Raw genomic sequence first — 52122 nt, forward strand, 5'->3', positions numbered from 1 at the left:
TGGCTGATTTTTTTGCTGCGCGCAGTGGCCATGATGTGGTCGGTCCCGCTTCGGTTCCGCTGTGGTCAGATGGACCCCGATGGTATCATCCCGGCCCTCCGGGACAGACGGGCTGCCCATGCGTCTTCAACACATCAAGCTCTCGGGATTCAAGTCTTTCGCGGACCCGACGACCTTCGCCCTGCCCGGCCAGCTGGTCGGCGTGGTGGGGCCCAATGGCTGCGGCAAATCCAACATCATGGACGCGGTGCGCTGGGTGCTGGGCGAATCCAAGGCCAGCGAACTGCGCGGCGAATCCATGCAGGACGTGATCTTCAACGGATCCGGCCAGCGCAAGCCCGCCGGGCGCGCCAGCGTCGAGCTGGTCTTCAGCAACACCGACGGCCGCGCTGGCGGCCCCTGGGGCCAGTACGCCGAGATTGCCGTGCGCCGCGTGCTGACGCGCGACGGCACGTCCACTTATTCCATCAACAACCAGGTGGTGCGCCGCCGCGATGTGCAGGATGTCTTTCTGGGCACTGGCCTGGGTCCGCGCGCCTACGCCATCATCGGGCAGGGGACGATCAGCCGCATCATCGAATCGCGGCCGCAGGATCTGCGCCTGTTTCTGGAGGAAGCAGCGGGCGTCTCCAAATACAAAGAGCGCCGCCGCGAGACCGAACACCGCCTGGAGAACACGCGCGACAACCTGGCCCGCGTGCAGGACATCGAGCAGGAGCTGACGCACAGCCTGTCGCGGCTGGAGCAGCAGGCGCAGGTCGCGCAGCAGTACCAGTCGCTGCAGGATCTGGGCCTGCGCCGTCTGCACCAGCTCTGGTTTCTGAAGTGGCGCGACGCGGCGGGCGAAGAAGCCCGCGTGCGCGCCGATCTGGCGCAGGCCGAGCTGCGGCTGCAGGAGCAGTCCAGCCAGCATTCCGAAGCGATGGCGCAGGTCGAGGCGCTGCGTCAGCAGCATCTGGACGCGGGCGACGCGCTGCACGCCGCCCAGGGCGAGTTGTCCCAGGCGCAGCTCGCCGTCAGCGTGCTGGAAGAGCGCCTGCGCCACCAGGCCGACAGCCGCCAGCGCCTGCATCGCCAGCGCGAGCAGCTGGCGCAGCAGCAGGCGCAGTGGCAGACGCGCCAGGACGACGCGCTGGCCCAGATCGAGGCCCTGCAGGACGAGATCGCCCGTGGCGAAGACGAGGTGCTGACCTTGCAGGCGCGCTGCGACGAACAGGCCGACAGCGTGCCCGCGCTGCAGGATGCGCAGCGCCAGGCGCAGGACGCCCTGCAGGCGCAGCGCCAGTCGGCCAGCGCCGTGCAGCAGCGCATGCAGTCGCTGTCGCAGGAGACGCGCCACACCCAGGACCAGCTGCGCCAGTGGACCGAACGCGGCCAGCGCCTGCGCCAGGCCCGCGCTGCGCAGGCCCGCCCCGACGACGGCCAGCAGGCGCTGCTCGACGCCGAACTGCAGCGCGCGACCGCCGTGGAGCAGGATGCCCGCGCCGCGCTGCAGGCGCTGCAGCAGCAGATCGACGATCTGGGCCCGCAGCGCAGCCAGGCGCAGGACACGGCGCGGCGCGACGACAGCCAGCTCGCCCGCCTGCAGGCGCGGCTGGAGGCGCTGCAGGCCCAGCAGGATCAGGCGGGCGCCGACGGGCAGCTTCAGCCCTGGCTGCAGGCGCAAGGGCTGGATGGCCTGGCGCCGCTGTGGCCGCTGCTGCGCGTGGCGCCGGGCTGGGAGAACGCGCTGGCCGCCGTGCTGCGCGAGCGCCTGCAGTCGCGCGGCGTGTCGCGGCTGGAGCTGCTGGCGGGGTTTGCGGGCAGCCCGCCGCCGGTGCGCCTGGTGTTCCACGAGCGCGAAAGCGCGGCGGTGAGCGCTGAAACCCCTCCTGCAATGGCCCAGCCGCTGGCGCAGCAGATCGGCCTGGCGCCGGGCGCCGACCCTTCGCAGGCGCGCGCGCTGCAGGCCCTGCTGGCCGACTGGCTGGCCGGCGTGGGCACCGCGCCCGACCTGGCGCAGGCGCTGGCGCAGCGTCATAGCCTGGCGCCGGGCCAGGGGCTGGTCACGCCCCAGGGCCACTGGGTGAGCCGCCACAGCGTGGCGTTTTACGCCGAGGGCGGCGGAGCGGATGGCGTTCTGGCGCGGGCGCAGGCCATCGCCGATCTGGAGCGCGAACTGCGCGCCCAGCACCTGCTGTGCGAAACCGGCCGCGCCACGCTGCAGCGCCTGGAGGCCCAGCACGCGCAGGCCAGTGCCGCCCTGACCGAATCGCGCCGCCAGCAGGGCGAGGCCCAGGCCCTGCTGCACCGCCTGCAGCTGGAGCGCACGCGCTGGCAGGAGCAGACCGAGGCCGCCCGCCAGCGCGAGCAGCAGTGGCTGGAGGACGAGGACGACATCGCCACCCGCCTGGCTGAACTGACCGAGCGCCAGTCCGAGCTGGAAGCCCAGTTCGAAACGCTGGACATCGAGCTGGCGCAGGTCCAGGAGGACGAGATTCGCCTGGACGCCGCCGCCCGCGCCGCCAGCCAGGCGCTGGAGCACGGGCAGGCGCAGTGGCGCAGCCTGGAGCGCCAGTCGCAGGAAGCGCGCTTCGCCTGGCAGGGCCTGCACGCCCGCCAGGCCGAGCTGCAGCGCGGCCTGCAGACGGCGGCCGAGCAGCGCGAAACCCAGGCCCAGGCCTTGCGGGCGCTTGAGGAAGAAATCAGCCAGCTTCAGGCCGACGGCCAGGACGAGGCCCTGCAGGACGCGCTGGCCCAGCGACTGGCCTGCGAGGAGCGCCTGGCCGACGCGCGCCGCCGTCATGACGACATTGGCCACAGCCTGCGCGACGCCGACGGCCAGCGCCTGCAGGCCGAGCAGGCGCTCGAGCCCCTGCGCCAGCGCATCGGCCAGCTCCAGCTGGAGCAGCAGGCGGCCGCGTTGGGCGGCGCGCAGTACCGCGAGCAGCTGGATGCCGCGCAGGTCGACGATGCCGCGCTGACCCAGTCCATCGACGCCGAGCAGGTCCGCCTGCACGGCCTGCAGGCCGAGATCGACCGCATCCACCGCGAGATGGCGGCCCTGGGCGCCGTCAACCTCGCCGCGCTGCAGGAGCTGGCCGCCGCCCGCGAGCGCCGCGACCAGCTGGTGCTGCAACTCGCTGATCTGGGCAGCGCGATCGAGACGCTGGAAGACGCCATCCGCCGCATCGACCAGGAAACGCGCGAGCTGCTGGGCGCCACGTTCGAGCGCGTCAACAGCGAGTTCGGGCGGCTCTTCCCCGGCCTGTTTGGCGGCGGTCAGGCGCGTCTGGTGATGACGGGCGACGAGATTCTGGACGCGGGCGTGCAGGTGATGGCGCAGCCGCCGGGCAAAAAGAACCAGACCATCCACCTGCTGTCGGGCGGCGAGAAGGCGCTGACGGCCATCGCGCTGGTCTTTGCCATGTTCATGCTCAACCCCGCGCCCTTCTGTCTGCTGGACGAGGTGGACGCGCCGCTGGATGACGCGAACACGGCGCGCTACGCCCGCCTGGTGGCGGAGATGTCGCAATCGACCCAGTTTTTGTTCATTTCGCACAATAAAATCGCCATGGAAATGGCTGAGCAGCTGGTCGGCGTCACCATGCAGGAACAGGGCGTGTCACGCGTGGTGGCCGTCGATATGGCGCAGGCGCTGGACATGGCTCCCACGCCCTGACGCCCGCACAGAAACAGGAAGCGACGGATGAAACTGGTCTTTGGCTTGAGCCTGGTGGCGCTGGGGGTGCTGGTGGCGCTGTACGCGCACGGCTGGTGGCAGGCGCGCGCGCTGGCGCCGCGCAAGGCCCAGCGGGCGGCGGGAGCCACTTCTGGCGACGGCAGCGACGAAGAAGCCATCACCCTGGCGCGTCTGCCCAACAAGCTGCGCCTGCGCCCGCGCATTGATGTGCTGATCGATTCGGTGGCGACGCTGGGCTTTGATCAGCCCACGCCGGGCGAGCGCATCCGGCCTTTTCTGCCCAAGACCTGGCGCGTGGGCACCAAGCCCGTGCTGTTTGAAGGCCTGGCCGAGGGCTCGGTGCGCTGGGAGCTGATCCGCCCCGGGCGGCGCTACCGCCAGCTCCAGGCGGCGGTGCAGCTGGCCAACCGCTACGGCCCGCTCAACGAACTGGAGTTCTCCGAGTGGGTGCAGATGCTGACGGCGTTGTCCGACAAGATCGAAGCGCGCCTGGACGTCCCTGACATGATCGACGAGGTCGGCCGGGGCCGCGAGCTGGACGCCTTCGCGCAGGAAGTGGACGCGACGCTGACGCTCTACCTGCACGCCCGCCGTGCCGTCTGGACGCCCGGCTATGTGCAGCAGCGTGCCGCGCGCTGCGGCTTTGTGGTGGGCGCCACGGCGGCGCGCATGGTGCTGCCCGGACCCGGCCTGCTGGACGCCAGCTTCGCCGAATCGTATTTCACGGGGGACGAGAACGACACCCCGGCCACGCAGGAACTCGCGCCCATCCAGCGCTGGCCCGAAGTGCCGACGCTGGTGCTCAAGTTCGACACCCAGAGCGCGCTGGCCGACCCCGAAGGCGCCAGCATCGACGTGCTGGAGCTGGCGCTGGACGTGCCGCTGGTGGCGCAGTCGCTCGAGCCCTTCGCCACCTGGAAACACATCGCGCAGCAGATGGCCGCCGATCTGGACGCCGAGATTCTGGATGCCCAGGGACAGCCGCTGGGCGATGCCAGCTTTGACGAGATCGGCCAGTGGCTGCAGCAGGTTTACGCGCTGATGGCCCAGCACGACCTGGCCGCCGGTTCGCCGCTGGCCCGCCGGGTCTTCAGCTGATGGCTGCCCCCAGCCCCGAGGAGCGCGCCCGCGGGCTGCGCGACACCCTGCACCATCACGCGCACCGCTATTACGTGCTCGACGACCCCGAAGTGCCCGACGCCGAGTACGACCGCCTGTTCACCGAGCTGCAGGCGCTGGAAGACGCCCACCCCGGCCTGCGCACGCCCGATTCGCCCACGCAGCGCGTGATTGGCGCGGTGCTGCCGGGCTTTGCGGCGGTGCGTCACGCCGTGCCCATGCTGTCCATCCGCACCGAAACCGACACCCGCCCCGAAGGCGCCTGCGCCTTTGACGCCCGCGTGCGCCGTGAGCTGGGCCTGCTGGAATCCGACCCGCCGCTGGAATACGCCGCCGAGCTGAAGTTCGACGGCCTGGCCCTGAGCCTGCGCTACGAGCACGGCGTGCTGGTGCGCGCCGCCACGCGGGGCGACGGCGAAACCGGCGAGGACGTGACGCAGAACATTCGCACCATCCGCCAGATTCCGCTGCGCCTGCAGGGCGACCCCGCCGCCTGGCCCGAGGTGCTGGAGGTGCGCGGCGAGGTCTACATGCGCCGCGACGATTTCGAGGCCCTGAATGCCCGCCAGCTTGCCCTGATCGAGGGCGGCGAGCGCGGGGCCAAAACCTTTGTCAACCCGCGCAACGCGGCGGCCGGGGCGGTGCGCCAGCTCGATCCGGCCATCGCCGCGCAGCGGCCTTTGAGCTTTTTCGCCTACGGCCTGGGCGAAGTCACTGGCTGGGCGCTGCCGCCCACGCACAGCGCCCTGCTGGACGCGCTGGCTGCGCTGGGCCTGCCGGTGTGCGCGCACCGCATCGTCGCGAGCGGGCCGCAGGCGCTGGTGGATTTCCACGCCGCCATGGGCGAGCTGCGCGCCAGCCTGCCGTTTGATATTGACGGCGTGGTCTACAAGGTCAACGACCGTGCGCTGCAGGCGCGTCTGGGCTTTGTCAGCCGCGAACCGCGCTGGGCGGTGGCGCACAAATACCCCGCGCAGGAGCAGGTGACGCGGCTGCAGGGCATTGATATCCAGGTCGGCCGCACGGGCCGTCTGACGCCGGTGGCCAAGCTGCAGCCGGTGTTTGTCGGCGGCACCACGGTCAGCAATGCCACGCTGCACAACATCTTCGAGCTGCGCCGCAAGGGCGTGCGCGTGGGCGACGAGGTCATCGTGCGGCGCGCGGGCGACGTCATCCCCGAAGTCGTGGGCCGCATCCCGGCGGTGCGCCCGGCTTATGTGCCCAACCTGCGCATGCCCGCGCAGTGCCCGGTCTGCGCCAGCCCGACCCGGCGCGACCGGGGCGGCATGGATTACCGCTGCACCGGCGGCCTGTTCTGCCCGGCGCAGCGCAAGCAGGCCATCCTGCACTTCGCCAGCCGCCGCGCCATGGACATCGAAGGCCTGGGCGACAGGCTGGTCGACCAGCTGGTCGATGGCGGTCTGGTGCAGACCCTGCCGGACCTCTACCGCCTGGACGCGCCCACCCTGGCCGCGCTGGACCGCATGGCCGACAAAAGCGCCGCCAACCTGGTCGCCGCGCTGCAGGCCAGCAAGGCGACGACGCTGGCGCGCTTTATTTACGGCCTGGGCGTGCGCCAGGTCGGCGAAACCACGGCCAAGGACTTGGCCCGGCACTTTGGCGCGCTGGACCGCCTGATGGACGCTCCGCTGGACGCGCTGCAGCAGGTGCCCGATGTGGGGCCGGTGGTGGCGCAGAGCCTGGTCGATTTCTTCGCCCAGCCCCACCATCGCGAGGTGGTCGAGGGCCTGCGGCAGGCGGGCGTGACCTGGCCCGAGCACGAGGGCGCGGCCCTGGCCGACACGGCGGATGCAGATGCGTCCGCGCTACCGCTGGCCGGGCAGACGCTGGTCGTCACCGGCACGCTGCCCACCCTGAGCCGCGAAGACGCCAAAGCCCTGATCGAGGCCGCAGGCGGCAAAGTCGCCGGGTCGGTCTCGAAGAAAACCCGCTGGGTCGTCGCGGGCGAAGCCGCCGGCAGCAAACTGGACAAGGCCCGCGAGCTGGGCATCGAGGTGCTGGACGAGGCCGGGCTGCGCGCCCTGCTTGACGGCGCTGCGGGGCCGTCGGAGGCGGTTTAAGCGCTCAGTCGCTTCGGTTCTGGCCCTGGCGCAGGTAATCGGCGCAGCGGTTTTTCTGGCTCCAGTTCAGCGTGAACACCGGCGGCACCGGCCCCTGCTGCGGCACATTGGGCACAGGCGGCACCACTTTCTGCCCTTTGACGGGCTCGACATCTGTAGTGTTGGAGCGCGCGGCCGTGGCGCAGACGATGTTGCCCTGGACGTCGCGCACCGTGCCGTTGTCGAACCAGCCCAGGTGGCGGCCATTGAAACCGACCACGCTGTCGCGGCCGTACTCGTTCAGCAGGTAAGCCACCGGCAGCCCGCCCCACAGGTAAATCGTGCGCTGCGGGCCCTGCGTGATGTAGGCGCGCGCCTGGCCCGCTCCGTCAAACAGCGATGTTTCGCTGGGCTGGGCCAGGGCGGGGGCGGCGAGCAGGGCTGCGGCGAGGAAGAGGGTAGGGCGCAGGAGCATGCAGGAATCTGGTGAAGCTGGAAAGAGGCGTCAGGTTAGCATGCGTGTAACCTCGTTTTCTGCTCACAGGGCGCAAGCAGGTCGCCGGTTGGCCGCTCAGCCGGGAGACAGTCCCAGCAAAGCACAGTGGTCCGGACTGGGAGTTCCTTTGAAGGCAATGACCTCCACCTCCAGGTTGCGAGTGCAGCCGAAAATCGTTGAAAACCCACTGCGTTCGAGTTGCTCGGTCATGCTTTTCAGACTGAATCCTGTTTTGTGGGCGTAGAAGTCTTGTCCACTTGATTCAATTTCTGGGCCATAGCCATAAATTACATCAGAAACAAGGATAGGGCCTGCTGCTGAGCGATAAAGCTCGTCATTAATGTCCAGCTGCCGTTCTATGACTTGACGCATGAGCTCTTGCATATCTGGTACACGAATATGAGCGAATCCCCCCTCTTTCAGAACATGAACAAACCCACCAAGCACCTTGGGGACATCGTGTTTGTAGTAATGCTCCAGATTATGCGAGCAGTAAACGGCGTCAAAAGAGTTCGATCCAAGGCTTTTCAGTTGTCTGGCATCGCATATGACATCGGGGTTGCCGCTTGCGCTGATATCGAGCAGGAGATGCTCAAATGAATCAAAGTGGGGTGGAATAGCGATTGATTTGCTGCCGCCGCCCACATTGAGAACTTTCTTTTTCATAGGTCTTTCACAGAAAATATGAATGGCTTATTGGGTGTTGGAAATTTTTTTCTGCCAAAGTAATCTCATGGTTTTTTCAAGCTCTTGTGCGCGTGCAGCGTGATTCATCCACGGGCTACCGAGCATCCGATCGCGGATCGTCTCGCGGAAGATCTGCAGTTTCTCGGGGTTCTCGATGAAGTCAAGAACAAGCTGGATGTATTCTGCATGTGTTTTTGCAATGTATTTTTCAAGCCCGAATTTTCGCAAAATAGATGCGGTCAGGCGCTGGTTGGACAATGTGCCCTCCATGCAGACAACAGGCAACCCCATCCAGAGTGCATGCAGTGATGTTGTCAAGCCAGAAACAGGAAATGTATCCAGCAGGATATCTGCAATATGTCCACTCTCCATATACTGTTCGAGTGGCTGGAAGTTGAGAAAATCGATCTGATCCAGGTTGAAACTGAATTCTTCAAGACGGGGCTTAATTTGCCCAAGAGCTTCGTTATCCAGCGTGGCCGAAGTCATCATCAGCAACCTGGCTGCTGGTGCTTCACGCAGAATAAGTGACCAAGTTTGAAGACATTCGGTCGATAATTTGCGAAGATTGTTCAGTGATAAAAGAGTGGTATGGCCTTTCTCCAGGGATGGAGATTTTGTTTTCAGTGGGCTGTACCTTGGTGGGGTGTAGCTTGCCAGACAGGACATGCGGATAACCTGCTCGCTGTGCTGCTCATCGTACTCTGCGGGATCAATATCGTGTTCACTGATCCTGAAGTCCATTTCCCGGGTGCCTGTTGTTTCTACAGCCCCCATCCATGTGGCCTGAATGGGGGCGGCACGACGTGCAATCACATCCATCCGGTTGCCTTTGGATTGGCCTGACAGATCAAGAAGAATATCAATCTTATCTTTTCGAATCAGTCGGCACGCTGCCTCCGGACTCATTTTCCGGATATTTTTCCACCCGGCAGCGTGCTTTTTGATTTCATCGGTGGCCGCGTCGTTGGCCTCGTTGCCACTGTAAATGAAAACCGGATAATTTTCGGGATCGTGGTTCCTGATATAGCCTAAAAAAAAGAATAGAACGGAGTGCTCGCGCAAGTCGGCGGACAAAATACCGATCCGCAGTGGGCGATCCGGAGTGGAGTCAGCAGTAGTCAGCGGAGCGATTTTGGGTTGCGGCAGCTTTTGTTTCACCCAAGCTAAGCGGGCTTCGCGGACATCGGTTGCCGTGGAGCGCATGTGCAGTAATGAGTCGGAACGAATCTGCAGGCATTGTGTGTCAGTGGGGAAATGTTCCAGAACAAGATTAATGTGCCTTAGCGCACTTTCCGCATCGCCCACCCTGAGTCTGGCCATGGCAATAAGAATTCTGGCAACGAAAAACTTTTTTTCGTCGATTTCCAGCGCACGGCGGGCAAACATCTCCGTTTTGTACCATTGGTTGGTCGTGGACATCAGGTTGCCCAGGCAAATCCAGAATTCACCTGTGTTCGGGTATTTTTCCACCAGCCCGACGCAGCGCTCGATGGCGGCTGATGTGTTTGTCTGGCCGAGTTTGTCGATAGCGAGAACTTCTTTGCCAATGTCCATGGGTCTGCAGTGTGGGCTGTGTTCAGAGTGATTAGGGTATCAGTCGCCTAAAATAATCAGTGCGGCGGCTGAACTATTGAGTTGATTGTTTTTCAGGTTGCGTATCCAGTCTGCGTGCAGAGCGGTGTTGTGCTCGATATGTCGCGATAGCAGATAGGTTATTCTGACAACATCGCTTAATACAGGGGAGTTGTTTTTTTGGAGTGCGCTTGCGCACAATAGCATGCGGGTCAAAGTGTATTTAAGGGCCAAAGACAGGAAATTGGATTCCAAGTCTTCGGCACTGAGTACATGGGTGTACCACATGTTTCGCCACAGATCATTGCGGATCAGATTTTTAAGCGCCCAAGGTGATTTTTTTTCAAGCTCATGCACTCGCTCTGCGCCTGATTGAAAAACTGCAGACCAATTCTGTACGCTGCCCAGCAGCAGCTGAATCTCTGATGATGCAGGCAAATATTTTTGGATGAGGTTGATGCTGGCCTGCATGATGGCCAGCTGGACGCTGCGGTTTTCTGCTGCATTCAGGCTGGCGATAGAATCCAGATGGTGTTGTATTGTCGCTTCATTCCAGCTTTCGAGCAGATCGGCCAGCTGACCTGTATAAATCTGCATCGACTGTTCCATGTGCTCTTCGGGGTGGGCTTGGTTATATGCCTTCCAGTTGCATTGCCATTGGGCCACCTGTCGGACCAGGAGCGCCCAAAGCTGCATGGCCTGCAGGCTTGTCGGGGCCATGTCGGTGATCCAAAGCAGGCGGTCGCGCAAGGCTATGGCACACACACTGTGCACTTCCCGAAGGATTCCGCTGCCTATTTCCAGTTCGTGCGGGCGCGGCATGTCCAGCGGGGTCTCAAACTGCTGCAGTGAGCACAGGTCCAGGGTCATGGCGTCGGCACTGTCGAGCGCCAGGCGTGCCGCTTCGGGGCAACTCAGGGTGGCGGACACGTGGACCTGCCCGGCGATGCTGTGAAACAGACGTGGAAAGTTGCGGCAAGTGGCTGACAGGGCCTGCTCACCCATGCTGTTCTGAATATCGCACAGCCCCTGATCGTTGTGCATGGGGCAGCGTCCATCCGGTCGCATTACCAGCTTGCCCGCAATCTCGTCTTTGCTACCCTTGTCAGCCAGAGGCTCAAGGTGCTGGTTTACCGGGTGGAGGGGGATCGATTTATACCGGTTCCAGGTTTGTCGATCCAGTGTCACGGACCAGCCACCGTCGCAGCAGCTTTGGGGACAACTGCCTCCGATGCAGGCAAAGCGTTGCAGGTAGCGTGGAGTTTGAGCTTGGGGGCTGAAGCGGGACATGGCAGGACACACATTTGTCAGAGTGGTGCTTATTGTCTGGCTTGGCCGGAGGGTGTGAAGCGGCGATCACTGATGCTTTCCGGACTCAGTTCCTGGGTCGTCAGGCCTGGACTGTACAGCGCCGCCGCCCACAAAAAAACCCGCCTTACGGCGGGTTTTAGAGGGACTGTGCCGTGATCAGCGCAGCAGCTGCAGCACCGACTGGGGCGCCTGGTTCGCTTGGGCCAGCATGGCCTGTGAAGCCTGCTGCAGCACTTGGCTGCGGCTCAAGTTGGCCGTTTCCATGGCGTAGTTGGTGTCCATGATGCGACTGCGGGCTGCCGACTGGTTTTCAGACGATACCTGCAGGTTGCTGATGACGGCATCCATGCGGGACTGAGCTGCACCGAAAGTCGCACGAGTCGAATTGACTTTGTCGATTGCCGTATCCAGAGCATTAACCACGGCATCAATTGAATTATTATCACCCGATATGCCGCTGCCGGCGGTGGTGCCAATACGAAGCAGCAAGCTATAAGCTGCACTACCTTTGTCGAATTGCGATACCGTGGCTGTGGCGGCTGTCGATTGCGTTGTTGCAGCGTTGATGGCCTTGCCTTGCAGTGCCTCCCCCACCAGTCCTTGAACAGTCGAGGCACCATTTACCGAGCTGTTGCTAGCATAACCAAGTTTTTGCAGTAAAGTGGATTGGCTGTCACGGCTCAATTCACTCCATTTGCTAGTGGCTGTCGCAGCTGTAGTGCCGTCGGTAGCCTTAAGTGTACCTGCTAGTGTACCTACGACAGTTGCTGCGGTATCGGTCGCGTTAACTGCAGTTCCTGTGCCAGGCGCTGTAATTGCTGTCATCGCCGGATCCTGAGTCAGATCAACCCCGGCGATATCAATTTTGTCACTAGCGGAAGTTCCTGCCCCCACTTGGAAGGTGATGTTACTGTCGCCACCTAAAACTGCTTTGCCGTTAAATTTAGTATTTGCAATAACGCGGGTAATTTCTTCGCGCAGCTGACCGTATTCGGAGTTCAGAGAATCTTTGTCAGCTTGACTGTTTGTGCCGTTGCGGGCCTGAATGGCCAGTTCACGCATACGCTGCATATTGGAGCCGATTTGGGACAGGCCGCCTTCAGCCGTCTGTGCCATCGAAATGCCATCGTTGGCATTGCGCTGGGCGACATTCATGCCCTTGACCTGAGCGTTCATGCGCTCTGCAATCGCCAGACCGGCGGCGTCATCTTTGGCGCTGTTCACGCGCAGGCCCGACGACAGACGGTTCATGGTGGTCGCAAGGCTGGCCGAGTTGGTCATCAGGTTGCGCTGCGAAGTCATCGACATGATGTTGGTATTGACGCCGGACATGGTTTTCTCCTAAAAAGAAAGAAAGTAACAGTGAGTGGATGCTTGGGTTATCGACGCTGGGCGGGTGGACTTTAGGAATTTTCTTGGGTGAAAAACTCTTTAAGTTCAATCGCTTGCTGCCGAATGCTGCGCGCTTCACTGGCTGGTTGGCAGGAGGGTGGCCGTGTGTGTTGTGGCCGGGTGTGGGTCCTGCGCCAGGCGGGTGCCGTGTGCTGCATGAACCTGTTATCGAACGCTTGTGCGGGCGACTTTAGGGCTGATTTTTTGCCGACATCATCGTCGGCACATCCGAAATTAACCAACTTGCCAATAACAGGTCATCGCGCTAGAGTAGCACCCATGGAAAAGTCAACCCCGCACTGCAAGCTGGCTGTAGTTAAGGCCCTCGTGACTGCGGGCCATGTCCGCACAACGAACGCAGCGCGGCAGGGTGCCACGGCTCTTGGGCTGAATCTGGCCGACATGCTGGCGGTCGTCCTGTCCCTGCGGGCGGCGGATTTCTACAAGAGCATGACGACGTACGCCGATCACACGGTGTGGCAGGACGTCTATCGGCCGCGTACCCAAGTGGGCGATGTGTACCTGAAGCTGACGGTCATTGACGATGTCCTGATCGTGTCATTCAAGGAGTTATGACGATGAAATGCCCTGTCTGCGGCGCTGCGGCGCTGATCCGCGACACCCGTGATCTGCCCTACACCTACAAAGGGGAGAGCATGGTGATTGCAGCGGTAACTGCCGATTTTTGTCCGGCCTGCGGCGAGTCAGTGACCGATCTGGCCGAGTCTGACCGCGTGATGCAGGAAATGCGAGCGTTCAACCGGCAGGTCAATGCCGCCTCGGTGGACTTGGACTTCATTGTGAACGTGCGTCGCAAGCTGGGCCTGGGGCAGCGCGAGGCGGCCGAGATTTTCGGGGGAGGCGTCAACGCTTTTTCGCGTTACGAAAACGGCAAAACACGGCCACCTGTGGCGCTGGTCAAGCTGCTGAAGCTGCTGGACCGCCATCCTGATCTGTTGGGTGAGCTGCGTTCACACTGATCCCGTCCCTCACCGCCACACCCCCAGCATCTTCTCCATCGCAAACACAAAGGGCTGCTGCATGCCGGGCAGCGAGAAGGTCAGGGCGACCAGGCCCAGCGTCACGGTGAGCGGAAAGCCGATGCTGAACAGATTCATCTGCGGCGCCACGCGGGTGATGATGCCCATGACCAGGTTGATGAAGAGCAGCAGACCCACGATGGGCAGGGCGCTCCACAGCCCCAGGCGGAAGAGCTCGGCGCCCCACAGTTCGGGGCGCACCTGGGCCAGGAAGGCGAAGGGCTGCGCGCTGACGGGGAAAGCGTCGAAGCTGTGGATGACCGCTGCGATGACCAGCACATGCCCGTTGATGGTGACAAACAGGAAGTTGGCCATATTGGTGTAGAGCCGCGTCACCGCCGTGGACTGGCTGGCGCTGACCGGATCGAAAAAGGCCGCGAAGTTCAGGCCCATCTGCAGGCCGATGATTTCCCCGGCCAGCTCAATGGCGGCAAAGACCAGGCGCACCGAAAAGCCGACGGCGATGCCGATCAGTACCTGCTGCAGCACCAGCTGCCAGACCATGGGCGCATCCAGCGGCAGCAGCGGGGCGGGCGCCAGCCCGGCCTGAGCGGCCAGCGCGATGGCAAAAGCCAGACCCACGCGCACCCGCATGGGCACCATGCGCGAGCCCAGCAGCGGCATGGCCGACAACAGCGCCAGCACGCGCAGGAAAGGCCACAGCACCGGGGTCAGCCAGCCCAGGATCTGGGCTTCGGTCACGGTGAACATGGTGGCGGAGCGTCTGTGTGCAGGGGGCCGTCAGCCCACCACCTGCGGAATCATCATCAGCAGGCGACGGATGAAATCGACCAGCGTGGTGATCATCCACGGCCCGACCAGCATCAGCACCAGCATGGCCGCGACGATCTTGGGCACGAAAGACAGCGTGGCCTCGTTGATCTGCGTGGCGGCCTGGAAAATGCTGATCACCAGGCCCACGCCCAGCGCGGTCAGCAGCAGCGGTGCGGCGACCGTGAGCAGCTGGGTCAGCGCCTGCTGTCCCAGGGTGAAAACCAGTTGCGCGTCCAGCATGGGGGCTCCGGGGGCGGTTGGGTCTAAGTGGCGAAGGAGGCGGCCAGCGACCCGATGAGCAGGTTCCAGCCGTCGGCCAGCACGAACAGCATGATCTTGAAGGGCAGCGCGACCATGACCGGCGACAGCATCATCATGCCCAGCGACATCAGCACGCTGGCCACGACCAGGTCGATGATCAGAAACGGAATGAAGACCACAAAGGCGATCTGGAAGGCGCTTTTCAGCTCGCTGGTCACGTAGGCGGGGACCAGCACGCGAAAGGGCACGGCCTCGGGCGCGGTGGCGGGGTTTTCCTTGGCCAGATTCAGGAAAAGCTGCATGTCCGACTGACGCGTCTGGCGGATCATGAAAGTGCGCAGCGGCACCTGCGCGCGCGCGGTGGCTTCCTCGAACGTGATGGTCTGGTCGCTGTAGGGCTTCCAGGCGTCCTGGTAGACCTTGTCGATGGTCGGGCCCATGACGAAAAAGGACAGAAACAGCGCCAGCCCGATGATGACCTGGTTGGGCGGTGCCGACTGCGTGCCCAGCGCCTGGCGCGTCAGGCTCAGCACGATGACGATGCGCGTGAAGGGCGACATCAGCAGCAGCAGCGCCGGGATGAAGTTCAGCGCCGTGAAAAACAGCAGCGTCTGGATGGGCACCGAGTAGCTGGTGCCGCCGCCCGATTGCCCGACCAGCAGCGGCAGCGTGGCCTGCGCCAGGGCAGTTCCCGGCAGCGCCAGGAGCAGTGCGGCGGCGCCAGCGGCAGCGGCACCAGCCCTCCAGCGGCGGGCGCTCATGAGGGCGCGCCCGGTCTGGCCTGCGCGAGCGCCTGCTGGAAATCCACCGGATCCGCGCTGGGGGTTAAAGGCGCGCCATCGACCGCGTACTGCTGCAGCAGCGTCACACCGGCGCTGCTTTGGCCCAGCAGCAGGTGGTGCAGGCTGCCGTCCGGGCGGCGCAGCTCGACGCGCATCAGGCGCTGCCCGGGCGCCAGGGCCAGGACGTCCACCAAGCGCAGGCCTTTGGCCTCGCCCCGGCGGGAGGCGGGCAGCCCGGTGATCAGGCCGCTGCGCTTGAGCCCCCACAGCACCAGCGGCACCAGCGCCAGCACCAGCAGGAACCACAGCACAGACAGCCCGGAAAACCCCGGTGTGGCGGCAGTGGTCAGGGGCGTGGCTGGGTTCATGCGTGGGCGCTCAGTCGGGTGTGTTCAGGGGAGATCAGGTCCGGCTCAGGCGGCGCATGCGCTCGCTGGGCGTGACGATGTCGGTCAGGCGGATGCCGAACTTCTCGTTGACCACGACGACTTCGCCCTGGGCGATCAGGTAGCCGTTGACCAGCACGTCCATGGGCTCGCCCGCCATGGTTTCGAGTTCGACGACCGAGCCCTGGGCCAGCTCCAGTACGTTCTTGATGGGAATGCGCGTGCGGCCCAGCTCGACGGTGAGCTGCACGGGGATGTCCAGGATCATGTTCAGATCGCTGGCGCCCGGCGCGGCCGCCGACGAAGTCAAGCGCGAGAAGGACGCGGGGGCGACCTGCTCCGATTCCACCTTCTGGGCGACCTCGCGCGGGGCGGGGGCCGGAGCGGGCTCGGGCGCGGCGGCCTGCTGGCCTTCCAGGGCGGCGGCCCATTCGGCGGCCAGGGCGTCGTCTGCGGACAGGTTTTCAGTATCCATGCGTGTCTCCCAGCCAGTTGGCGTTCAGGCCGGCCGTCAGTTGCCTGTCGATCTTGATGGCGTAGCGTCCGCCGGAGGTGCCGTAGGTGCAGTCAAACACCGGCACGTTGTTCACCTTGGCCTTGACCTTGGGGCTGAGGTCCAGCTCGACGAAATCGCCGGGCTTCATGGCCAGCAGCTCTTCCACGGTGGCGTGCGCGCTGGCCAGGTCGATGACCAGTTCCAGCTCGGCATCCTGCAGCTGGTCGCGGATGAGCTGCACCCAGCGCTTGTCGCCGTCGTCGCCCTCGCCGTGCATGGTCGAATAGAGCACGTCGCGGATCGGCGCCAGCGTGGCGTAGGGCAGGCAGAAGAAGATGGAGCCGGTGCTGTGCCCGATCTCCACGTTGAACGAGGTCACCACCACCACCTCGCTGGGGTTGGCGATGTTGGCGAACTGCGGCTGCATCTCGGAGCGCTGGTGCTCCAGCTCCAGCGGGTAGACCCCGGCCCAGGAGCGCTTGTACTCCTCGATGATGACTTCGATCAGGCGCTGGATGACGCGCCGCTCGGTCTGCGAGAACTCGCGCCCTTCGATGCGCGTGTGGAACTTGCCGATGCCGCCATACAGCGCGTCGATGATGGCGAAAATCAGCGTGGGTTCGCACACCACCAGGCCGCTGCCGCGCAGGGGCCGGATGCCGACGATGTTGAAGTTGGTCGGCACCACCATTTCGCGCAGGAAGGCGCTGTACTTCTGCACCTTGACGGCGCCCACGGAAATCTCGGGGTTTTTGCGCGTCAGGTGAAACAGCCCGGAGCGGATGTTGCGCGCAAAGCGCTCGTTGATCAGCTCCAGCGTGGGCATGCGCCCGCGCACCACCTTTTCCTGGTTGGCCAGATCGACGGGACGCGCCTCGCCGGGCGCGCTGGTCTCCGGCGCGGCGGTGGCAACGGGGTCGGCCTCGTCGCCATTCATGCCCCGCAAAAGGGCATCGACTTCGTCCTGCGAGAGGATCTGCTGGCTCATGGAATGCGTGCGGCCTTACTGGATGATGAAGCTGGAAAACTGCACGCCGCGCACAGGCGCGTCTTTCTTCTCGCGGGCCGTTTCCAGGCGGTTGCCCATGGGCGCCAGCGCGGCGCGGCGGATTTCTTCGGCCAGTTTCTGCTTGCCGTCGAAAGTCTGCAGCTCGTCCGAGGTCTTGGACGCGATCAGCATGATCACGTTGTTGCGCACCGAGGGCATGAAGCTCTTCACTGTGGCTTCGTCTTTGGCGTCTTTCAGTTCCAGGACCACGCCGATCTGGGCCATTTTTTCGCTGTCCTTGTCGTTCAGGTTGGCCACGAACGGGTCCAGTGGCATGTAGATGGGGGCCTTGGGTGCTTCACTGTCGTGGCTTTCGGCGGCTGCTTCGCCGCCTTCCTCGCCCGCCTGGGCGTGCTTGGCCTTTTGCAGCTGCGTCCAGTAAAAATAGCCGCCGCCCGCTCCACCCAGCAGCACGAGCACCAGCACGATCAGCAGGATGAGCTTTTTCTTGCCGCCCTTGGCTTTGGCGGGGGCGTCGGTTTCGGCGGCAGCCGGGGCTGGGGTCGCGGACATGGAAAACTCCAGGGCAGACATCGGTGGACTTGCCCGGATTGTCAGTGCCCCCCCGCCAGGACGGTGGGTGGAATAAGCGGTGAAATTGCGGGCAATCCGGGTGGGGTGGGGACTTGAACCTGCGCAGGCCTGGCGTCTTGCGTCCGCGCGTTCTTTTCCGGTCCGTTTTCTTGCCATAACCACTGGATAGCGCTAACATTTTGATTCGTCTGTCCGAATCCGCCATCTGCCGGGAGTCCCGCTTGAACACCACTGCGCTGAACGCCACTGTCCACGACGTCACCGAACGCATCCGCCAGCGCAGCGCTGGCCCGCGTGCGGCCTACCTGCAGCGCGTGCAGCAGTGGGGCGACCGCGCGCCCAGCCAGGACCGCATGGGCTGCGCCAACATCGCGCACGCCTTTGCGGCCATGCCGTCGTCCGACAAGTTCCGCGTGGTGGCCGAAAAGGCCGTGCACCTCGGCGTGGTCACGGCCTACAACGACATGCTGTCGGCGCATCAGCCCTACGAGCACTACCCGGAGCAGATCCGCCGCACCGCTGCGCGCCTGGGCGCCACGGTGCAGGTCGCTGGCGGCACGCCCGCCATGTGCGACGGCGTGACGCAGGGCATGCCGGGCATGGAGATGTCGCTGTTCTCGCGCGACACCATCGCCATGTCCACCGCCGTGGCGCTGTCGCACGATGTGTTTGATGCGGCGCTGTTTCTGGGCATCTGCGACAAGATCGTTCCCGGGCTGCTGATCGGCGCGCTGCACTTTGGCCACATCCCCTGCGTGTTTGTCCCGGCGGGCCCGATGTCCAGCGGCCTGTCCAACAGCGAAAAAGCCAAGGTGCGCGAACAGTTTGCGCGCAAGGAAGTCGGCCGCCCTGAGCTGCTGGAGGCCGAATCGAAGGCCTACCACGGCGCAGGCACCTGCACCTTCTACGGCACGGCCAACTCCAACCAGATGCTGCTGGAGGCCATGGGCCTGCACGTGCCGGGCGCGGCCTTTGTCCACCCGCACGATCCGCTGCGCCAGGCGCTGACCGACAGCGCCGTCGAGCACGCCGTGGGCATGGCCCGCCGCAACCGCTACACGCCCATCGGCCAGCTGGTGGACGAGCGCGTCATTGTCAACGCCATGGTCGCGCTGCTGGCCACTGGCGGCAGCACCAACCACCTGATCCACTGGGTGGCGGTGGCGCGCGCGGCCGGCATCCAGATCAGCTGGACCGATTTCTCCGACCTGTCCGCCGTGGTGCCGCTGCTGTCGCGCGTTTACCCCAACGGCGCGGCCGATGTGAACGCCTTCCAGGCGGCGGGCGGCCCCAGCTTCGTCATCCGCGAACTGCTCGGCGCGGGCCTGATGCACGCCGACGTGCTGGCCGTGAGCGCCGGCGGCATCGCCGATTACGCCCGCTGGGCCACGCTGCAGGACGGCGCGGTGAAGTACGAGGCTTTTGACGAAGCCCCGCGCAACCCCGACGTGGTGCGCACGGCCGCTGCGCCCTTCTCGCCCACGGGCGGACTGCGCCTGCTCACCGGCAACCTGGGCCGCTCGGTCATCAAGGTGTCGGCCGTGCCCGAGGACCGCCACATGGTCGAAGCGCCCGCGCGCGTGTTTGATTCGCAGGAGGCTTTCCTGGCCGCTTTTGCCGCCGGAGAAATCGGCGACGCCGACATGGTCGCCGTGGTGCGCTTCCAGGGCCCGCAGGCCAACGGCATGCCCGAACTGCACAAGCTGACGCCGCCGCTGGGCGTGATGCAGGGCAAAGGCCTGCGCGTGGCGCTGGTCACCGACGGCCGCATGAGCGGCGCCAGCGGCAAGGTGCCCGCCGCCATCCACGTTAGCCCGGAAGTCGTCCAGGGCGGCCCGCTGGGCAAGGTGCGCGATGGCGACATCATCCGCCTGGATGCGGTCGCGGGCACGCTGGAGGCTCTGGTTGACGCCGCCGAGTGGGCGCGCCGCGAAGTCGCCGTCATCCCCGAGGCGCAGCGCATCGCCAACGGTCACGGCCTGGGCCGCGAGCTGTTCGCCGCCTTCCGCCGCAGCAGCAGCACCGCCGAAGAAGGCGCCTGCAGCTGGTAAATACCCCCAAGGCCGCGCTGGATGCGGCCTTTTCCTTTTCTCCCCCTCTTTTTCAGGATGTCCGCCATGAACACGCTGGATCTGTGCCAATACGCCCCCGTCATCCCCGTCATTGTGCTCAACAGGGTCGAGCACGCCGTGCCCATGGCGCGCGCCCTGGCTGCGGGCGGAGTGCGCGTGCTGGAAGTGACGCTGCGCACGCCGCAGGCCCTCGATTCCATGCGCCAGATCGCCGCTGAGGTGCCCGACGCCATCGTCGGTGCAGGCACGGTGCGCAGCGCCGCCGATGCGCGCGCCGCCAAAGAGGCGGGCTGCCAGTTTGCGGTCAGCCCGGGCTTCACGGTGGAGGTCGCCCAGGCCTGCCAGGAGCTGGATCTGCCCCTGCTGCCGGGCGTGGCCACGGCCAGCGAGGTGATGCTGGCGCAAAGCCACGGCTTTCGCTTTCTGAAGTTCTTCCCGGCGACGGCGGCGGGCGGCATTCCGCTGCTCAAGGCGCTGGCGGGCCCTTTCCCCGACGTGGTTTTCTGCCCCACAGGCGGCATCACGCTGGCCACGGCCCCCGATTTCCTGGCGCTGCCCAATGTGAAGGTGTGCGGCGGCTCCTGGCTGCTGCCGCAGGACGCCATGGACGCGGGCGACTGGGACCGCATCACCACCCTGGCCCGCGAAGCCTGCGCCCTGCGCCGTCCCTGAATCCCGGTGGTTCCGTCCGGGGCGCTGCGGTCAGCTGCTGCGCATCGGAGTATCATCGGAATCGCTTTTCACTGGACGGTGTCCACCCGGCGGCCTGAAGGCGGCCGGTCCAGGCACACTGCGAAGATGGGGTCATCATGAAACACGGCTATCGACTGGTCCCCGCGCGGGACGATGATTTCGAGGCCTTGATGGGGTTGCGCTGGTGCGCCATGCGCGAGAGCATGGCCGATATGGGACGCATTGATCCCGATCACGCCCGCGCCCGCATGAGCCGGGGTTTTGCGCCGCAGCACACACACAAGATCCTGGCCGACACGATCAACCCGCTGACAGGCCAGCCCGACCTGATGGGCTTCGTGGTCGTGCTGCCCAGCGAACCGGGCTGGATCATCGACCACCTCTACATCCACCCGACCGGCCAGCGCCGGGGTTTGGGTTCGTGGGTGCTGGGTCAGATTCTGGAGCACGCCGACCGGCGTCAGCGCAGCGTGTCGGTCGTGGCCCTGCGTCACAGCGCGGCCGTGCGCTTTTACGAGCGCCACGGCTTTGTCGCCACGCTGCAGGGCGAGTGGGATGTCCACATGCAGCGCGCCCCGCGCCAGCCTGCACTGGCCGATGGCCCCGAAGCCGTGGCAGTGAGACCCGCGCCGCTGTCACGTCCGGCGCCCGCCGTCGTGCCGGACCGCCAGCCTGCGCTCAAGCGCTGACGATTTTCTGCATGGATTCCCGGGACAGCCTCTGGCTGGAGCAGCTGCGCGATCCTGACGCCCCGGCCGCGCGCCGCGCGCTGGCCAAAATCATCACCCTGCTGGAATCGACCCGGCCCGATCACCGCGAACGCGCTGGCCTGCTGCTGGATGCCCTGCTGCAGCGCAGCGGGCCGACCACGCGCATCGGCATTTCCGGCGTACCGGGCGTTGGCAAAAGCACGCTGATCGAGGCGCTGGGCCTGCACGCCATCGCCCAGGGCCACCGCGTGGCGGTGCTGGCGGTGGACCCGTCCTCGACGGTGCACGGCGGCTCCATCCTGGGCGACAAGACGCGCATGGAGCGCCTGAGCGTCCACCCGCGCGCCTACATCCGCCCCAGCCCGTCGGCGGGCCATCTGGGCGGCGTCGCCAGCCAGACGCGCGAGGCACTACTGGCCTGCGAGGGCGCGGGCTACGACGTCATCCTGGTCGAAACCGTGGGCGTGGGCCAGAGCGAAGTCGCGGTGGCCGGCATGACCGACCTTTTTGTGCTGATGCAGCTGCCCAACGCGGGCGACGAGCTGCAGGCGATCAAGAAAGGCGTGATGGAGCTGGCCGACCTGATCTGGGTCAACAAGGCCGATGTCGATCCGGTGGCCACCACGCGCGCCTGCGCCCAGATGAGCGGCGCGCTGCGCCTGCAGGCGGGGTTGCGCGGGGGCGATGCGGCGCAGGTTCAGCCCATCAGCGCGCTCAAGGGCGACACCCTTGCGCAGGCCTGGCAGGGCGTGCAGGACTGGCTGGCGCAGCGCCGCGCCGATGGCCGCTGGCTGGCGCGCCGCCAGCGCCAGAACCGCGACTGGATGTGGGAGCGCATCCACCGCGGCCTGCGTCTGGCCTTCGAGGCCGATCCGGCGGTGGCGCAGCAGCTGCCGGACATCAGCCGCCGCGTGCTGGCGGGCGAGCTGGCTTCTTCGACCGCGGCGGCCCGCCTGCTGGCCCTGCACGGCGTGGATGCGTCCCGGCTTTCGCCGACCCCGTCTTCACCGGCTGGCTGATGTCGGCCAGCAGCAGCGTGGCGCAGACCAGGTCTTCCACCAGATCCTCGGCCTGCATGGGCGGCTCCAGCGCTTCGATGGCGTCCTGAAGTTCGGGTTCCAGGTCGACATCGTCCGGATCAAGATGGCGGTAAAGCAGCGCCAGCGCATCGACCATCTGCTGCGCTTTGGCGCTGCCGCCCGCACTCAGCAGACCCTCGAAGGCGTTGGTCGCCACCGAAAAGCCCGCCACCCAGGCGGCCACGGCACCGCCCAGATCGTCTTCGTCCTCGGGGTCGGCCATCAGCCAGGGGTCAAACCACTGACGCTCGCGGATGGCCTGCTGCAGCTGCGCCAGGCGCTGGTGCGCGCTGCGCGCCAGTTCGTCGCGCTGGGCCAGGTTCAGCCCGGCGTGGCTGCGGGCGCCTTCGGGCCAGGGTCGGCCGTCGGCGTCGTGCAGGAAAGGCAGCCACTGCGCGGGCGGCACGGGGCGCGGCTGCAGTGCCACGCCGACCAGAAAACCGTCCAGCGCCGACAGATCGAAAGCGCCATCGTCCGGGGTGATGCGCTGCAGCAGATCGTCCAGGCGCTGCAGGGCGTCGTCGTCCAGAGGGGGCAGGGGCGCTTCGGTCATAAAGGTCTCGGGGGTGGGGATGAATCAGCTTTTGGGCGCTGCGACCGGCCAGCTCAGCCGCACGCGCGCCACGCCGTGGACGCCCAGTTTACGGGCACTGGTGCGCGACAGGTCGATCACCCGGCCGCGTACATAGGGGCCCCGGTCGTTGATGCGCACTTTCACGCTGCGGCCGGTGCGCAGTGCGGTCACTTCCACCCAGGTGCCAAAGGGGATGGTTTTGTGCGCGGCGGTCATGGCGAACTTGCTGTAGCGCTCACCGCTGGCGGTGCGTCGCCCATGGAAGCGGCCGCCGTACCACGATGCCACGCCCGTCTGGTGGTGTTTGGCCTTGGCTTTTTTGGCGGCTTTGCGGCTGGTGTGGCCCTTGTGCGGGACCGCTTTGCGGGCCTTGGTGCCGGAGTGAGCGGTTTTGGCCTTGACCGGGGTGCTGTGCCGGTGCGGTTCCGCGCTCTTGGCCAGGGCCGGCGGCACGGCCAGCGCCAGACCCAGCGCGATGCTCGCAGCGCCCAGACGCCAGCGGGAAAAAGTGTTCAACATATTGATTTAGGCTGTTTTTTACACGGTCCGCCATACTAACCGAAAGCCCTGGACCTGTATCTCAGGGTCCGCCCGGGGAGCGGGCATAAGACGCAGCAGCGTGGTGCGTGGGCTGCGCTGGCGGGACATCGTCGCCGTTCTGTGGGGGCGGTACCCGCCTGTGGTGCCCGGAGCGGGAATCGAACCCGCACGCCGTGAGGCTCCGGATTTTAAGTCCGGTATGTCTACCAGTTCCATCATCCGGGCGATGCCGTGCTGTGACGGCGCAGCCATTCTAGCGGACGGCGTCGTGGCCAGAAGCCCGGGCAAAAGGACAAAAAAAACCCCGGTGCGTTGGCGCCGGGGTTGAATCCATCCGGGGAGGATGGAGGAGACATTCGATCACAATGTACTCATTCTAAGGGTAAACCCAGGGGTGCGCAAGCGTTCTGACCCGGTTTTGCTGCGCTGCGGCAAAAATAAATCACAAACGTTGTTTTAATGAGAAGTGTGAACCGGGGCGATAGGCCGGATTCTGTTCGCCGGGTTGCCCCGGCGTGACCGCCATTCCTCTGGGCCGCCTGTCGCCAGAACGGCTCGATGCCACCTACCCGCACACTCTCCGGGCCAGATCATCGTGTGCCTATTTGGTGTTGCTGCGCGCAGAGATTGCCCGTTTCACCCGGACTGAACCGGCTCGTCTCTGTTGCTCTGATCCTCACCTCGCGGTGGAGAGGTGTTACCTCCTGCGCTGCCCTGTGCAGTCCGGACCTTCCTCCAGTGCGCCCTTTCGGGACTTGCACCAGCGGCGGTCTGCCCTGGTTCACGGGCGCGATTCTACGCAACAATAACGTCAGATTGGGGCCGTTTCAGGAGAAGGCGATGCGTCAGGCGGTGCTGGTGATCGATGTGCAGCAGGGTCTTTGCGAAGGCGAGGGCGCTGTGTTCGACAGCGCGGGCGTGATTGCGCGCATCAACACGGTGACGCGCCGGGCGCGAGCGGCTGGGGTGGCGGTGATCGTGATCCAGCACGAATCGGGCCCCGGCTATCTCGAACACGGCACAGCGGCCTGGCAGAGCGCCCACGGCCTGGAGGTTCAGCCCGGCGATCACCGTGTGCGCAAGACCACGCCCGATGCCTTTTTGCGCACCAGCCTTGCGCCGCTGCTCCAGGAACTGGGCGTGCAGGAACTGGTCGTTTGCGGCATGCACACCGAGTTCTGCGTGGACACCACCACGCGCCAGGCGCTGGCCCGGGGCTATCCGGTGGTGCTGATCGCCGATGGCCACACGTCGGCCGGCAATCCGGCGCTGGATGCCGCGCAGGTGATCGCGCACCACAACCACACGCTGGCGAACATCGAGAGTTTTGGTCCGCGCGTGCGGCCTGTCAGTGCGGCCGATTACCGCCCGGACGCGGGCTCCACCATTTCCAGCGGCAGGCCGTCCGGGTCGGCGAAGAAGGTGTAGCGCGCGCCGGTGAACTCGTCGATGCGCACGGGCTCGACCGCCACGCCGTGCTGCTGCAGGTGCGTGATGCAGGCGTCCAGGTCGCTGACGGTGAAGGCCAGGTGACGCAGGCCGCAGGCTTCGGGGCGGCTGGGCCGCTCGGGTGGCGCGGGGAAGGAGAAAAGCTCGATCTGACCGCCATCCGGCAGCGCCAGATCCAGCTTCCACGACTGGCGCGCGGTGCGCAGGTTCTCGGCGACGATGCGCAGGCCCAGCACTTCAGTGTAAAAGCGCTTTGATGCCGCGTAATCGCTGCAGATGATGGCGGTGTGGTGGATGCGTTGCAGGCTCATCATTCGGAATTCTCCAGGCGCAGGGGCCGAAACACGGCCGCATCCTCATAAAAAGCAGGATCGACGCTCGCGGGCCACCAGCCCGGAATGCCCAGCACGGGCAGGTGCAAAAAGGGCTTGGTGGCCAGACGCTGTGGCGTCAGGCTGCCGGGCTGTGGCCAGACCCACACATGCGCGGTCAGGCTTTTGTAGGGCGCGGCCAGCTTTTCCAGCAGGGCGTGGCCCAGCAGGGTGAAGCGCACCTCGCGCGGCCAGCGCGGGCGCTGGCCGTGCAGCAGATCGGCCCAGCGGCGCTGGCGCAGCAGATCGATCAGGTCGGGCGGGGCGTCCAGGATCAGGCCGTTTTCGTCCAGCAGCGTCAGCGCATCGCGCACCGGGCCGCGCGTCTGCACGCCGCCCGCACGGGCGATTTCGGCCGCCTGCAGCGCGTTGAGCTGGCGCTTGAAGCCGGGGTGATGCAGCCACATCAGCCCGTTCAGAAAGTCGTGCAGGTTGTCGCGCGTGGGCACGCCGCCGGTGCGGTAGATGAAGGTCTCGTAAGCCTCGCCAGCGGGCAGATCGCCCTGGGGCACAAAGTGCAGGGGCTGGCCGGGCGCATCGCCAAGGAGTGGCCTGTGGACATATCCGGCCGCTTCTTGCTGTGCCATCACGGCGTTCAGGCCGTCAGACACGCAGCCGCCGCGGGCGTCAATCGTGCGGACCAGCGCCTGGCCCAGCGGCGCGTAGGGCGCGAACCAGGGCGCGGTCCAGTCCAGCGCGGTCCAGGGCATGGCGCTGCGCGCGGGGTAGGCGATTAGGCGGCCAGCGACCAGGCCAGCTGCTCGCCCGCGCGCAGCGGCGTGAGCTTGCCTTGGCCCAGCGCCAGTGCATCGGGCACGTTTTGCACCTGGCGCACCAGGGTGATCTGGCCGCTGTTGCGCGGCAGGCCATAAAAATCGGGGCCATGGTGGCTGGCGAAGGCCTCCAGGCGGTCCAGCGCGCCCACGCTGTCGAAGGCTTCGGCGTACAGCTCCAGCGCGTTCAGCGCGGTGTAGCAGCCTGCGCAGCCGCAGGCGTGCTCCTTCAGGTGCGTGGGGTGCGGGGCGCTGTCTGTGCCCAGGAAGAAGCGGTCTGAGCCACTGGCGACGGCGGCCAGCAGCGCCTGGCGGTGGGTTTCGCGCTTGAGCACCGGCAGGCAGTAGTAGTGCGGCCGAACGCCCCCCTGGAAGAGGGCGTTGCGGTTATAGAGCAGGTGGTGCGCGGTGATCGTGGCGGCGGTGTGCGGCCCGGCCTGCGCCACGTACTGCGCGGCGTCGCGGGTGGTGATGTGCTCGAAAACCACCTTCAGCTCGGGGAAATCGCGCCGCAGCGGCACCATCACGCGGTCGATGAACACGGCTTCGCGGTCGAAGAGGTCGATCTCGCTGTCGGTGACTTCGCCGTGCACCAGCAGCGGCAGGCCGTGGCGCTGCATGGCCTCCAGCGCGGCCCGGGTGTGGCGGATGTCGGTCACGCCCGCGTCGCTGTTGGTGGTCGCCCCGGCCGGGTAGAGTTTCAGCGCCACCACGCCCGCGTCGCGCCCCCGGACGATCTCATCAGCCGGCGTGTTGTCGGTCAGGTACAGCGTCATGAGCGGCTGGAAACCGGCCCCCGGCCCTGATGTGGGCCGCGCTGCCAGGATGCGCTCGCGGTAAGCCAGCGCCTGCGCGGCCGTGGTCACGGGCGGGCGCAGGTTGGGCATGACGATGGCCCGGGCGAACTGGCGTGCGGTGTGCGGCAGCACGGCGGCCAGGGTGTCGCCGTCGCGCAGGTGCAGGTGCCAGTCGTCAGGACGGGTCAGCGTGATGGACTGGATCGGCGACTGAATCGCGTTCGGGGGGGATTTTTCAGCGGTCATGGCAGGGCCTTTTCAGACCCGGATTGTCGCAGAAGCCCGGGGGTCGACTGTGTGGCCATCAGGCCATGGCGTCTTCGCCCTGCAGGCGCTGGGCAGCCAGCCAGACCTGGAAATCGCCAAAGGGCAGCGGCTTGCTGAACAGGTAGCCCTGGCCGTAATCGCAGCCCATGTTGCGCAGCAGATCGCGCTGCTGCTGGGTCTCGACGCCCTCGGCAATCACCTTCAGGCCCAGCTTGTGGGCCATGACGATCATGGCTTCGCACAGGGCGCGGTCGCTGGAATCGGCGCGCAGCGACTGCACGAAAGCGCGGTCGATCTTCAGGTAATCGATGTCCAGATCCTTCAGGTAGGCCAGCGAGGAATAGCCCGTGCCGAAATCGTCCAGCGAAACCTGGATGCCCGCATCGCGGTAGGCCATGAGGCGGCGCTTGACGTGCGGGTTCATGTCCATCATGACGCCTTCGGTGATCTCGACGCAGACGCTCTGCGCGCCCAGACCGTGCGCGGTCATGCTGTCGATGACGCCGTCCTTGCCGTCAAAGGCGGTGAACTGGCGCGGCGACTGGTTGATGCTGACCTGGAAGGGATTGCCAAAGAGGCGCTGCAGCAGCCGGGTGTCGCGCGTGGCCTGGTCGCACAGCCACTGGCCGATTTCGCCGATCAGGTTGCAGTCTTCGGCGATGGGGATGAACTCGGCCGGGCTGATCAGGCCGCGCTGCGGGTGCGGCCAGCGGATCAGCGCTTCGGCCTTGGTGACCTGGCCGCTTTCCAGTTCGACGATGGGCTGGTAGGTCAGGTAAAACTGGCTGGTGCGCACGGCTTCGCGCAGATCCAGCACCAGCTCGCGGCGCTGGCGGGCGCGGGTCTGCATGGCCGGGACGTACATCTGGCAGACGTTGCGCCCGGCTTCCTTGGCGGCGTACATGGCCTGATCGGCGCAGACAACCAGCTCGGCCGGGGTTTTGGCGTCGCTGGGGAAGGCGGCGATGCCGGCCGAGGCCGTGACCAGCAGCCGCGCCTCGCCGATCTGGAAGGGCTGCGCGAAAGTGTCCAGCAGCTTGCGCGCAATGGGCTGGGCATGCGCGCTGTCGTCGGTGTGGCAGACGATGATGCGGAACTCGTCGCTGCCGATCCGCGCCAGCGTGTCGTACTCGCGCAGGCAGCTGCGCAGGCGGCGCGAGGCCTCGATCAGCAGCTGGTCGCCCACATCGTGGCCAAAGCCGTCGTTGATGTCCTTGAAGTTGTCCAGGTCCAGACAGATCACGGTGAAGGCCTTGCCGCTGCGCTCGGAGCGCTTGACCTCGGCGGCCAGGCTCTGGTCGAAGCTGACGCGGTTGTGCAGTCCGGTGAGCGCATCGAAGTGCGCCATGTGGCGGAAGCTCTCTTCAGCCAGCACCTGCTGGGTGATGTCGGTGCTGACGCCCACGGTGCGGATCGGCATGCCCTGGCCGTCGCGCGACAGCACGGTGCCGCGTGTGCGCACGTGGCGGTAATTGCCATCGGTGTGCCTCAGGCGGTACTGCATGACGAACTGGTTGTTGCTGGCGCTGGCCTGCACCTCTTCAATGCTTTTGGCCAGCGTCATCCGGTCATCGGGGTGGATCAGGCTGTACCACAGGCCAAAACCATCGGTCACCGGCGTATCCGGGGGCAGACCCACCATGGTCAGCCAGCGTGGGGTGTTGTACCACTCGCCCGTCTGGGCGTTGAAATCCCACATGGCGTCGTTGGTGCTTTCCACCGCCAGACGCCAGCGCTCCTCGCCCTTGGCCAGCGCCTGGGCGGCCGTGTCGGCCTGCTGCTGGCTGCGCCGCATGATGTAGCCGCCGGCCACGACCAGCAGCAGCCACAGGCCCAGCTTGGTCCACCACAGGCCCTGGGCCATATTGCGCGACATGGTGTCCAGGCTCATCGACAGGTTGCGCGAGACCGCGCCGGATTCGCTGCGCAGGCCGCTGAGCCGGTCGGTGAAGGCGTCGCGGTCGGCCTGGCTCATGCCGCCGTCATCGAGCAGGCTGCGCTGGATGTCGCGCGCCAGGATCTGCGTGTCGCGGGTGATTTCCGCCGCCTCGTCCCACCAGTGCAGCGGCGCGACCAGCAGCCCGGTCGGCCGGAAGAGGCGTGTGAACCAGCTGATGCGCTGGACATCGTCCGGGTGGCTGCCCGCGCGCACCAGCACGGCCGACGCGTAGGGCGTGGTCACCGGGCGGGTGTCGCTGCTGCTCATGGACTGGTCACGGCCCTGCAGGGATTCCATGAACTGGATCTGCGCCATGGGCAGCTCCATGCTGGCGTCGAACTGCGTCTGGAAATCGGAGGGCGGCAGGGTATTGCCCAGCAGGCTGCCGATGGTCAGCATGGCGTTGCGCTGGTTCAGAAACCAGTTCGAGCCCGAGCTCATGCTCGCACGAATGCCGTCCATGATCTGCACGCCGACCAGCCCCAGCGAGAGCTGCAGCAGCATCACGCAAAAGAAAGGTGCCAGCAGCGCGGCCCATTTCCAGCGTCCGTGACCGGCGGAGGCCCTGGCCTGTTTTCCGGAGGAGTTCATGATCGGTTGCCTGCGGGCCTGTTGCGCACCGCCCCATGCGGCTGCCCGACCCAAAACCATCATAAGCGGCAGGGTTTGATCTTCAAGAGGACGGCGCCCGGCCGGAGGCGCCAGCCCGGTACTATGTCACGCTGGCTCGGGTTGCGGGCGCAGGTGATGAAAGGCGGCCTCGGTGGCAGGCAGGCCAAACACATACGACTCCATCGAAAGTACGCCCAGCTCCATGCCGCCCGGCAGCGCCGCGACGCAGTCGCCCGCCGCCGCTCCGGCCGCCACCAGCAGCGGCAGGAAGTGCTCGCTGGTGGGGTGGGCCCGAGCAGCCTGCGGGGCCAGTTCCAGCGCGGCTGCCAGACGGGTGCTGTCGCCTTCTGCCAGCGCGGCGCGGATCCAGTCCACAAATCCTTGCGCGTACGCTGTGTCTTCGGCCTGTCCGCTGAAAACTTCATACAGATTGTGTGTCAGGCTGCCGGATCCCACGACCAGCACGCCCTGATCGCGCAGCGGTGCCAGCGCCTGGCCCAGCGCCCAGGCCTGCGCGGCGTCCATGCGCTGAGGCAGCGAGACCTGCAGCACCGGCACATCCGCCTCGGGGTACAGGTGCATCAAAGGCACCCAGGCGCCGTGATCCAGCCCGCGCTGGCTGTCGGGCTGCGCGGCCAGGCCCTGCGCCTGAAGCAGGGCGATGACCGCTTGAGCGATGTCCGGAGCGCCCGGCGCCGGGTACTGCAGCGTGTAGAGCTGCGCCGGAAAGCCACCGAAATCGTGAATGGTCTGCGGCTGAGCGCTGGTGCCCACGCGCAGGCCGGGCGTCATCCAGTGCGGCGAGACCACGAGCACCGCGCGCGGTGCGCCACAATCGCGCGCCAGCACCTGGCCCAGGCGGTTCAGCAGCGGCCCGGCCGTGCCGGGTTCGACGGCGAACATCGGCGAGCCGTGCGAGACAAACAGCGTGGGCCAGCGCGTGCCGGTGGCGGTGGTGGACTGAAGGGACATGGACAACTCCGTGAAAGAAACTGTCCCGGACTCTACGCCGCAGCGCCTGCGCGATAAACCGCCGCCGTCTGAATGCAGTGTTGCATCCTTGGCAACAGCGCGGGCAACAGCGCAGGCTTCAGCCGCCCAGACCCGCCAGCGCCGCCAGGTGCACTTCAGCGGCGCTGCAGTCGCCAAACTGCGACTGGACCCAGGCGTCGTCGTGGTAAGTGGCGGCGTAACGTTCGCCCGCGTCGCACAGCAGCGAGACGATGGAGCCGCTCTCGCCGCGCTCTTTCATCTGCTGCGCAAGCTGCAGCATGGCCACCAGGCTGGTGCCGGTGGACGGGCCCACGCGCCGCCCAAGCAGCCGCCCCAGCAGACGCATCGCCGCGATGGAGTCCCCGTTGCTGACGGGGGTCATGCGGTCGACCAGGCTGGGGATGAAGCTGGGTTCGACGCGTGGGCGGCCTATGCCTTCGATGCGCGAGCCCGGCCCCGTGATCGCGCCATCGCGGCTGGCGTGATAGGCCGCGAACACCGAGCCCTCCGGGTCGGCGACGCACAGCCGCGTGTCGTGCCCCCGGTAGCGCACGTAGCGGCCCAGCGTGGCGCTGGTGCCGCCGGTGCCCGCCCCCGCCACGATCCAGCGCGGCACGGGGTGGCGCTCGCACTGCATCTGCTCGAACAGGCTGTGCGCGATGCTGTTGTTGCCACGCCAGTCGGTGGCGCGTTCGGCGTAGGTGAACTGATCCATGTAGTGCCCGCCGCAGTCGCGCGCCAGGCGGGCGGCCTCGGCGTAGACCTGGCTGCCGTGATCGACAAAATGGCACTGGCCACCATAAAAGCGGATCTGTTCGATTTTCTCGGCCGAGGTGGTGCGCGTCATCACCGCCATGAACGGCAGGCCGATCAGGCGCGCAAACCAGGCCTCGCTGATGGCGGTCGAGCCGCTGGACGCTTCGACCACCGTCGTGCCCTCGCGCAGCCAGCCGTTGCACAGGGCATACAGAAACAGCGAACGCGCCAGCCGGTGCTTGAGGCTGCCGGTAGGGTGGGTCGATTCGTCCTTCAGGTAGAGATCGATCCCGGCCTGCGCCAGCGCGGGCAGCGGCAGGGCGATCAGGTGCGTGTCGGCGCTGCGGCAGACATCGGCCTCGATGCGCGCCAGCGCGCCGCGCAGCCAGCGGCTGTCCGAGGCCGCTTCAGGAGTCTGCTCAGGCATCGCTGCCGGGCTGAATGTGGCGTGCGAGGAAAAGGCCCTGGCCCACGACAAAGGCCAGCGTCAGCCCCAGGCTGCCGAACAGCTTGAAGTTGACCCAGGCGTCGGTCGAAAACTGCGCGGCCACAATCAGGTTGAGAACACCCATGGCGGCAAAAAAGCCCACCCAGGACAGCAGCAGCTTGGTCCAGGCGCTTTCGGGCAGCCGCATCGAGGCGCCCATCACCGTCTGAACCAGGTTCTTCTTCCAGATGAAACGCCCGCCCAGCAGCGCCAGGCCCATGCCCCAGTAGAGCAGGGTGGGTTTCCACTTGATGAAAGCGTCACTGTGGAACCAGATCGTGGCGCCGCCCATGACCACGACCAGCACCAGGCTGACCCAGACCATGGGCTCGACGCGGCGGCGCAGCGCCATCAGCACCAGCACCTGAATCAGGGTTGCGATGATGACCACGCCGGTGGCCAGCACGATGGGCGCCTGCTCGGGCGTGAACACGCCGCCTGCCGTCAGAAAACCCAGCGACTGCGTGGCCAGCGCGGCCGCCTGCGCCGGATCGCCGTGGGCGATCTTGTAGGTGACAAAGAACAGCAGGACGGGCAGGAAATCGAGCAGCAGTTTCATGACTCAGGCGCCGGATGGGGGAGAGGTTGCGGGCGGCGCCTCGCCCTCGAAGGCGATGGAGGCCGAATTGATGCAGTAGCGCTCGCCCGTGGGCTGCGGGCCGTCGGGGAAGACGTGGCCCAGGTGGGCGCCGCAGTGGCTGCAGCGCAGTTCGGTGCGCTCCATGCCGTGGCTGGCGTCGCGCAGGCGCTCGATGCCCGCACCGGCCAGTTCGGCCCAGAAGCTGGGCCAGCCGCAGCCCGCGTCAAACTTGGTGTCGGCGGCAAAGAGGGCGTGGCCGCAGCAGACGCAGCGGTAGTGGCCGTCCTGCCAGAAATCCCAGTAATCGCCCGTGAAGGCGCGTTCGGTGGCCGCCTGGCGGGTGATCTGGTACTGCGCGGGCGTCAGGCTGGCGCGCCATTCGGCGTCGCTGCGGCGCACGGGATAGCGGGGGTCATCGTGATCGTGGCTCATGGCGGGCCGTCCTTCACTGCAGGGTGGGTGTGAAGCCGGGCTCGAAAGCCGGGCCGCGCAGCTTCAGGCGCTTGAGATCGAGCTTTTTGCTGGCGAACCAGCCCTGGTTCACTTCCAGCACATAGCGCACCGGCTCGGACGAGCAGTGGCTTTGCAGCGTCAGCGGCTGCATGTCAGCGGTGTTGACGATGCGGCCATCGTCCGCGACGAAAGCGGCTGTGAGCGGCAGCAGGGTGTTGCGCATCCAGAAGCACTGGACGCCCGGCTGCGGGAAGATGAACAGCATGGCCTCGTGATCGCCCATGTAGCGCCGGTTCATCAGACCCAGCTCGCGCTGCTGCGGGGTATTGGCCACCTCGGTGACCAGGCTGTACATGCCAATGTGCAGCGGGGTGGTCGGCAGTTTCGGGTTGGCTTCCTGCGCCTGCGCGCCGGTTGAAACCACTGCCAACAGGGCCAGGGCCGTCAGCGCCAGCCGTCGGCCGGGCCAGAAGGTGGGGAATCGGATCATGGGGCGCTCTCCTGCCGCAAATCAACAGCGCCGCATGATGACACAAGCGGGCGCGGTGAGCGCGGCAGGGGCTGATCCGTGACCCTTTTACCGGGTCAATGCGGGCGGGGCCCGCAGCCAAACTTCAGTGCCTGGCGATCAGGCCTTGAGCAGACCGGCGGCGGCCAGCAGGTCGTCGGCGTAGGACGGCTGGGTATCGCGGTACAGGTCGGCCAGGCGCTTGAGCTCGGCCACCGTGCGGCGGCTGGGCTTGCGCGCGGCGGGCGCTGCCGGGGCGGCGTCGCGGGCTGTCAGGCTGGCCAGCAGGCGGCGCAGCAGTGACGGCGTGGCGGGGGCGTCCATCGTAGGCAGGTAAGCGATCATCGTGGTCATGGGAAACTCCTTTGCGACAAATCCAGGGTAAACCCTAGGTATGAAGCGAAGTATAGGGTAAACCCTAGGCCGTGTTAGCGCTAAACAGCTGTGCCGTTGTTGCGGTGCAACATAAGCGGCGCAGCCGCCCTGAAGGCAGCGACTTTGTGCACGCCCGCTTTGCCGGGCGTCCATGAAAAAAGCGGCCGAAGCCGCTTTTTCTGTCCGGGGAGCGCGCAGGAAGCGCGCTGTGTCGCTCAGCCCATGTGCAGGCCGCCGTTGCAGCTGAAGTTGGCGCCTGTGGTGAAACCGGCGTCATCCCCCGCCAGCCAGGCGACCACGGAGCCGATTTCATCGGGCGTGCCCAGGCGCTTGACCGGGATGGTGGCGACGATTTTTTCCAGCACGTCGGGGCGGATCGCTTTGACCATGTCGGTGCCAATGTAGCCGGGGCTGACCGTGTTGACGGTCACGCCTTTGGCGGCCAGTTCCTGCGCCAGCGCCATGGCAAAACCGTGCATGCCGGCCTTGGCGGCCGAGTAGTTGGTCTGCCCGGCCTGGCCTTTCTCGCCGTTCACCGAGCTGATCTGGATGATGCGGCCCCAGCCGCGCTCGGCCATGTCGGGCACGACCTGCTTGGTTACGTTGAACATCGAGGTCAGGTTGGTGCTGATGACGGCGTTCCAGTCGTCCAGCGACATTTTCAGGAACATGCGGTCGCGCGTGATGCCCGCGTTATTGACCAGCACGTCGATGGGGCCGTGCTCGGCCTTGGCTTTGCTGAAGGCTTCGACGGTGGATTCCCAGTCGGCGACGTTGCCCACGCTGGCGTGGAAGTCGTAGCCCAGCGCCTTCTGCTCGTCCAGCCATTTCTGGAAATCGCGCGTGGGGCCGCAGCCGGCGATGACGGTGAAACCGCCTTTGGCCAGACGCTGGCAGATGGCGGTTCCGATGCCGCCCATGCCGCCGGTGACGTAAGCGATGCGTTTTTGAGTCATGGTGTGTCCTGTTGTCCGATGTAAGGGGTAGAAAGAGGGGAAAGAATCAGCGCTCGACCGTCAGGGCCACGCCCATGCCGCCGCCGATGCACAGGCTGGCGATGCCTTTTTTGGCGTTGCGACGCTGCATTTCGTGCAGCAGCGTGACCAGGATGCGGCAGCCGGACGCGCCTATGGGGTGGCCGATGGCGATGGCGCCGCCGTTGACGTTGACCTTGTCCAGATCCCAGCCCATTTCGTTGTGCACGGCGCAGGCCTGCGCGGCAAAGGCTTCGTTGATTTCCAGCAGATCCAGATCGGCGGCCTTCCAGCCTGCGCGCTGCAGCGCTTTCTGCGCAGCAGGCACGGGACCCATGCCCATGATGGCCGGGTCCAGACCCGCGCTGGCGTAGCTGGCGATGCGCGCCAGCGGCGTCAGGCCCAGGGCGCTGGCTTTGGCTTCGCTCATCAGCATCACGGCGGCGGCGCCGTCGTTGATGCCCGAGGCGTTGCCTGCGGTCACACTGCCCGACTTGTCAAACGCGGGGCGCAGCCCGGCCAGAACGTCGGCGGTGGTTTTGCGGTTGATGAACTCGTCGGCGTTGAAAACCAGCGGATCGCCCTTGCGCTGCGGGATCAGCACATCAACGATTTCGTCCTTGAAGCGGCCCGCGTCCTGGGCGGCGGCGGCTTTCTGCTGGCTGGCCAGCGCCAGGGCGTCCTGCTGTTCGCGGGTGATGCCGTATTTTTTGGCGACGTTCTCGGCGGTGATGCCCATGTGGTACTGGTTGTAGACGTCCCACAGGCCGTCGTTGATCATGGTGTCGACCATGCTCCAGTTGCCCATGCGCTGGCCGTCGCGGCTGCCGGGCAGCACGTGCGGGCTGGCCGACATGTTCTCCTGGCCCCCGGCGATAACGATCTCGCTGTCGCCGTCGCGGATGGCCTGGGTGGCCAGCATCACGGCCTTGAGGCCCGAGCCGCAGACCTTGTTGATGGTCATGGCGGGGGTGTGCTGGCTCAGGCCACCCTTGATGACGGCCTGGCGCGCGGGGTTCTGGCCGCAGCCGGCGGTCAGCACCTGGCCCAGGATGACTTCATCGATCTGCTCGGGCGACAGGCCCGAGCGCTGCAGCAGGCCCTTGAGCACGGTGGCGCCCAGTTCGGCAGCGGGGATTTTGGCCAGGCTGCCACCAAACTTGCCCACGGCGGTGCGGGCGGCGGCGACGATGACGATGGAACTCATACTCTCTCCTTGAAAACGGGACGGTTCAGGTTGGGGGAAACCGGCTGGGGCACGGGCCTCAGCTGGCGGGCTGGCGCACGTAGCGCCCGGGGGCAGGTTCGATCACCGGGTAGCCTTTGGCGCCGGGTTTTTTGGGCGCGGCAACCAGTTTGCCGCCCGCGCCCGCCAGCCACTGGCGCCAGTCGTTCCACCAGCTGCCGGGGTGCTGGGTGGCGGCGTCCAGCCAGGCCTGCGCGGTGTCGGGAGCGGCTGTGCGGCCTGTGCTGCGCGTGCGGCTGCGGGCGGTGACGGGTTTGTCGCTGGCGACGGGCTCGCTGCCGTCGTTCCAGAAATTGCGCCGGTTCTTGCTGGCCGGGTTGATCACCCCGGCGATGTGGCCCGAGGCGCCCAGCACAAAACGCACCGGCCCGCGCAGCAGCCGGGTCGAGGCCCAGGCCGAGTTCCACGGCACGATATGGTCTTCGCGCGAGGCGTAAAGGTAAGTCTGCGTCTGGATTTTGCCCAGATCGACCGGCACACCGCACACCGTGGCCGCGCCGGGCTGCGCCAGGCGGTTTTCCAGGTAGGTATTGCGCAGATACCAGCAGTACATGGGGCCGGGCAGGTGGGTGGCGTCGCCGTTCCAGTAGAGCAGGTCAAAGGCGGGCGGGGGCTCGCCTTTCAGGTAGTTGCTGACGACGTAATTCCAGACCAGGTCGTTGGGCCGCAGGAAGTTGAAGGTGGAGGCCAGTTCCTGGCCCTTGAGCAGGCCGGGGCCGCCCGGCGCTTCGGGGCCGATGGCCATTTCGCGCGAGCGCACGGCGGCTTCGTCGACGAAAACGTCCAGCACGCCGGTGTCCTCGAAATCGAGCATGGTGGTCAGCAGCGTCATGCTGTGCGCCGGATGCTGGCCGTGCTCTGCCAGAACCGCCAGCGCGGTCGCCAGCAGCGTGCCGCCCACGCAAAAGCCCAAGGTGTTGATGCGCTCCTGGCCAGAAATATCCTGCACCGCCTGGATGGCGCGCACGACGGCGTGCTCGATGTAATCGTCCCAGGTGCGGCTGGCCAGACTGTCGTCGGGATTGCGCCAGCTGAGCACGAAAACGCGGTGGCCCTGCTCGACGGTGTAGCGGATCAGCGAGTTCTCGGGCTGCAGATCCAGGATGTAGTACTTGTTGATGCACGGTGGCACGAAAAGCATCGGGCGCTCGTGCACCTGAGCGGTCAGCGGGGTGTATTCCAGCAGCTGGAAAAGCGCGTTCTCGAACACGACGGCGCCCTGCGTGGTCGCCACATTGCGGCCCAGCTCGAACACGGTGGTGTCGGTCTGCGAGACGCGGCCCTTCTGCAGATCGGCCAGCAGCTGCTCCATGCCTTTTTGCAGGCTTTCGCCCTGGGTGGCAATGGCTTTGGCCATGGCTTCCGGATTGGTCGCCAGGTAGTTGGCCGGGCTGGCCGCATCGATCCACTGCTGCACGGCGAACTTCAGGCGCGCGACGGTTTTTTTGTCGCCCTCGAAGGCGTCGGCCATGGCCTGCAGGCTCTGCGCGTTGAGCAGATACAGCCGCGCCGCCATTTCGCTGGCGGGGGACTGCGTCCAGCTGGCGTCGGCAAAGCGGCGGTCCTTGAGCGGAGGCAGCGGGGTGGCAGGCGGTGCGGCGGGCACTTCAACACCCGGCATGGGCGGCATGGCGGCCGTCATCTGACCGGACAGGGTGCCCCAGAGCTGCTGGGCCTGCTCCATGTACTGCTTCTGGATCGCGGCCATGCGCTCCATGTTGACGCGCAGATCGGGCAGGGCGCTGGGAGGGATGTCGCTGGAGCTCATGGGGACCTCGCGGTGGGTGGCGTCCGCAGGAGGGCGGACCGACCGGTTCAGCCGATTGTGCCCTGGCTTTGACTACGGGTTTTCCTCAGGGCGGGTCTGTGCGGAGGGCGAAACAGATGCTGGCCGCCATGCGCCCGGTGACGCCCGCGTCGCGCCGGTATGAGAAAAACCGTGCCGCATCCCCGTACGTACACCTGTCGCCGCCGCTGACCTGCGCCACGCCCGCCGCCCGCAGCCGCTGGCGCGCCAGTTCGGGCAAGTCGGCCAGGAAGTGGCCGGGGCGATCCGCCTGCGGCACAAAGCAGGACGCGGCGCAGGCTCCGGCGTCGCCGCCGGGGGCGCTGGCCAGGAAGGCCTCGCGCACTTCGGGGCCGACCTCGAACGCCTGGGGGCCGATGCAGGCGCCCAGCCAGGCGTGCCAGGACAGGGCGAACAAAGACGGGGCGGACAAAAGCCGGGCTTCTTCTTCCAGCGCGTTTTTCAGGGCGGCCACCGTCTCCTCCAGCACCCCGCCGGCCAGGCCGCGCCAGCCCGCGTGCGCCGCGCCCACGCCGCGCACCCGGCCGCCAGCGTCCACCGCCCAGAGCAGCACCGGCAGGCAGTCGGCGACCAGCACCGTGCAGACCACGCCCGGCGCGGTGGTGATGGCGGCGTCGGCCTGGGGGCGGCTGTCCAGCGGCGCGTCGAAGGCGGGCACGGGCTCCTGCCCTGTCCAGCGCACCACGCGCGTGCCGTGCACCTGGTGCAGGTAGCGCACGGGCGCGGCCACCGCCGTCTGCCACAGGGCCTGGTTGCGCGCGATGCAGTCGGCTTCGTCCGCCCGGGTCGTCGGGCCGTAGTGCACCGGCCTCAGGTTGAGCCCGGCGAAATCGCCCGTGCTGACGCCACCTGCGCGCGTGCTCATCAACGCGGTCAGGCCGGCGGGACGGTGGCTGGCGTCAGGCCGCAAGGGAGCGATGGGCGCGGCCACTGACGGGGAGGGCGGCTGTTTTTGGAGGGGCATCATCGGGTCCGCAGAAATCAGGGGGAAGAAAGAGTGCAATAGCGCCGAAACTGTGCGGCGGGCGCCACGTCCCTCCCTGAACTGCGGGGGGAGGGTTGCATAATGGCCCCCGGTTTGAATCACAGCGAGGTCCAGGCACCATGTCCACATGGGACCAGAATGATACGGCGCAGCCCAGACACTGCCGCACCTGCGGCACGGTGGTGGAGCGCCGTGTGCCAGACGGCGACAACCGCCTGCGCGACGTCTGTCCGGTCTGCGGCGCCATCCACTACGACAACCCGCTCAATGTGGTCGGCACGCTGCCCTGGCGGCGCAACGGCCAGGGCGAGGTCGAGGTCCTGCTGTGCCTGCGCAACATCGAACCGCAGCTGGGGTTCTGGACCCTGCCTGCCGGATTCATGGAAAACGAGGAATCGGTCGCCGAGGGGGCCCTGCGCGAGACGCAGGAAGAGGCCGGCGCCGACATCGTCCTGGGCGAGCTGCTGCTGCTGTGCACGGTGCGGCGCGCCAACCAGGTTCACTTTTTTTACACGGCCGAACTGCAGTCAGACCGTTTCGATCCGGGCGAGGAAACGCAGGCCGTCGGCCTGTACACCCGGGAGTCCCTGCCCTGGGGCCGCATCGCCTTCGCCAGCGTGAAGCTGGCTTTGGAGGTCTTTTTTTCGCAGATCAACGACGGTGGCTTCCACCTACATTGCGCCGATATCCCGAGCTGATTTTTCCAGGCCCCCATCCTGGCCTGTCGGCGGGGCAGCGGCCACAACCATGAAGCATCACGCATGAACAATCCCAACGAGAACCCTGGCGCAACGCCTGCGCCAGCCGGTCCGGCGTCCACGCCTGAATCGGATCAGGCTGCGGCAGCCCGCCGCGCCCAGGCGCTGGCGGCCCAGCGTCAGGCTCAGATGCGCCAGCAGGCCGCCGCCGCGCAGGGGGCCGGCCAGCCCGCTGCGGCATCGCCAGTCCAGCCAGCCGCCATGCAGGCAGCGCCTGCTGCTGCGCCTGTCGTGGCGCCTGTGGCGGCCTCCCAGCAGGCTCACCCGGCCCCGGCGCAGCCTGCGCCAGCCAACCCGGCTGCGCCGGCCCAGACGGCCCAGACGGCGGCGCAAGCGGCCCAGGCCGCCCAGCAGCGCGCCCAGGCGCACGCCACGGCGCGCCTGCGGGAAGATCTGATGAACCCCGATCCGCTGCTGGACTGCCTGGTCGAAATCTGCCGCCTCAACGGCCAGAAGGCCTCGCGCGCGGCGCTGACGGCCGGTCTGCCGCTGGTGCAGGGCATGATGACGCCCTCGCTGGCCGAGCGGGCGCTGGGCAAGGTCGGCATGTCCGGCCGCCTGCAGCGCCAGTCGCTGGAGCGCATTGACCGCACCGTCTTCCCGGTGGTGCTGATGCTCAAGGACAACAAGGCCTGCGTGCTGCAGACGCTGGACCCCGAGCGCGGCGAGTGCCGCGTGCTGATGCCTGAAACCGGGCAGGGCGCTGTGGTGCTGCCGCTGGCCGAGCTGCAGTCGCGCTACACCGGCGTGGTGCTGTTCGTGCGCCCGCACTTCCGCTTTGACAGCTCGACCCAGGAAACGCGCAAGACGCTGTCCGGACACTGGTTCTGGTCGGCGATTTTCTCGCAGCGCTTCGTTTACAAGGACGTGCTGTGGGCGGCCATGCTGGTCAACTGCTTCGCGCTGGCCATGCCGCTGTTCACCATGAACGTCTACGACCGCGTGGTGCCCAACAACGCCATCGAGACGCTGTGGGCGCTGGCGCTGGGCGTCGGGCTGATCCTGCTGTCGGATCTGGTGATGCGCAAGATGCGCAGCAAGTTCGTGGACGAGGCCAGTGCGCGCATCGACGTGCAGATTTCCGCCACGCTGATGGAGCGGGTGCTGGGCATGCGCCTGGAAGGGCGTCCGGCTTCGGTGGGCTCGTTCGCGTCCAACCTGCGCGGTTTCGAGCAGGTGCGCGATTTCATCGCCTCCAGCACGGTGACGGCGCTGATCGATCTGCCCTTCGCGCTGCTCTTCCTGGCGGTGATGTTCTGGATCTCGCCCTACATCGTGGCGCCGGTGATCATCGCTTTCATCATCATCCTGATCGTCGGCTACATGTTGCAGCACCGCCTGCACGAGCTGTCGGAGACCACCTACCGCGCTGCCGCGATGCGCAATGCGACGCTGATCGAGAGCCTGTCGGGCATCGAGACCATCAAGTCGCAGGGCGCCGAAGGCACCATCCAGGGCAAGTGGGAGTCGGCCAACGTCTTCCTGGCCAAGACCAACGTGCGTATGCGCTCGATCTCGTCGGGCGCCACCTATATGACCAGCTGGATGATGCAGATGGTCAGCGTGGTGACGGTGTGCATCGGCGTGTTCCTGATCTCCGAGCGTGAAATGACCATGGGTGCGCTGATCGCTGCCAACATGCTGGGCGGCCGCGCGCTGGCCCCGGCCGGCCAGATCGTCGGCCTGCTGATGCAGTACCAGGGCGCACGCACGGCGCTGGAGGGCCTGGAGAAAATCATGGCCTCGCCCATCGAGCGGCCCGAGGGCACGACCTTCATCCACCGCCGCGAACTCACCGGCCTGATCGAGTTCCGGGGCGTGAGCTTCAACTACCCCAACCGCGATGACGCGGCGCTGGACAACATCAACCTGAAGATCAAGCCGGGCGAGCGCGTCGCGCTGATCGGCCGCATCGGTTCGGGCAAATCGACCATCCAGCGCCTGATCATGGGCCTGTACCAGCCCACCGACGGCGCCGTGCTGCTCGACGGGATCGACCTGCGCCAGCTGGACCCGGCCGACGTGCGCCGCAACCAGGCCTATGTGTCGCAGGACGTGACGCTGTTCCAGGGCACGCTGCGCACCAACGTGGCCTACGGCCTGCCTTACGCCGACGACAACGCGGTGATCGAAGCCGCCGACATCGCCGGTCTGACCGAGTACATCAACCGCCACCCCAAAGGCTTTGACATGGAGGTCGGCGAGCGCGGGGATCTGCTCTCCGGCGGGCAGCGCCAGAGTGTGGGCATCGCCCGCGCGGTGCTGAACAACGCCCCCATCCTGCTGCTGGACGAACCGACCAGCGCGATGGATTTCTCCACCGAAGCGACCATCACCAAACGTCTGACGACCTTCGCCCAGGACAAGACCGTGGTGCTGGTGACGCACCGCACGTCGCTGCTGAGCATGGTCGACCGGGTGGTGGTGCTGGATGCCGGGCGCATCGTGGCTGACGGTCCGCGCGACCGCATCCTGGAAGCGCTGCAGACGGGCCGCATTGCCCGCGCCGCCTGACCGCCCGGCACCCCGACGCAAGGAACACCTTATGAGCCAGACTCCTTCTCCTGCCGGCCAGCCCCAGGCCGCGCCACCCCAGCCGCAAGCCATGCCTCAGAGCATGATGATGCCCCCGCCCACGCCCATGCATAAACCCAAAGGGGCGATCTTCAGCGTGGGCCGCGTGTTTGTGGGCTTCATGGAAATCATCCGCAAGATGCTGGAGCCCATTTTCGGCCGCATCCTGCCTTCGACCAAAAACGAAGAGCCCGACGCCATGCCGGGCATGCGCACCTTCGAGGAAGACGCCGACGCGGCCATGAGCGCCAAAGGAACGCGCCGCGCGCAGAACATCGTGCGCGCCGCCATCCTGATCCTGATCGGTCTGGTGGTGTGGGCACACTTCGCCATCCTGGACGAGGTCACCAAGGGCCAGGGCACGGTCGTGCCGTCGCAGCAGATGCAGGTGATCCAGTCGCTGGACGGCGGCATTGTGTCGCAGCTGCTGGTGCGCGAAGGCCAGGAGGTCAAACCCGGCCAGGTCCTGCTGCGCATCGACCAGACGCGCGCCCAGTCCAGCGCCGGTGAAAGCCAGGCGCAGCAGTTCGCCCTGGAAGCGCGCCTGGCCCGCCTGCGTGCGCTGGCCAACGACGTGCCGTTCAACCCGCCCGTCGCCACCAACCCCGGCGAGAACCGCATCGTGGACGACGAGCGCCGTCTCTACGATTCCAAGCGCACCGAGCTGGCCACGCTGCTGTCGATCAACACGCAGCAGCTGGCCCAGCGCCAGCAGGAACGCGCCGAAGCCGAGGCCCGCGCCACCGCCGCCCGTGCCACCATCGACAGCACGCAGCGCGAACTGGCGCAGACCCAGCCCCTGGTCGCCACCGGCGCGGTGTCGCAGATCGACGTGCTGCGTCTGCAGCGCGACATCGACCGCGCCAAGGGCGATCTGGGCCAGGCCCAGGCGCAGATGCGCCGCGCCGAAGCCGCTGCCAACGAGGTCAACCGCAAGGTCAACGAGATCAACGTCAACTTCAAGAACGAAGCGCGGCGTGACATCGGTGATGCCATGGGCCGGCTGGCGGCCCTGCGCGAAGGCGCCGTGGCGCTGCAGGACAAGGTCAACCAGTCGGTGATCAAGTCGCCGGTGCTGGGCCGCGTGCAGCGCCTGCTGATCAACACGATCGGCGGCGTGGTGACGCCGGGCAAGGACATCATGGAGATCGTGCCGCTCAACGACGAGCTGGTGCTGGAAACCAAGGTGCAGCCGCGCGACATCGCCTTCATCACGGCCGACCAGACGGCCAAGATCAAGTTCACCGCTTACGACTTCAGCATTTACGGCGGGGTCGAGGGCAAGGTGATCGACATCAGCCCGGACGCCAGCAAGGACGAGAAGGGCAACACCTTCTACATCGTGCGGGTGAAAACCTCGCTGACGCCCGAGCAGCACAAGCAGTTCAAGATCATTCCCGGCATGACCGCCGAGGTGGACATCCTGACCGGCAAGAAATCGGTCTGGACCTACCTGATGAAGCCCATCCTGCGCGCGCACTCGTATGCGCTGCGGGAGCGGTGATCTTCGCCTGAGCCCCCCGCTGCTCTCAAGCCCCTGCCGCCTCAAAAGCGCAGGGGCTTTTTCATTCCCCTGTCGGGTCCAGGGTTTACGCCAGGGGCCTGGCAGGCTCCGCTGCCCTGTGGCGCCCCTAGAATCGCCGCAGGTATTATTTTCTGGAACCTGCCATGTCAAAACGTTTTGCCCCCCTGTGCCGCCGTACCCTGCTGTCGGCTGCTGTCCTGTCCCTGGCTGCTGTGGCCGCTCCGGCCTGGGCGCAGGCGCCCATCGTGATCAAGTTCAGCCATGTGGTGGCCGCCGACACGCCCAAGGGCAAGGCGGCGGAAGTTTTCGCCAAAAAAGCCGCCGAGCTGACCAAAGGCCGCGTCAAGGTCGAGGTCTACGCCAACTCCACGCTCTACAAGGACAAGGAAGAGATGGAGGCCCTGCAGCTGGGCGCCGTCCAGATGCTGGCGCCCTCGCTGGCCAAGTTCGGTCCTCTGGGCGTGAAAGAGTTCGAAGTGTTCGATCTGCCCTTCCTGTTCAGCAGCTACGACCAGCTGCACAAGGTCACCACCGGCGCGGTGGGCAAACAGCTGCTGGCCAAGCTGGAGCCCAAGGGCATCCGCGGCCTGGCGTACTGGGACAACGGCTTCAAATCGTTCTCGGCCAACACGCCCATCAAGCTGCCCACCGATCTGAAGGGCAAGAAAATGCGCATCCAGTCCTCCAAGGTGCTGGAAGAGCAGATGCGCGCGCTGGGTGCGCTGCCGCAGGTCATGGCCTTCTCCGAGGTTTACCAGGCGCTGCAGACCGGGGTGGTCGATGGCACCGAGAACCCCATCTCCAACCTCTACACGCAAAAGATGTACGAGGTGCAAAAGCACCTGTCGCTGACCGAGCACGGCTACCTGGGCTACGCGGTCATCGTCAACAAGAAGTTCTGGGACGGCCTGCCGCCCGACATCCGCACCCAGCTGGACAGCGCCATGGAGCAGGCCACGCGCTACGCCAACCAGATCGCCCAGGTCGAGAACGAAAAGGCGCTGGATGCAGTCAAGGCCAGCGGCAAGACCACCGTTTACACGCCCACCAAGGAAGAGCGCCTGGCCTTCAAGAAGGCGCTGGTGCCCGTGCACAAGGCCATGGAGAGCCGCATCGGCCGCGACACCATCCAGGCCGTCTACAAGGACATCGGCTTCAAGCCTGACAGCCTGTAAGAGGCTCCGGGCTGGATCAACCATAAACACCGGGGGCCATGACCCCCGGCTTTTTTTCTGGCATGAACGGAGACTCTCATGCTCAACAGACTGTTGAACCATCTGGAAGAGGCGCTGGTGACCTTCCTGATGGGGGCGGCCACGGTGATCATTTTTGTGGCTGTGATGCACCGCTACCTGGCGGGGGCGCCCATTCCGGGTCTGCAGGACTGGCTGCTGACGCTGAACTTCGGCTGGGCCCAGGAGCTGTGCATCATCATGTTCGTGTGGATGGCCAAGTTTGGCGCCGCCTACGGTGTGCGCACCGGCATCCACGTGGGGGTTGATGTGCTGATCAACCGCCTGGGCCCGCGCAACCGGGGCCGTTTTGTGGTGTTTGGCCTGCTGGCTGGCGCACTGTTCACCGGGGTGGTGGCGGCGCTGGGCGCTGATTTTGTCTGGGAAAACGGCGCGCACTACGGCATTTTCCACGCGCTGGGCATCCCGACGGGCGATCTCTACGAAGGTCCGACCACGCCCGATCTGGAGTGGCCGACCTGGGTGGTGTACAGCGCCATTCCGCTGGGTTCGTCGCTGATGTGCTTCCGCTTCCTGCAGGTGGCCGTGGGCTTCATCCGCACCGGCGAACTGCCCCACCACGACCACGGCCATGTCGATGGCCTGGACGAAGAAACCGCCCCGGAGAAACACGCATGAGCGCGCTCGTTATTTTTTCGCTGCTGGCGGTGCTGATGCTCACCGGCATGCCGGTGTCGATTTCGCTGGGACTCACCGTCCTGACCTTCCTCTTCACGATGACGGATGTGCCGCTGCAGTCGGTGGCGCTCAAGCTGTTCACCGGCATCGAGAAGTTCGAGATCATGGCCATCCCTTTCTTTATCCTGGCCGGGAACTTCCTGACCCACGGCGGGGTGGCCAAGCGCATGATCCACTTCGCCACCGCCATGGTCGGCCACTGGTACGGGGGCCTGGGCCTGGCGGGCGTGCTGGCCTGCGCACTGTTCGCGGCGGTGTCGGGCTCCAGCCCGGCGACGGTGGTGGCCATTGGCTCCATCCTGCTGCCGGCCATGGTCAAGGCGGGTTTCCCCAACCGCTTTGGCGCGGGCATCATCACCACTTCGGGCGCCCTGGGCATCCTGATCCCGCCATCCATCGTGATGGTGATGTATTCGGTGGCGACCAACACCTCGGTGGGCGCGCTGTTCATGGCCGGGGTGATCCCGGGTCTGGCGCTGGCTGCCGTGCTGGGCGGCGTCACCTGGTACCGTGCGCGCAAGTTCAACTACCCGCGCCAGCCCAAGGCGACCTGGGCCGAGCGCTGGGTGGCGTTCCGCCGTTCGGTCTGGGGGCTGCTGCTGATCGTGGTGGTCATGGGCGGCATCTACACCGGCGTGTTCACGCCCACCGAGGCGGCGGCCATGTCGGCGGTTTACGCCTTCGTCGTGGCGGTCTTCATCTACCGTGACATGAGCCTGAAAGACGTGCCGCGCGTGCTGCTGAGCTCGGCCAACATGTCGGCCATGCTGCTGTACATCATCACCAACGCGGTGCTGTTCAGCTTCATCATGACCAACGAGAACATCCCGCAGGCGCTGGCCAGCTGGATGCTGGGCAATGGCCTGGGGGTGATCACCTTCCTGCTGGCCGTGAACGTGATCCTGCTGCTGGCGGGCAACTTCATGGAGCCCTCGTCCATCGTGCTGATTTTCGCGCCCATCCTCTTCCCGGTGGCGACGGCGCTGGGCATCCACCCGGTGCACTTCGGCATCCTCATGGTGGTCAACATGGAGGTCGGCATGTGCCACCCGCCGGTGGGGCTGAACCTCTACGTGGCGTCGGGCATCACCAAAATGGGCATCACCGAGCTGACCGTGGCCGTCTGGCCCTGGCTGCTGTCCATGCTGGGATTCCTCGTGGTCATCACCTATGTACCGGAGATCAGTCTGTGGCTGCCCCGGATGCTGGGCATGATCTGAGCGGCACGGCGCGCGTATAATCTGGTTCGCTGAGCGCGGCGGGTGTAGTTCAATGGTAGAACGGCAGCTTCCCAAGCTTCATACGAGGGTTCGATTCCCTTCACCCGCTCCAGCCTGTTTCAGCCTGGCCACTTCGCCAGATCCCTTCCCGCTAACCAGACGAGGATCCCGGCGCCTTTGGCTGTCCGCTGCCCCAGCGCCGCGAGCTTAAGCGGCTGGCTGGTGCCTGCAGCCAGGTCCGATTGTGCTGAGCCGTTGAGCCAGCCTCCTGAATCAGCCAAGCGCTTTTTCGTCTTTGGCCAGATTGGCATCCTTCATGGCCTGATCAATGATTGTGCGGATACGAGGGATCACGGTCATTAACTGGCTGTTCGTAAAGATCAGGGTCTTTTGGATGACAACAGGCATTTTGTTGATCATGGCCTGTCCTGCGGGCGAGCTGTAAAGCCGATCAGTCCGTCGATTTCGTCCTGGTCAAAGGTGTCCTGATAAATACGGACATATTGAGCCTTCAGTTTGGGCCAGCTGACTTCTTCGCGCAGGACGCCGATGAATTTGGCGGGCAGCCCGTCGAAGATGCGCTGCTGAGCCGCGTTCAGGGTTCGGCCTTCTGTCGCTTTCTGCAAAGACTGCTGGAATATTTTTTCGGCGCTGACATACGTTGAGTCAATCAGCGCTTCGCTGCGCGTCAGCGTCAGCAGTTTTTCGATGGATTCCTGCGAGGGAGGTGCTGCAGTTGCGACTGATGCGGCGGCAGCAAGAATGAAGGAGAGAATGTATTTTTTCATGAGATATGTTGCTTTGACTGAGTTCAAATGATCGGATCTGCTTCGGTTGGTAAAAATTCTACCCGCGTTGCCCAAGTTGCATGGGTACTGAAAAAGGCATTGGTTTGGGGTTGCGGTTCAAGGGGTTCGTGAAAATGAATCAGCTATTTTGTGTTTGCCGGAGAAATGTCATTTATTCGAGGCGTGTGCTGAAGCTTCAGCCAAAGCTCACCCGGGCATGGTCCTCAATCACGAATGGGATCTTCTGCTGCTGACACCAGGTCGACAAGTCTGCTCTGACACGCTCCCACTGCTGTCTTGCCCACTCAGGTGCTAAAGATTCCCACCTGGTTTGCGTCGGGAAATAAACTGTGATGACACCTGTCGACTGCTCGATGATAAAACTCATGCCATCCATTGTGCAAACCAGCTCCTCTTTCCACTTCGGCTGAAACTGGACTTTAGAAGTTGCGGTCATGTGATGCCTGCTGTTGACGTTCTGGGTGCGCGAAGGGTTTGATCTCACTGTGCGACTCGATGGCATACCGCTCAAGGCCCTGGACAAGAACCGCCCGGCGCGTCAACAAGATCGCAGTTGCAACGAGATAGAGCCATACCGCTGGCTGTAATGAATCAAACACCAGAATGGCTGCAGCGGTGCTTGCAGAACATAAACCCTGAAGAAATAAAATTCCAGCGAACTGCGACTTTAATCGGCCCGCGCCTGGAAGTGATCGGTTCCCAAGGCGAACGAGATCAACTCTGCCCCTAAAGTTAATTTGGAAAGCGTTCCAGCCTAGCCAAAACGCCAGCACAAGGAAGAGCAGGGCTACAGTTTCGGTTAGATTTTCCATAGGACCGTTTAGAAATACTTGATTGTGATGGAATGGACAACGCATTCAAAAGTCACGTCGAGCTCGCGAGATGATGATTTGGATGCCGAACAAGGCATTTCACAGTCCAGAACTCGCCGCACAGCGGTATGGCACCCGGTGTGAAAAAATCATGATGGGAACTCGGCATTTTTCATTTGTTCCGCTGTTCAAAAGAGGAAGTCCATGGCTATTGTTGCAGTTGGCGTTGATCTTGCCAATAATATTTTGACGTTCATGGCATTTATGAGGCTGTCGGCGGCGGTCCTACGTTCGAGCCAGTCGGTGCTTGGGGCGTACTTCCGGCGCATGTGCGATGCTCCATCTGGAAGGATTCAATCACGCCGCGCATCACATCCCTGGCCCGGAAAAGTGCCCAGCTTCGACGGGGGATATGATCGACCTGGGCTTGACATGCTCGACATATCCCTGCTTCCTCAACCTATCCACAAGCCACTTTTTGCCGTAGAGGCCACAAAAAATCATGGTCAGAAGATATGCCAGGGCACAGATGACTGTCGTCATGTTCAAGATTAACGCGATGTCAGCAAGTGAGCGTCGCTTAAATTCTATTGCTGCTTCGGCGCTTACGCTCATGAGTTTTATGAAAAAAGCTGTGAAGGCGAACTGACGCCACAAACCTTCCGAAATAGCCCAAAGACCCGGGAGAAAGAAGCCGACCCAGCAGAAGCCCATCGTCACTATTCGATGGTTGCCGTTGGGGTGGACAAGGTGAACTGACTCTTTCATAGATTTGAGAGTGCGATTTTGAAGCAGGAAGGACGATACCGAGATGTCTGTTGTCTGTACTCACCGTCCTGCGCGGGTTTACCGCGCCAGTCCGTGCTGAATGATGGGTTGGCGCACTTACATGAACTTATGCTCAAACTTCAATGCACCATCAACTGCCTTCAGCATATATACACGGTTGCTAAGCCCTCCCGATGGAAACGGGTATTTGGCCGAAAAAATGAAGAGACGATTGTCATCATCGTCATTTCGAAATATCTCGATGTGGCTAAGAAGACTCCAGTTGTGACGAGGATCGCCCGATATGGAGCAAGGGACGTAGTAAAGTGCAGGGTTGCTCCAGTACTTCCGGTGAATGACAGTTTTTTCTGCGATTGATTGTGCGACGTACTCTGAGTAGTCCTCTCCGCTTTCCATGACCGATTTGTCTCTCACCTCGGTTTCATATAGTTCAGCGAAGTATGCGTGCACGGTTTTAACTACCGCCTTGTCTGCATTAAGATAGATTTCGGGCAGCGACTGAAGTCGCTGCATCATGTTTATAGTGTTGATGATGTCCATGGGCAGAGTGCACTGAGGTTTAAAAGGTGAGATGACTGAAGACGTGGCCTTTTGATCATCCCATCGACAGAAGGATCAGGAATCTCTGACCTAAAGCGGTTCTTCAGCGGTTGCGTACTGATAATGAGTTGTTATTTCGTATGGATTTTCGTCGGAGCCGAAAAAAATCCACAGGCCAAGACAGTTTATGATCTACGAACTTGGGGCGGCATCAAAAGCGACTACAAAATAAGAGCGTGCTGTCCGGGTGGTAAAATAGAAAAGGAGTTATTCAAATATTCTGCCGCTTCGCGGCAGGTTGCGGGGTCTATCGCTTGACAGGTTGGGAAGTCCTTGTAGCCCAAGTTAACCGGCGCCGGAGCGCGAAGCGCGTAGGGCACCAATACTGGCAATGAAAATCGCGAAGCCATGGCCAGTGTTGGCGTCCGCGTTGAACGCCCAGTTAGGCCAGCGTTGCCTTGGAGCTTTGATGTCAAACATTGATGGTTCTATGGTTCTTCTTCTGTTTCTTTGATTCACGCCACACTTCAACGCGAAGGTGTGTCGGCAGTGGCCATAATGGCGCGCTTGGCCTGCGGGGCGGGCGATCCCTTTCTGTTTGCTCGCCTGGGTGGCCATCATCTGCACTTTCAAATGGAAGAGGGACTTGTTCGTGGAATTTCGGTGCTTGTGCAAGTGATTCGGCTAGGCTGGACATGAATTCCGGTGAGTCTTTAGCATCCTCACCAATGAGCAACTCTGCCTCTCTGGTGGCTTCTTCTGGCGTTATGTCGCCACGCTGGACCTTAAAAAATAGGCGTTGCAAGGAGCCTAGCGTCTCGCCTCGCTTTCTGGTTCTTGCAGCACTCCGGCTGGGCCAGATTTGCTTTTCTGCTGTTTCCGCGAGCGCGTCACTAACGGTGTTGACTTGATCTCGGATAATTTGAAGGCCCTGAATAAATGAGCCATAACCAGAGACGTCAACATAAACCGCAGCAAGTCCAGCCGCGATTCGACCCTTTCCTTTGATTGACCCTTCCTCTACCTCCAGTAATAAGGAGTAGTCAGGAAGCAAAAGACTGCGTTCGACGCTTTGCTCCCAACGGTCAAAGAGTTGAAGAGTGTATTTCTCCAGTCGCCGCTTGGAAAGACTCGGCACGACGAAGTAAAAGTCTGTTGTCCCTATATCAATCATCTTTTGGTACGTTAGTCGTGGCGTTCAATTTTGTGGGGCCTAACGTTTGAGCTGAGCGGACGCCGCCGGCAAGGCGCTTGGCCCGCGAGACGGATGATGACACTGGCTGGCTCGCGGGCCAAGCGGCTTGCCGGTGGAGGTCCGCTCGAGCGAAGGGTTAGGCCGCACCGCGAACATAGCTCTAGCCGCCCGTGTTTTTCTCGCTTCTGCGGAGGTCGACTTTGTCAATTATCTTGACCAATAGTTCCTGTGTATTTATTGGATAAGAATCGGAGCTGACACGTGAGAAGTCTCGATTTGAGAAGATTCGCGAAGCGACATCTGCTTTTATCTTGTGCTGGCTATCTTCCGGTAGTGAGGCGAGATAGGGAGACAGTGCCTTTAAATCGAGCGACGTTTGGAGGTGCGTATATTGCTGTTCACGATGCTTTCCGGATTCTCGTGCAAGGTATGCCGCTGGCGCGGACAGGAAGACGGCGACCAATACTCGAAACGCCGATCTCTCCCAACTAAATGTGGTTGCGGTCGTTTCCCAGAATGTGTACCCGAGAATGGTTGCGATCAGTAACATGCAGGCTAGGGATCCGTATCGCAACCAGTCTGCCATTGTACGCTCGTCTTTTGCGCTCTTTTCGTAGTCACCAGCGATGGCGCGTCCAGATACCTTACCAAGTAGCTCGTCAATCTCCTTCTGCTTTGCTTGCAGATCAAGTAGTGCAGTCTGATATGCAGATTCAACCTTTTCAATCTGTGCCTTTGCAGAGGCATCAAGATTGGAAAGTCTATCTTCAATCGTCTGAAGTCTCGAATGACTTTGCTCTTGCAGCGATCTTAGTCGGACCTCTTGCTGCTCTAGGGTTTCGGTCAGTTGTCTTGACCTTCTTAGAGCCTGTGATTGCAATGCAAACTTGGTCTTGTCGGAGTCGGCCTGCGGAATGTCGCCTTGTTCGAAGGGCTTTAGTACTGCAGGACTGCTTTCGGCAAGTGTTCGAAGCTCCTGCGCGCGTTCCAATAGGTTGTCTCGGATCAGACGGAGCTCAGGACTAGCGCCAGCTACAACCGACACATGTTGGGCTGTCATTTGCCCGTACACAGCAACCATCTTTGCGGCTTCGGAAATCTTCTCAGGGTCTCCAACTTCTGTCGCCGCTTCATACTGGCTACGGAAGGCCTTTACGGCCGCAACCGCATCTCGAAGCTCCTTGCTGACTGGTGTTGCTCCAACCTTCTTTGTCAGCAAATCAACAATGGAACTGACTTGACCTACGAGGTCCTCTGACCTTGTCCCTGAAAAACGTATCCCTTGC

The 52122-nt window shown here is 64.6% G+C and carries 50 protein-coding genes, 2 tRNA genes and 1 other RNA gene; 17 read left to right on the forward strand and 36 right to left on the reverse strand.

The features are described 5' to 3' along the window. Positions 1-118 precede the first annotated feature (118 nt). Genes smc through ligA form a run of 3 tightly spaced genes read left to right on the forward strand, consistent with a single transcriptional unit; the run spans position 119 to position 6882 of the window. On the forward strand, positions 119-3661 hold the full coding sequence (gene smc, locus RV045_RS08980) for a chromosome segregation protein SMC (RefSeq protein WP_423235448.1): 3543 nt from the start codon (positions 119-121) through the stop codon (positions 3659-3661). Positions 3662-3688: 27 nt separating this feature from the next. Continuing rightward, positions 3689-4780 carry a cell division protein ZipA C-terminal FtsZ-binding domain-containing protein gene (locus RV045_RS08985; protein WP_423235449.1) on the forward strand — a complete coding sequence of 364 codons (1092 nt, stop codon included), beginning with the start codon at positions 3689-3691 and terminating at the stop codon, positions 4778-4780. Beyond that, positions 4780-6882 carry an NAD-dependent DNA ligase LigA gene (gene ligA, locus RV045_RS08990; protein ID WP_423235450.1) on the forward strand — a complete coding sequence of 701 codons (2103 nt, stop codon included), beginning with the start codon at positions 4780-4782 and terminating at the stop codon, positions 6880-6882. Before RV045_RS08985 ends, ligA begins: the two co-directional genes overlap by 1 nt. Before the next feature lie 4 nt (positions 6883-6886). On the opposite strand, the gene RV045_RS08995 is transcribed toward ligA, so the two are convergent. The 5 genes from RV045_RS08995 to RV045_RS09015 all read right to left on the reverse strand — a co-directional run bounded on the left by RV045_RS08995 (position 6887) and on the right by RV045_RS09015 (position 12262). Continuing rightward, positions 6887-7336: a 4-fold beta flower protein gene (locus tag RV045_RS08995; protein WP_423235451.1), complete on the reverse strand. Its 450-nt coding sequence runs from the start codon at positions 7334-7336 to the stop codon at positions 6887-6889. Between the two features lie 96 nt (positions 7337-7432). Beyond that, the gene (locus RV045_RS09000) at positions 7433-8023 is read right to left on the reverse strand and encodes a class I SAM-dependent methyltransferase (protein WP_423235452.1); all 591 of its coding nucleotides are present in this window, start codon (positions 8021-8023) and stop codon (positions 7433-7435) included. A 27-nt stretch (positions 8024-8050) separates the two neighbouring features. Continuing rightward, on the reverse strand, positions 8051-9601 hold the full coding sequence (locus RV045_RS09005; RefSeq protein ID WP_423235453.1) for an O-linked N-acetylglucosamine transferase, SPINDLY family protein: 1551 nt from the start codon (positions 9599-9601) through the stop codon (positions 8051-8053). Positions 9602-9640: 39 nt separating this feature from the next. Further along, positions 9641-10909 (reverse strand): flagellin lysine-N-methylase, encoded by a 1269-nt coding sequence (gene fliB, locus RV045_RS09010; RefSeq protein ID WP_423235454.1) that lies wholly within the window; start codon positions 10907-10909, stop codon positions 9641-9643. Between the two features lie 177 nt (positions 10910-11086). Beyond that, positions 11087-12262 carry a flagellin N-terminal helical domain-containing protein gene (locus RV045_RS09015; RefSeq protein ID WP_423235455.1) on the reverse strand — a complete coding sequence of 392 codons (1176 nt, stop codon included), beginning with the start codon at positions 12260-12262 and terminating at the stop codon, positions 11087-11089. Between the two features lie 339 nt (positions 12263-12601). Here RV045_RS09015 and RV045_RS09020 point away from each other — a divergent pair, with 339 nt between their 5' ends. Then, positions 12602-12898: a type II toxin-antitoxin system MqsR family toxin gene (locus RV045_RS09020; RefSeq protein ID WP_423235456.1), complete on the forward strand. Its 297-nt coding sequence runs from the start codon at positions 12602-12604 to the stop codon at positions 12896-12898. Positions 12899-12900: 2 nt separating this feature from the next. Next, positions 12901-13302, forward strand: a complete 402-nt coding sequence (locus RV045_RS09025; RefSeq protein ID WP_423235496.1) for a type II toxin-antitoxin system MqsA family antitoxin — start codon at positions 12901-12903, stop codon at positions 13300-13302. Between the two features lie 9 nt (positions 13303-13311). Here the strand turns inward: RV045_RS09025 and fliR are convergent, their stop codons facing one another. Genes fliR through RV045_RS09060 form a run of 7 tightly spaced genes read right to left on the reverse strand, consistent with a single transcriptional unit; the run spans position 13312 to position 17622 of the window. Further along, the gene (gene fliR / locus RV045_RS09030) at positions 13312-14073 is read right to left on the reverse strand and encodes a flagellar biosynthetic protein FliR (protein ID WP_423235457.1); all 762 of its coding nucleotides are present in this window, start codon (positions 14071-14073) and stop codon (positions 13312-13314) included. 30 nt (positions 14074-14103) lie between these two features. Further along, on the reverse strand, positions 14104-14373 hold the full coding sequence (gene fliQ, locus RV045_RS09035) for a flagellar biosynthesis protein FliQ (protein ID WP_423235497.1): 270 nt from the start codon (positions 14371-14373) through the stop codon (positions 14104-14106). Between the two features lie 26 nt (positions 14374-14399). Then, entirely contained in the window at positions 14400-15158 is a 759-nt protein-coding gene (gene fliP, locus RV045_RS09040) for a flagellar type III secretion system pore protein FliP (RefSeq protein ID WP_423235458.1), read from the reverse strand. Continuing rightward, positions 15155-15547 (reverse strand): flagellar biosynthetic protein FliO, encoded by a 393-nt coding sequence (locus tag RV045_RS09045; RefSeq protein ID WP_423235459.1) that lies wholly within the window; start codon positions 15545-15547, stop codon positions 15155-15157. The genes fliP and RV045_RS09045 overlap by 4 nt, the downstream gene beginning before the upstream one ends. A gap of 34 nt (positions 15548-15581) precedes the next feature. Beyond that, positions 15582-16040, reverse strand: coding sequence for a flagellar motor switch protein FliN (fliN, locus tag RV045_RS09050; RefSeq protein ID WP_423235460.1), 459 nt, complete (start codon positions 16038-16040; stop codon positions 15582-15584). Further along, positions 16030-17049 (reverse strand): flagellar motor switch protein FliM, encoded by a 1020-nt coding sequence (fliM, locus tag RV045_RS09055; RefSeq protein WP_423235461.1) that lies wholly within the window; start codon positions 17047-17049, stop codon positions 16030-16032. Before fliM ends, fliN begins: the two co-directional genes overlap by 11 nt. Before the next feature lie 15 nt (positions 17050-17064). Continuing rightward, positions 17065-17622: a flagellar basal body-associated FliL family protein gene (locus tag RV045_RS09060; RefSeq protein WP_423235462.1), complete on the reverse strand. Its 558-nt coding sequence runs from the start codon at positions 17620-17622 to the stop codon at positions 17065-17067. Positions 17623-17864: 242 nt separating this feature from the next. Between RV045_RS09060 and edd the strand changes: the two genes are divergently transcribed. The 4 genes from edd (at position 17865) to meaB (ending at position 22137) form a co-directional block, all read left to right on the forward strand. Next, positions 17865-19694 (forward strand): phosphogluconate dehydratase, encoded by a 1830-nt coding sequence (edd, locus tag RV045_RS09065; RefSeq protein ID WP_423235463.1) that lies wholly within the window; start codon positions 17865-17867, stop codon positions 19692-19694. A 66-nt stretch (positions 19695-19760) separates the two neighbouring features. Beyond that, entirely contained in the window at positions 19761-20387 is a 627-nt protein-coding gene (locus RV045_RS09070) for a bifunctional 4-hydroxy-2-oxoglutarate aldolase/2-dehydro-3-deoxy-phosphogluconate aldolase (protein ID WP_423235464.1), read from the forward strand. Between the two features lie 137 nt (positions 20388-20524). After that, positions 20525-21097 (forward strand): GNAT family N-acetyltransferase, encoded by a 573-nt coding sequence (locus RV045_RS09075; RefSeq protein ID WP_423235465.1) that lies wholly within the window; start codon positions 20525-20527, stop codon positions 21095-21097. An 11-nt stretch (positions 21098-21108) separates the two neighbouring features. Continuing rightward, positions 21109-22137 (forward strand): methylmalonyl Co-A mutase-associated GTPase MeaB, encoded by a 1029-nt coding sequence (gene meaB / locus RV045_RS09080; RefSeq protein ID WP_423235466.1) that lies wholly within the window; start codon positions 21109-21111, stop codon positions 22135-22137. On the opposite strand, the gene RV045_RS09085 is transcribed toward meaB, so the two are convergent. The 4 genes from RV045_RS09085 to rnpB form a co-directional block, all read right to left on the reverse strand. Next, the gene (locus RV045_RS09085) at positions 22019-22750 is read right to left on the reverse strand and encodes a YecA/YgfB family protein (protein WP_423235467.1); all 732 of its coding nucleotides are present in this window, start codon (positions 22748-22750) and stop codon (positions 22019-22021) included. The genes meaB and RV045_RS09085 overlap by 119 nt on opposite strands. 24 nt (positions 22751-22774) lie before the next feature. Continuing rightward, entirely contained in the window at positions 22775-23290 is a 516-nt protein-coding gene (locus RV045_RS09090) for a septal ring lytic transglycosylase RlpA family protein (protein WP_423235468.1), read from the reverse strand. Positions 23291-23451: 161 nt separating this feature from the next. Beyond that, a tRNA-Leu gene (locus RV045_RS09095) sits at positions 23452-23536 on the reverse strand. Positions 23537-23777: 241 nt separating this feature from the next. Further along, an RNA gene (rnpB, locus tag RV045_RS09100) (RNase P RNA component class A) lies at positions 23778-24094 on the reverse strand. A gap of 57 nt (positions 24095-24151) precedes the next feature. Here rnpB and RV045_RS09105 point away from each other — a divergent pair. Further along, on the forward strand, positions 24152-24739 hold the full coding sequence (locus RV045_RS09105) for a cysteine hydrolase family protein (RefSeq protein WP_423235469.1): 588 nt from the start codon (positions 24152-24154) through the stop codon (positions 24737-24739). On the opposite strand, the gene gloA2 is transcribed toward RV045_RS09105, so the two are convergent. From gloA2 to RV045_RS09175, 14 genes are all read right to left on the reverse strand, one after another. Next, positions 24673-25071, reverse strand: a complete 399-nt coding sequence (gene gloA2 / locus RV045_RS09110) for an SMU1112c/YaeR family gloxylase I-like metalloprotein (RefSeq protein ID WP_423235498.1) — start codon at positions 25069-25071, stop codon at positions 24673-24675. The two genes, RV045_RS09105 and gloA2, sit on opposite strands and share 67 nt — an antisense overlap. Continuing rightward, entirely contained in the window at positions 25071-25841 is a 771-nt protein-coding gene (locus RV045_RS09115) for a DUF3025 domain-containing protein (RefSeq protein WP_423235470.1), read from the reverse strand. Before RV045_RS09115 ends, gloA2 begins: the two co-directional genes overlap by 1 nt. A gap of 23 nt (positions 25842-25864) precedes the next feature. Beyond that, positions 25865-26947, reverse strand: coding sequence for a dihydroorotase (gene pyrC, locus RV045_RS09120; protein WP_423235471.1), 1083 nt, complete (start codon positions 26945-26947; stop codon positions 25865-25867). Positions 26948-27005: 58 nt separating this feature from the next. Beyond that, complete coding sequence (locus RV045_RS09125) at positions 27006-29498, reverse strand: putative bifunctional diguanylate cyclase/phosphodiesterase (RefSeq protein WP_423235472.1); 2493 nt, start codon at positions 29496-29498, stop codon at positions 27006-27008. A 126-nt stretch (positions 29499-29624) separates the two neighbouring features. Beyond that, entirely contained in the window at positions 29625-30491 is an 867-nt protein-coding gene (locus RV045_RS09130) for a DODA-type extradiol aromatic ring-opening family dioxygenase (protein ID WP_423235473.1), read from the reverse strand. Between the two features lie 118 nt (positions 30492-30609). Further along, a complete protein-coding gene (locus RV045_RS09135; protein WP_423235474.1) occupies positions 30610-31695 on the reverse strand; it encodes a PLP-dependent cysteine synthase family protein in 1086 nt (361 codons plus the stop codon). Then, positions 31688-32314: a septation protein A gene (locus tag RV045_RS09140; RefSeq protein WP_423235475.1), complete on the reverse strand. Its 627-nt coding sequence runs from the start codon at positions 32312-32314 to the stop codon at positions 31688-31690. Before RV045_RS09140 ends, RV045_RS09135 begins: the two co-directional genes overlap by 8 nt. Before the next feature lie 3 nt (positions 32315-32317). Further along, positions 32318-32767: a peptide-methionine (R)-S-oxide reductase MsrB gene (gene msrB / locus RV045_RS09145; protein WP_423235476.1), complete on the reverse strand. Its 450-nt coding sequence runs from the start codon at positions 32765-32767 to the stop codon at positions 32318-32320. Between the two features lie 13 nt (positions 32768-32780). Continuing rightward, positions 32781-33278, reverse strand: a complete 498-nt coding sequence (locus RV045_RS09150) for a DUF192 domain-containing protein (RefSeq protein WP_423235477.1) — start codon at positions 33276-33278, stop codon at positions 32781-32783. Positions 33279-33416: 138 nt separating this feature from the next. Then, entirely contained in the window at positions 33417-33650 is a 234-nt protein-coding gene (locus RV045_RS09155) for a hypothetical protein (protein WP_423235478.1), read from the reverse strand. A 236-nt stretch (positions 33651-33886) separates the two neighbouring features. Further along, the gene (phbB, locus tag RV045_RS09160) at positions 33887-34627 is read right to left on the reverse strand and encodes an acetoacetyl-CoA reductase (protein ID WP_423235479.1); all 741 of its coding nucleotides are present in this window, start codon (positions 34625-34627) and stop codon (positions 33887-33889) included. A 46-nt stretch (positions 34628-34673) separates the two neighbouring features. Then, entirely contained in the window at positions 34674-35852 is a 1179-nt protein-coding gene (locus RV045_RS09165) for an acetyl-CoA C-acetyltransferase (RefSeq protein WP_423235480.1), read from the reverse strand. Positions 35853-35910: 58 nt separating this feature from the next. Next, complete coding sequence (gene phaC, locus RV045_RS09170; RefSeq protein WP_423235481.1) at positions 35911-37659, reverse strand: class I poly(R)-hydroxyalkanoic acid synthase; 1749 nt, start codon at positions 37657-37659, stop codon at positions 35911-35913. 85 nt (positions 37660-37744) lie between these two features. Then, a complete protein-coding gene (locus RV045_RS09175; protein WP_423235482.1) occupies positions 37745-38662 on the reverse strand; it encodes a purine nucleoside phosphorylase YfiH/LACC1 family protein in 918 nt (305 codons plus the stop codon). Positions 38663-38802: 140 nt separating this feature from the next. Here RV045_RS09175 and RV045_RS09180 point away from each other — a divergent pair, with 140 nt between their 5' ends. From RV045_RS09180 to RV045_RS09210, 7 genes are all read left to right on the forward strand, one after another. Next, positions 38803-39381 carry an NUDIX hydrolase gene (locus tag RV045_RS09180; RefSeq protein WP_423235483.1) on the forward strand — a complete coding sequence of 193 codons (579 nt, stop codon included), beginning with the start codon at positions 38803-38805 and terminating at the stop codon, positions 39379-39381. A gap of 456 nt (positions 39382-39837) precedes the next feature. Next, positions 39838-41955 carry a type I secretion system permease/ATPase gene (locus tag RV045_RS09185; protein WP_423235499.1) on the forward strand — a complete coding sequence of 706 codons (2118 nt, stop codon included), beginning with the start codon at positions 39838-39840 and terminating at the stop codon, positions 41953-41955. Between the two features lie 31 nt (positions 41956-41986). Then, positions 41987-43519: an HlyD family type I secretion periplasmic adaptor subunit gene (locus RV045_RS09190; protein WP_423235484.1), complete on the forward strand. Its 1533-nt coding sequence runs from the start codon at positions 41987-41989 to the stop codon at positions 43517-43519. A 164-nt stretch (positions 43520-43683) separates the two neighbouring features. Beyond that, the gene (locus tag RV045_RS09195; protein WP_423235485.1) at positions 43684-44715 is read left to right on the forward strand and encodes a TRAP transporter substrate-binding protein; all 1032 of its coding nucleotides are present in this window, start codon (positions 43684-43686) and stop codon (positions 44713-44715) included. Positions 44716-44793: 78 nt separating this feature from the next. Beyond that, the gene (locus tag RV045_RS09200) at positions 44794-45411 is read left to right on the forward strand and encodes a TRAP transporter small permease (RefSeq protein WP_423235486.1); all 618 of its coding nucleotides are present in this window, start codon (positions 44794-44796) and stop codon (positions 45409-45411) included. Next, positions 45408-46691, forward strand: coding sequence for a TRAP transporter large permease (locus tag RV045_RS09205; RefSeq protein WP_423235487.1), 1284 nt, complete (start codon positions 45408-45410; stop codon positions 46689-46691). Before RV045_RS09200 ends, RV045_RS09205 begins: the two co-directional genes overlap by 4 nt. 38 nt (positions 46692-46729) lie before the next feature. Continuing rightward, positions 46730-46803 (forward strand) — tRNA-Gly (locus RV045_RS09210). Positions 46804-46964: 161 nt separating this feature from the next. Here the strand turns inward: RV045_RS09210 and RV045_RS09215 are convergent. From RV045_RS09215 to RV045_RS09240, 6 genes are all read right to left on the reverse strand, one after another. Beyond that, positions 46965-47111 (reverse strand): hypothetical protein, encoded by a 147-nt coding sequence (locus tag RV045_RS09215; protein ID WP_423235488.1) that lies wholly within the window; start codon positions 47109-47111, stop codon positions 46965-46967. Beyond that, positions 47108-47479: a DUF2059 domain-containing protein gene (locus tag RV045_RS09220; protein WP_423235489.1), complete on the reverse strand. Its 372-nt coding sequence runs from the start codon at positions 47477-47479 to the stop codon at positions 47108-47110. The genes RV045_RS09215 and RV045_RS09220 overlap by 4 nt, the downstream gene beginning before the upstream one ends. A gap of 196 nt (positions 47480-47675) precedes the next feature. After that, the gene (locus tag RV045_RS09225; RefSeq protein WP_423235490.1) at positions 47676-47936 is read right to left on the reverse strand and encodes a hypothetical protein; all 261 of its coding nucleotides are present in this window, start codon (positions 47934-47936) and stop codon (positions 47676-47678) included. 1261 nt (positions 47937-49197) lie between these two features. Next, positions 49198-49641 carry a hypothetical protein gene (locus RV045_RS09230; protein ID WP_423235491.1) on the reverse strand — a complete coding sequence of 148 codons (444 nt, stop codon included), beginning with the start codon at positions 49639-49641 and terminating at the stop codon, positions 49198-49200. A 472-nt stretch (positions 49642-50113) separates the two neighbouring features. Then, positions 50114-50815, reverse strand: coding sequence for a hypothetical protein (locus RV045_RS09235; RefSeq protein ID WP_423235492.1), 702 nt, complete (start codon positions 50813-50815; stop codon positions 50114-50116). A 181-nt stretch (positions 50816-50996) separates the two neighbouring features. Then, positions 50997-52122: hypothetical protein (locus tag RV045_RS09240; protein WP_423235493.1), on the reverse strand; the 1126-nt coding region annotated here is incomplete at its 5' end.

The sequence above is a fragment of the Amphibiibacter pelophylacis genome (genome assembly GCF_037688875.1).
Classification (GTDB): domain Bacteria; phylum Pseudomonadota; class Gammaproteobacteria; order Burkholderiales; family Burkholderiaceae_C; genus Amphibiibacter; species Amphibiibacter pelophylacis.

Coding starts and splice junctions, on each gene's coding strand:
- RV045_RS09220 (WP_423235489.1), bottom strand. CDS start 47,479: ATGAAAAAATACATTCTCTCCTTCATTCTTGCTGCCGCCGCATCAGTC.
- phaC (WP_423235481.1), bottom strand. CDS start 37,659: ATGAGCTCCAGCGACATCCCTCCCAGCGCCCTGCCCGATCTGCGCGTC.
- RV045_RS09235 (WP_423235492.1), bottom strand. CDS start 50,815: ATGATTGATATAGGGACAACAGACTTTTACTTCGTCGTGCCGAGTCTT.
- RV045_RS08995 (WP_423235451.1), bottom strand. CDS start 7,336: ATGCTCCTGCGCCCTACCCTCTTCCTCGCCGCAGCCCTGCTCGCCGCC.
- RV045_RS09070 (WP_423235464.1), top strand. CDS start 19,761: ATGAACACGCTGGATCTGTGCCAATACGCCCCCGTCATCCCCGTCATT.
- RV045_RS09175 (WP_423235482.1), bottom strand. CDS start 38,662: ATGCCCCTCCAAAAACAGCCGCCCTCCCCGTCAGTGGCCGCGCCCATC.
- RV045_RS08985 (WP_423235449.1), top strand. CDS start 3,689: ATGAAACTGGTCTTTGGCTTGAGCCTGGTGGCGCTGGGGGTGCTGGTG.
- RV045_RS09225 (WP_423235490.1), bottom strand. CDS start 47,936: ATGACCGCAACTTCTAAAGTCCAGTTTCAGCCGAAGTGGAAAGAGGAG.
- RV045_RS09195 (WP_423235485.1), top strand. CDS start 43,684: ATGTCAAAACGTTTTGCCCCCCTGTGCCGCCGTACCCTGCTGTCGGCT.
- RV045_RS09075 (WP_423235465.1), top strand. CDS start 20,525: ATGAAACACGGCTATCGACTGGTCCCCGCGCGGGACGATGATTTCGAG.
- RV045_RS09045 (WP_423235459.1), bottom strand. CDS start 15,547: ATGAACCCAGCCACGCCCCTGACCACTGCCGCCACACCGGGGTTTTCC.
- RV045_RS09025 (WP_423235496.1), top strand. CDS start 12,901: ATGAAATGCCCTGTCTGCGGCGCTGCGGCGCTGATCCGCGACACCCGT.
- RV045_RS09155 (WP_423235478.1), bottom strand. CDS start 33,650: ATGACCACGATGATCGCTTACCTGCCTACGATGGACGCCCCCGCCACG.
- fliB (WP_423235454.1), bottom strand. CDS start 10,909: ATGTCCCGCTTCAGCCCCCAAGCTCAAACTCCACGCTACCTGCAACGC.
- RV045_RS09190 (WP_423235484.1), top strand. CDS start 41,987: ATGAGCCAGACTCCTTCTCCTGCCGGCCAGCCCCAGGCCGCGCCACCC.
- RV045_RS09125 (WP_423235472.1), bottom strand. CDS start 29,498: ATGAACTCCTCCGGAAAACAGGCCAGGGCCTCCGCCGGTCACGGACGC.
- RV045_RS09200 (WP_423235486.1), top strand. CDS start 44,794: ATGCTCAACAGACTGTTGAACCATCTGGAAGAGGCGCTGGTGACCTTC.
- RV045_RS09150 (WP_423235477.1), bottom strand. CDS start 33,278: ATGATCCGATTCCCCACCTTCTGGCCCGGCCGACGGCTGGCGCTGACG.
- RV045_RS09060 (WP_423235462.1), bottom strand. CDS start 17,622: ATGTCCGCGACCCCAGCCCCGGCTGCCGCCGAAACCGACGCCCCCGCC.
- phbB (WP_423235479.1), bottom strand. CDS start 34,627: ATGACTCAAAAACGCATCGCTTACGTCACCGGCGGCATGGGCGGCATC.
- RV045_RS09180 (WP_423235483.1), top strand. CDS start 38,803: ATGTCCACATGGGACCAGAATGATACGGCGCAGCCCAGACACTGCCGC.
- RV045_RS09000 (WP_423235452.1), bottom strand. CDS start 8,023: ATGAAAAAGAAAGTTCTCAATGTGGGCGGCGGCAGCAAATCAATCGCT.
- RV045_RS09090 (WP_423235468.1), bottom strand. CDS start 23,290: ATGTTGAACACTTTTTCCCGCTGGCGTCTGGGCGCTGCGAGCATCGCG.
- pyrC (WP_423235471.1), bottom strand. CDS start 26,947: ATGACCGCTGAAAAATCCCCCCCGAACGCGATTCAGTCGCCGATCCAG.
- meaB (WP_423235466.1), top strand. CDS start 21,109: ATGGATTCCCGGGACAGCCTCTGGCTGGAGCAGCTGCGCGATCCTGAC.
- RV045_RS09135 (WP_423235474.1), bottom strand. CDS start 31,695: ATGCCTGAGCAGACTCCTGAAGCGGCCTCGGACAGCCGCTGGCTGCGC.
- RV045_RS09115 (WP_423235470.1), bottom strand. CDS start 25,841: ATGCCCTGGACCGCGCTGGACTGGACCGCGCCCTGGTTCGCGCCCTAC.
- RV045_RS09005 (WP_423235453.1), bottom strand. CDS start 9,601: ATGGACATTGGCAAAGAAGTTCTCGCTATCGACAAACTCGGCCAGACA.
- RV045_RS09230 (WP_423235491.1), bottom strand. CDS start 49,641: ATGGACATCATCAACACTATAAACATGATGCAGCGACTTCAGTCGCTG.
- RV045_RS09185 (WP_423235499.1), top strand. CDS start 39,838: ATGAACCCCGATCCGCTGCTGGACTGCCTGGTCGAAATCTGCCGCCTC.
- RV045_RS09130 (WP_423235473.1), bottom strand. CDS start 30,491: ATGTCCCTTCAGTCCACCACCGCCACCGGCACGCGCTGGCCCACGCTG.
- msrB (WP_423235476.1), bottom strand. CDS start 32,767: ATGAGCCACGATCACGATGACCCCCGCTATCCCGTGCGCCGCAGCGAC.
- fliN (WP_423235460.1), bottom strand. CDS start 16,040: ATGGATACTGAAAACCTGTCCGCAGACGACGCCCTGGCCGCCGAATGG.
- RV045_RS09165 (WP_423235480.1), bottom strand. CDS start 35,852: ATGAGTTCCATCGTCATCGTCGCCGCCGCCCGCACCGCCGTGGGCAAG.
- RV045_RS09105 (WP_423235469.1), top strand. CDS start 24,152: ATGCGTCAGGCGGTGCTGGTGATCGATGTGCAGCAGGGTCTTTGCGAA.
- fliM (WP_423235461.1), bottom strand. CDS start 17,049: ATGAGCCAGCAGATCCTCTCGCAGGACGAAGTCGATGCCCTTTTGCGG.
- fliP (WP_423235458.1), bottom strand. CDS start 15,158: ATGAGCGCCCGCCGCTGGAGGGCTGGTGCCGCTGCCGCTGGCGCCGCC.
- RV045_RS09085 (WP_423235467.1), bottom strand. CDS start 22,750: ATGACCGAAGCGCCCCTGCCCCCTCTGGACGACGACGCCCTGCAGCGC.
- smc (WP_423235448.1), top strand. CDS start 119: ATGCGTCTTCAACACATCAAGCTCTCGGGATTCAAGTCTTTCGCGGAC.
- RV045_RS09205 (WP_423235487.1), top strand. CDS start 45,408: ATGAGCGCGCTCGTTATTTTTTCGCTGCTGGCGGTGCTGATGCTCACC.
- ligA (WP_423235450.1), top strand. CDS start 4,780: ATGGCTGCCCCCAGCCCCGAGGAGCGCGCCCGCGGGCTGCGCGACACC.
- RV045_RS09215 (WP_423235488.1), bottom strand. CDS start 47,111: ATGATCAACAAAATGCCTGTTGTCATCCAAAAGACCCTGATCTTTACG.
- RV045_RS09020 (WP_423235456.1), top strand. CDS start 12,602: ATGGAAAAGTCAACCCCGCACTGCAAGCTGGCTGTAGTTAAGGCCCTC.
- fliR (WP_423235457.1), bottom strand. CDS start 14,073: ATGTTCACCGTGACCGAAGCCCAGATCCTGGGCTGGCTGACCCCGGTG.
- RV045_RS09140 (WP_423235475.1), bottom strand. CDS start 32,314: ATGAAACTGCTGCTCGATTTCCTGCCCGTCCTGCTGTTCTTTGTCACC.
- gloA2 (WP_423235498.1), bottom strand. CDS start 25,071: ATGAGCCTGCAACGCATCCACCACACCGCCATCATCTGCAGCGATTAC.
- RV045_RS09015 (WP_423235455.1), bottom strand. CDS start 12,262: ATGTCCGGCGTCAATACCAACATCATGTCGATGACTTCGCAGCGCAAC.